Source organism: Rudanella lutea DSM 19387, from assembly GCF_000383955.1.
In the GTDB taxonomy this organism is placed as follows: domain Bacteria; phylum Bacteroidota; class Bacteroidia; order Cytophagales; family Spirosomataceae; genus Rudanella; species Rudanella lutea.
In genome coordinates this window covers 1,658,495-1,716,165 of record NZ_KB913013.1, presented here as the reverse complement: position 1 = coordinate 1,716,165, position 57,671 = coordinate 1,658,495, and the positions used below count along the sequence as shown (strand labels likewise).

General features: G+C 55.6%; 42 protein-coding genes (2 of these 42 running past the window's edge). 21 read left to right on the top strand and 21 right to left on the bottom strand.

Annotated elements, in window-relative coordinates; genetic code table 11:
* Both RUDLU_RS0107085 and RUDLU_RS0107080 read right to left on the bottom strand, forming a co-directional pair.
* Positions 1 to 1,567: the 5' portion of an ABC transporter permease gene (locus tag RUDLU_RS0107085; RefSeq protein WP_019987665.1), read on the bottom strand. 848 nt of this gene lie to the left of the window's left edge; the window shows 1,567 of its 2,415 coding nt (coding positions 1-1,567); its start codon is at positions 1,565 to 1,567; its stop codon lies off the left edge, out of view.
* Between the two features lie 26 nt (positions 1,568 to 1,593).
* Positions 1,594 to 3,957 (bottom strand): ABC transporter permease, encoded by a 2,364-nt coding sequence (locus RUDLU_RS0107080; protein WP_019987664.1) that lies wholly within the window; start codon positions 3,955 to 3,957, stop codon positions 1,594 to 1,596.
* A gap of 319 nt (positions 3,958 to 4,276) precedes the next feature.
* On the opposite strand from RUDLU_RS0107080, the gene RUDLU_RS0107075 reads away from it, so the two are divergent.
* Positions 4,277 to 5,872 (top strand): hypothetical protein, encoded by a 1,596-nt coding sequence (locus RUDLU_RS0107075; RefSeq protein WP_019987663.1) that lies wholly within the window; start codon positions 4,277 to 4,279, stop codon positions 5,870 to 5,872.
* A 78-nt stretch (positions 5,873 to 5,950) separates the two neighbouring features.
* On the opposite strand, the gene RUDLU_RS0107070 is transcribed toward RUDLU_RS0107075, so the two are convergent.
* Positions 5,951 to 6,415 carry a CHRD domain-containing protein gene (locus RUDLU_RS0107070; RefSeq protein WP_027302847.1) on the bottom strand — a complete coding sequence of 155 codons (465 nt, stop codon included), beginning with the start codon at positions 6,413 to 6,415 and terminating at the stop codon, positions 5,951 to 5,953.
* A gap of 238 nt (positions 6,416 to 6,653) precedes the next feature.
* On the opposite strand from RUDLU_RS0107070, the gene RUDLU_RS0107065 reads away from it, so the two are divergent.
* Entirely contained in the window at positions 6,654 to 7,877 is a 1,224-nt protein-coding gene (locus tag RUDLU_RS0107065) for an ABC transporter permease (protein WP_019987661.1), read from the top strand.
* A gap of 124 nt (positions 7,878 to 8,001) precedes the next feature.
* Here the strand turns inward: RUDLU_RS0107065 and RUDLU_RS0107060 are convergent, their stop codons facing one another.
* Together RUDLU_RS0107060 and RUDLU_RS0107055 are read right to left on the bottom strand one after the other, a co-directional pair.
* Positions 8,002 to 10,371: an ABC transporter permease gene (locus tag RUDLU_RS0107060; protein WP_083940529.1), complete on the bottom strand. Its 2,370-nt coding sequence runs from the start codon at positions 10,369 to 10,371 to the stop codon at positions 8,002 to 8,004.
* Between the two features lie 94 nt (positions 10,372 to 10,465).
* Positions 10,466 to 12,925: an ABC transporter permease gene (locus RUDLU_RS0107055; RefSeq protein ID WP_019987659.1), complete on the bottom strand. Its 2,460-nt coding sequence runs from the start codon at positions 12,923 to 12,925 to the stop codon at positions 10,466 to 10,468.
* A gap of 45 nt (positions 12,926 to 12,970) precedes the next feature.
* On the opposite strand from RUDLU_RS0107055, the gene RUDLU_RS0107050 reads away from it, so the two are divergent.
* Positions 12,971 to 13,450, top strand: coding sequence for a Uma2 family endonuclease (locus tag RUDLU_RS0107050; protein WP_019987658.1), 480 nt, complete (start codon positions 12,971 to 12,973; stop codon positions 13,448 to 13,450).
* A gap of 18 nt (positions 13,451 to 13,468) precedes the next feature.
* On the opposite strand, the gene RUDLU_RS0107045 is transcribed toward RUDLU_RS0107050, so the two are convergent.
* Together RUDLU_RS0107045 and RUDLU_RS0107040 are read right to left on the bottom strand one after the other, a co-directional pair.
* Positions 13,469 to 15,904, bottom strand: a complete 2,436-nt coding sequence (locus tag RUDLU_RS0107045; RefSeq protein WP_019987657.1) for an ABC transporter permease — start codon at positions 15,902 to 15,904, stop codon at positions 13,469 to 13,471.
* 94 nt (positions 15,905 to 15,998) lie between these two features.
* Positions 15,999 to 18,428, bottom strand: coding sequence for an ABC transporter permease (locus RUDLU_RS0107040; RefSeq protein WP_019987656.1), 2,430 nt, complete (start codon positions 18,426 to 18,428; stop codon positions 15,999 to 16,001).
* A gap of 36 nt (positions 18,429 to 18,464) precedes the next feature.
* Between RUDLU_RS0107040 and RUDLU_RS0107035 the strand changes: the two genes are divergently transcribed.
* Positions 18,465 to 18,908 carry a hypothetical protein gene (locus RUDLU_RS0107035; protein ID WP_019987655.1) on the top strand — a complete coding sequence of 148 codons (444 nt, stop codon included), beginning with the start codon at positions 18,465 to 18,467 and terminating at the stop codon, positions 18,906 to 18,908.
* Between the two features lie 2 nt (positions 18,909 to 18,910).
* Here RUDLU_RS0107035 and RUDLU_RS0107030 read toward each other — a convergent pair whose 3' ends face one another.
* The gene (locus RUDLU_RS0107030; RefSeq protein ID WP_019987654.1) at positions 18,911 to 19,588 is read right to left on the bottom strand and encodes an ABC transporter ATP-binding protein; all 678 of its coding nucleotides are present in this window, start codon (positions 19,586 to 19,588) and stop codon (positions 18,911 to 18,913) included.
* Between the two features lie 127 nt (positions 19,589 to 19,715).
* On the bottom strand, positions 19,716 to 20,978 hold the full coding sequence (locus tag RUDLU_RS0107025) for an efflux RND transporter periplasmic adaptor subunit (protein WP_027302846.1): 1,263 nt from the start codon (positions 20,976 to 20,978) through the stop codon (positions 19,716 to 19,718).
* Positions 20,979 to 21,238: 260 nt separating this feature from the next.
* Between RUDLU_RS0107025 and RUDLU_RS0107020 the strand changes: the two genes are divergently transcribed.
* Positions 21,239 to 22,624, top strand: coding sequence for a sigma-54-dependent transcriptional regulator (locus RUDLU_RS0107020; RefSeq protein WP_019987652.1), 1,386 nt, complete (start codon positions 21,239 to 21,241; stop codon positions 22,622 to 22,624).
* Between the two features lie 28 nt (positions 22,625 to 22,652).
* On the opposite strand, the gene RUDLU_RS0107015 is transcribed toward RUDLU_RS0107020, so the two are convergent.
* Positions 22,653 to 23,093 carry a cold-shock protein gene (locus RUDLU_RS0107015; protein ID WP_019987651.1) on the bottom strand — a complete coding sequence of 147 codons (441 nt, stop codon included), beginning with the start codon at positions 23,091 to 23,093 and terminating at the stop codon, positions 22,653 to 22,655.
* Between the two features lie 215 nt (positions 23,094 to 23,308).
* Entirely contained in the window at positions 23,309 to 24,046 is a 738-nt protein-coding gene (locus RUDLU_RS0107010; protein WP_019987650.1) for a lysophospholipid acyltransferase family protein, read from the bottom strand.
* A 306-nt stretch (positions 24,047 to 24,352) separates the two neighbouring features.
* Between RUDLU_RS0107010 and RUDLU_RS0107005 the strand changes: the two genes are divergently transcribed.
* The 3 genes from RUDLU_RS0107005 to RUDLU_RS0106995 all read left to right on the top strand — a co-directional run bounded on the left by RUDLU_RS0107005 (position 24,353) and on the right by RUDLU_RS0106995 (position 30,027).
* Positions 24,353 to 25,327: an acyl-ACP desaturase gene (locus RUDLU_RS0107005; protein WP_019987649.1), complete on the top strand. Its 975-nt coding sequence runs from the start codon at positions 24,353 to 24,355 to the stop codon at positions 25,325 to 25,327.
* A gap of 249 nt (positions 25,328 to 25,576) precedes the next feature.
* Entirely contained in the window at positions 25,577 to 26,935 is a 1,359-nt protein-coding gene (locus RUDLU_RS0107000) for a sensor histidine kinase (RefSeq protein WP_019987648.1), read from the top strand.
* Positions 26,936 to 27,150: 215 nt separating this feature from the next.
* Positions 27,151 to 30,027: a TonB-dependent receptor gene (locus RUDLU_RS0106995; protein ID WP_019987647.1), complete on the top strand. Its 2,877-nt coding sequence runs from the start codon at positions 27,151 to 27,153 to the stop codon at positions 30,025 to 30,027.
* A 116-nt stretch (positions 30,028 to 30,143) separates the two neighbouring features.
* Here RUDLU_RS0106995 and RUDLU_RS29635 read toward each other — a convergent pair whose 3' ends face one another.
* Positions 30,144 to 31,100, bottom strand: a complete 957-nt coding sequence (locus RUDLU_RS29635) for a hypothetical protein (protein WP_157580113.1) — start codon at positions 31,098 to 31,100, stop codon at positions 30,144 to 30,146.
* Between the two features lie 463 nt (positions 31,101 to 31,563).
* Complete coding sequence (locus RUDLU_RS0106985) at positions 31,564 to 32,886, bottom strand: Nramp family divalent metal transporter (RefSeq protein WP_019987645.1); 1,323 nt, start codon at positions 32,884 to 32,886, stop codon at positions 31,564 to 31,566.
* 217 nt (positions 32,887 to 33,103) lie between these two features.
* On the opposite strand from RUDLU_RS0106985, the gene RUDLU_RS0106980 reads away from it, so the two are divergent.
* The 7 genes from RUDLU_RS0106980 (at position 33,104) to RUDLU_RS0106950 (ending at position 41,193) form a co-directional block, all read left to right on the top strand.
* A complete protein-coding gene (locus RUDLU_RS0106980; protein WP_027302844.1) occupies positions 33,104 to 33,766 on the top strand; it encodes a metal-dependent transcriptional regulator in 663 nt (220 codons plus the stop codon).
* Between the two features lie 47 nt (positions 33,767 to 33,813).
* Entirely contained in the window at positions 33,814 to 34,890 is a 1,077-nt protein-coding gene (locus RUDLU_RS0106975) for an LptF/LptG family permease (RefSeq protein WP_019987643.1), read from the top strand.
* A 108-nt stretch (positions 34,891 to 34,998) separates the two neighbouring features.
* A complete protein-coding gene (locus RUDLU_RS0106970) occupies positions 34,999 to 35,898 on the top strand; it encodes a DMT family transporter (RefSeq protein ID WP_019987642.1) in 900 nt (299 codons plus the stop codon).
* Between the two features lie 107 nt (positions 35,899 to 36,005).
* Positions 36,006 to 37,430 carry a DUF6056 family protein gene (locus RUDLU_RS0106965; protein WP_019987641.1) on the top strand — a complete coding sequence of 475 codons (1,425 nt, stop codon included), beginning with the start codon at positions 36,006 to 36,008 and terminating at the stop codon, positions 37,428 to 37,430.
* 71 nt (positions 37,431 to 37,501) lie between these two features.
* Complete coding sequence (locus RUDLU_RS0106960) at positions 37,502 to 38,230, top strand: dolichyl-phosphate beta-glucosyltransferase (RefSeq protein WP_019987640.1); 729 nt, start codon at positions 37,502 to 37,504, stop codon at positions 38,228 to 38,230.
* A 248-nt stretch (positions 38,231 to 38,478) separates the two neighbouring features.
* Positions 38,479 to 40,176 carry a hypothetical protein gene (locus RUDLU_RS0106955; protein ID WP_019987639.1) on the top strand — a complete coding sequence of 566 codons (1,698 nt, stop codon included), beginning with the start codon at positions 38,479 to 38,481 and terminating at the stop codon, positions 40,174 to 40,176.
* Between the two features lie 378 nt (positions 40,177 to 40,554).
* Positions 40,555 to 41,193: a response regulator gene (locus RUDLU_RS0106950; RefSeq protein WP_019987638.1), complete on the top strand. Its 639-nt coding sequence runs from the start codon at positions 40,555 to 40,557 to the stop codon at positions 41,191 to 41,193.
* Here RUDLU_RS0106950 and RUDLU_RS0106945 read toward each other — a convergent pair.
* A complete protein-coding gene (locus RUDLU_RS0106945; protein ID WP_019987637.1) occupies positions 41,188 to 41,706 on the bottom strand; it encodes a MarR family winged helix-turn-helix transcriptional regulator in 519 nt (172 codons plus the stop codon). The two genes, RUDLU_RS0106950 and RUDLU_RS0106945, sit on opposite strands and share 6 nt — an antisense overlap.
* 162 nt (positions 41,707 to 41,868) lie before the next feature.
* Here RUDLU_RS0106945 and RUDLU_RS0106940 point away from each other — a divergent pair, with 162 nt between their 5' ends.
* The 4 genes from RUDLU_RS0106940 to acpP all read left to right on the top strand — a co-directional run bounded on the left by RUDLU_RS0106940 (position 41,869) and on the right by acpP (position 46,359).
* The gene (locus RUDLU_RS0106940; RefSeq protein ID WP_019987636.1) at positions 41,869 to 42,954 is read left to right on the top strand and encodes an HlyD family secretion protein; all 1,086 of its coding nucleotides are present in this window, start codon (positions 41,869 to 41,871) and stop codon (positions 42,952 to 42,954) included.
* Between the two features lie 74 nt (positions 42,955 to 43,028).
* Positions 43,029 to 44,609 (top strand): DHA2 family efflux MFS transporter permease subunit, encoded by a 1,581-nt coding sequence (locus RUDLU_RS0106935; RefSeq protein WP_019987635.1) that lies wholly within the window; start codon positions 43,029 to 43,031, stop codon positions 44,607 to 44,609.
* Positions 44,610 to 44,611: 2 nt separating this feature from the next.
* Entirely contained in the window at positions 44,612 to 45,925 is a 1,314-nt protein-coding gene (locus tag RUDLU_RS0106930; protein ID WP_019987634.1) for a TolC family protein, read from the top strand.
* Positions 45,926 to 46,119: 194 nt separating this feature from the next.
* Complete coding sequence (gene acpP, locus RUDLU_RS0106925) at positions 46,120 to 46,359, top strand: acyl carrier protein (RefSeq protein ID WP_019987633.1); 240 nt, start codon at positions 46,120 to 46,122, stop codon at positions 46,357 to 46,359.
* Positions 46,360 to 46,436: 77 nt separating this feature from the next.
* Here acpP and RUDLU_RS0106920 read toward each other — a convergent pair whose 3' ends face one another.
* The 5 genes from RUDLU_RS0106920 to RUDLU_RS0106900 all read right to left on the bottom strand — a co-directional run bounded on the left by RUDLU_RS0106920 (position 46,437) and on the right by RUDLU_RS0106900 (position 52,285).
* Positions 46,437 to 47,147: a 2-phosphosulfolactate phosphatase gene (locus RUDLU_RS0106920; RefSeq protein WP_019987632.1), complete on the bottom strand. Its 711-nt coding sequence runs from the start codon at positions 47,145 to 47,147 to the stop codon at positions 46,437 to 46,439.
* A gap of 81 nt (positions 47,148 to 47,228) precedes the next feature.
* Positions 47,229 to 48,320, bottom strand: a complete 1,092-nt coding sequence (gene gcvT / locus RUDLU_RS0106915; RefSeq protein ID WP_027302843.1) for a glycine cleavage system aminomethyltransferase GcvT — start codon at positions 48,318 to 48,320, stop codon at positions 47,229 to 47,231.
* A 158-nt stretch (positions 48,321 to 48,478) separates the two neighbouring features.
* Positions 48,479 to 49,942 (bottom strand): energy transducer TonB, encoded by a 1,464-nt coding sequence (locus RUDLU_RS0106910; RefSeq protein WP_019987630.1) that lies wholly within the window; start codon positions 49,940 to 49,942, stop codon positions 48,479 to 48,481.
* Positions 49,943 to 50,004: 62 nt separating this feature from the next.
* Complete coding sequence (locus RUDLU_RS0106905) at positions 50,005 to 51,504, bottom strand: energy transducer TonB (protein WP_019987629.1); 1,500 nt, start codon at positions 51,502 to 51,504, stop codon at positions 50,005 to 50,007.
* A gap of 136 nt (positions 51,505 to 51,640) precedes the next feature.
* Complete coding sequence (locus tag RUDLU_RS0106900; protein WP_019987628.1) at positions 51,641 to 52,285, bottom strand: hypothetical protein; 645 nt, start codon at positions 52,283 to 52,285, stop codon at positions 51,641 to 51,643.
* A gap of 63 nt (positions 52,286 to 52,348) precedes the next feature.
* Between RUDLU_RS0106900 and RUDLU_RS0106895 the strand changes: the two genes are divergently transcribed.
* Together RUDLU_RS0106895 and RUDLU_RS0106890 are read left to right on the top strand one after the other, a co-directional pair.
* The gene (locus tag RUDLU_RS0106895; protein WP_019987627.1) at positions 52,349 to 52,582 is read left to right on the top strand and encodes a CBU_0592 family membrane protein; all 234 of its coding nucleotides are present in this window, start codon (positions 52,349 to 52,351) and stop codon (positions 52,580 to 52,582) included.
* Positions 52,583 to 52,667: 85 nt separating this feature from the next.
* Positions 52,668 to 53,954 (top strand): AGE family epimerase/isomerase, encoded by a 1,287-nt coding sequence (locus RUDLU_RS0106890; RefSeq protein ID WP_019987626.1) that lies wholly within the window; start codon positions 52,668 to 52,670, stop codon positions 53,952 to 53,954.
* Between the two features lie 245 nt (positions 53,955 to 54,199).
* Here the strand turns inward: RUDLU_RS0106890 and RUDLU_RS0106885 are convergent, their stop codons facing one another.
* Both RUDLU_RS0106885 and RUDLU_RS28675 read right to left on the bottom strand, forming a co-directional pair.
* Positions 54,200 to 57,025, bottom strand: a complete 2,826-nt coding sequence (locus RUDLU_RS0106885) for a serine hydrolase domain-containing protein (protein ID WP_425414107.1) — start codon at positions 57,023 to 57,025, stop codon at positions 54,200 to 54,202.
* A 329-nt stretch (positions 57,026 to 57,354) separates the two neighbouring features.
* Positions 57,355 to 57,671, bottom strand: partial view of a sialate O-acetylesterase gene (locus RUDLU_RS28675; RefSeq protein WP_019987624.1) — the final stretch only. 2,980 nt of this gene lie beyond the right edge of the window; 317 of the gene's 3,297 nt are visible here — the last part of the coding sequence; its start codon lies beyond the right edge, outside the window; the stop codon is at positions 57,355 to 57,357.

Genomic DNA, 57,671 nt, shown 5'->3' with positions numbered 1-57,671 from the left:
AGCCGCTCATACTCCGCGACATGTTGCCGTCCATCCCTTCGCCAACGTTACTGGCTGTACCCGATATGCTCACCACGTCGGGATTGTTGCGGAGCCGGTCGCGCAGGAGCCGCACGGCCCGGTTTCCATCCAGATTGTCCTGATTGCGGAGGGGCAAACTAATCACCTGTTCTTCGTTGAAGCCGAGCGGCCGTTCGCGCAGGAACCGGAGCTGCTGCCCAATCAGGAGAGTGCAGGTGATGAGCAGGCTCGCCAGGGCAAACTGAGCCACAATCAGGACGCTGCGTAACCCGCCCGCTTTGGGTCCTTTGAGCTTGCCTTTGAGCACCGTAACGGCTTCGAAACGAGCCATCAGCCAGGCTGGGTAGCCACCCGTAAGCAGGCTGATCAGGCCAAAGCCCAACCCGATGGCTATGAGCGTACCGGGCTGAAACAGGAGGTCGGTACTGAGCCGGGTGCCAAACAACCGGTTGAACGATGGACGCAGCCAAAGTACCAATCCGAACCCGATACCCAGCGCCAGCACACACACCACCAACGACTCGGCCCAGAACTGCCCCAGCAGTTGCCCCGGTTGTGCGCCCAGTGATTTCCGAACGCCCACCTCCCGCGCCCGCGTTACCGACCGGGCCAGCGACAGATTTACGTAGTTGATGCCCGCAATCAGCAGAATAAACAATCCGATGAGCGCCAGCGCATACACGTACGTGCGGCTGATTCCCCCGCCCATCACGCCTTTGGTGTCGAAATGAATATCGGTGAGGGGTTGTAAACGCAGGCTGATGTACTCGCCCCGCTCGTCGGGTTTGTCGCCCCGGCGCTTGGCTTCGGCAATATCGGCCTGCCAGTATTTCTGGCTCAACGCACTCAGCCGCCGTTCGGCCGTTTGCGCGTCGATGCCGGGCTTGAGCTTGACAAAAATTTCGTGGTTTCGATTACCCCACTCGGCCTTGTTGGGTTGATAGTCGGCGCGTACCTCAGGCCGCACCAGCGCATCAAACTGAAACGAAGAGTTGGTACGCGGGTTGGCAATCACGCCCGTCACCACAAAATCGCGGCCCATGTTGAGGCCATCGGTACGGAGGGTTTTGCCCAGCGGGTTCTCGTTGCCGAAGAGGTCCTGCGCCATGTCTTCGGTTAGTACCATGCTGCTCAATTCGTTCAGGGCCGTGTTGGGATCGCCCTGAATGAACGGAAACGAAAAGGTCTTGAAAACGGCCGGATCCACAAACCGGATGTCTTTGGCTACCCGTTTCTCGCCCACAAATTCGGTTTGCGACCACATAAACCGCGTTACGGCCTCGGCGTCGTTTAGTTCGGTTTGGAGGGCAGGCGTGAGCGGGTAGGGCATAATGCTTGTCGACTCGCCCGACGACTCCTGAATGTAGAGCCGGTAAATCCGCTCGGAGTCGGCATGAAACCGGTCATAACTCCACTCAAACCACGCCGTCATAAAAAGCAGCGTAGCCGAGGCAAACGCTACCGACAGCCCAATCAGGTTGATGAGCGAATGGGTTTTGTGTTTGGTAAGCGTCCGGAAAGCGATTTTGAGATAGTTGCGGAACATGGTGATCGGAGAAAAAGAGAAGTCGGTTAGTCGGTTTGAATCGATTTGACGGGGTCGGCGAGGGCAGCCCGGTAGGTCTGGAAACTGATTGTGAGGCTACCCAGCAGTAGCAGCACTCCAAAGCAGGCTCCGAGCGTTTCGAGCCCAATAGAAACGTGGTACGCAAAATGAAACAGAATGGCGTGACCCGCCAGAAAACCGAGCGGCAGGGCAATAGCCGCAGCCAGCAGCAGCAGCCACACAAATCCCCGCGACAGGAGCCAGACAATTTGTCCCACCTCGGCGCCCATCACCTTTCGGATGCCTACTTCCTTCGTGCGGGTTTGGGTAGAGTACGTAACCATACCCAGCAGGCCCAGGCAGGCAATTGAAAAAGCCAGCCCCACCAGCAAACCCATAAAATCAGTATCGTCGGCATGGGTATGGCGTTCGCGCAGGTGATCGTCGTACCAGATTCCGGCAAATGGGTCGTAGGGTTTGAGGGCTTTCCAGATTTGAGCCACCTCCGCCCGGACGTTGTCGGTAGCCCCGTCGGCTACGGCTACGTTAAGGTACCGAAGCCCACCCGGTTGGTGGCGCAGTACGAGCGGCATAATGGCCCAGGCAAAACTCGTAAACCGAAAATCCTTCACGACCCCGGCCACCTGTAGCTCGGCCCCGTCGAACCAGAAGGTTTGCCCAACGGCCTCGGCGGGGCTCCCGAGCCGGAGTTTTCGCACGGCCTCTTCGTTGATCACCACTCGATGGCTACTCGTGTCGGCTACGGACGAGAACGGGTCGGTACCGGCTACCAGTTTGAGTTGGAGGGTTTGCAGAAACTGACGGCCTACGGCAAATGTAAAGGCGGGTGTTGAGTCGGGGGCGTTGCGTTGCCGACGGGCCATGCGCGTGTCGCCGTGAGCACCAAACAGGTCTGAGGTAACGCCTACGCTTTCTACGCCCGCCAACTGCTCAACTTTTTGGGCCAGCCGATCGGCGGGGAGGTCGGCGAGCGGAATGGTGAGTACGTTGGTCCGTCGGAAACCATAATCGGCCGTAGCCATGTAGTTCATTTGCCGCATGAGGGTCATGAGTGTAATCATGGCCACGAGCGAGATGGTAAACTGAGTTACAATCAGCGATTTGCGCAACGAGAGCCCCCGTAATACCCGGAGGCCGGTTTGGCTGCGTAGCACCTGCGCGGGCTCAAACCCCGACAGCACCCGGGCCGGTATCAGCCCGGCCAACAGGCCGGCCACGATGCTGAAGCCGAGGCACATGGCCCACAACGGAGCGTCCCAGGCCATACTGCCGAGCATCCATTGCTGCACAAAGGCCATGGGCCGGACCAGTTCGAGCATGCCCACTGCGAGCCCGAGAGCCAGCAGGGCCAGCACCACCGATTCGGCCATGAATTGCGCCTGCACCTGCCAGCGCAGAGCCCCGGCCACTTTCCGGATGCCTACCTCGCGGGCGCGGCCGAGCGAACGGGCCAGCGTCAGGTTGATGTAATTGAAACCGGCCATCAGCAGGGTAATCAGCCCAATGCCCAGCTCGGCCAGGAGCCCGCCAATTTGGGGTTCGTAGGTGGTAAACATCAGGTCTTGCCGCGAGGGCGACAGGCGGGTGAGCGCCTGTGTGCGGAAGCTGTAGCCTTTTTCGTGCGCAAACGCCAGCCCCTGCGTAACCCGCCGGGCGAGCGAAGGCAGCACGTTGTCGAGTTGTTCGGGGCGGGTGCCCGGTTTCAGCAGCACGTAAGTGTAGCCGTTGTGGTACTCGCGCCAGTCGTAAAAAACACCCGGTAGTTTGGTTTGGGCTGAGGGAGCGAGCGAAACCAGCATATCGAACCGGAGGTGCGACGGGGCCGGGTTCTCGGCCAGCACACCCGTAATCAGCATCGGGCCGGTATCGCCCTGTTGCAGGGTTTTGCCAATCGGATCGGCTGTTCCGAAAAATCGTTCGGCGGTTTGGCGGGTCACCACGGCGGTGCCGGGTTCGGTGGCCGGCCGACCCTGCGCGAGCGGGTAGCTAAAAAGCCTAAAAAAGCCGGGATCGACCGCGAAGGTAATCAGCGACAGTACCCGCCCATTGCCCGATACGTCGCCGTAGGTGCGTACTACCCGTGTGGCTGCTTCCACAAAGGGGTAGTCGCGCTTAAGCACCTCAGCCAGGGGCATGGGCGAGGTGGCGTAGGGATGCATGTCATTGGTTTGCGACACCACATCGGTCAGAATCCGGTACGTGCGGTCGCGGTTCGAATGAAAGGAGTCGTACGTAAACGCGCCCCGGATGTGGGCAATGGCCAGCAGGCAAACCGTCAGCCCCGAAGCCAGCCCAAACACATTGATGAGCGAAAACAGCTTGTGTTTCCACAGGTTCCGAACGGCAATCTTGAGGTAGTTTTTGAGCATGGTCGTGGCCAGAAATGGGTAGCGGCTATTCCTGCCCAATAAACGACCAAACGGTGTGCCGAAAAAAGTAAATTGCTGATTGTTAGTTTGTTATTTCTGGGCGGTTTGGCTATATGTCCGTTTGCGGACGTTGTACGTTCGGCCCCGGACACTGTTGGGATGGTACAGGAACTAACTCCCCGTTACGTGCGTCGGCTTTCGATTAGTTACCAAAATGTATGCTACAAACAGGGTGGTAACAAAAGAATAATATGTCATTTGCTGCATATTTAGGTAGAAAAGGCGATTTTAGATGCCGAAACCTCTCAAATCAACTTTTATGCAATTCGTTAACCTAAAGGCACGGGTGCTGGTCACAACTGTGCTGGGCGTTTTACTGGTGGGATGTCACTCATTCGATGGGCTTACGCCAACCCTTCAGCCCACACCGTCGGCGGGGTCAGCCAAGCTGCTGGCCGTATCGCTGACCGAGGGCTTTGAAGTTGGCACTACCAGCCCCAAAGGCTCGTACGACATTAGCCCCACCGGTTCGGCCAGTGGCGACAACGTAACCTTACCGTCGGGATCGTGGAATCTATACGACGCCCTGATCGGGAATCTGAGTGGCGACCGGCGGGCGGGTAGCTGGTCGGCCCGAATCCGAAATACGGGCAAGATCACGATGTTGTTCAACACAGCCTCGGGCATCAGCACCGTGACGGTCAAACACGCCACGTACGGCACCGATGCCGCCAGTCAGTGGGGACTTTGGTACTCAACCAATAGCGGCAGTACCTGGACCCAAACGGGATCGAACGTGACTACCACCACGACGCTGCAAACGCAGACATTTACGCTGAACGTGTCGGGTACGGTGCGGCTCGAAATCCGAAAACTGACGGGCGCAACCAACCGGATCAATATTGACGATATTGTTGTAAACGATTATGCGGGGGGCGGCACGCCCACACCAACGGGTAAAAAGTTTCTGTTTGACGCGAGTAAGTACGAAAATGCGGGCAATGCTGACTGGTTGATTGATGCCGACGGAACCGAAAGTGTACCGACATACACCGGCGGTACCACAGTCGAGAGCAAAGCGCAGCGGTACCCAACGCCCTCGTACACGGGCATTACGGCCAGCACCTCCGAAACGTATTGGAAAGGCGGTATTTCGGCCTGGGCCGTTGAGCTGGTGAAGCGCGGTAATCTGGTCGAAACGCTGCCCGCTGGTACGGCTATTACGTACGGAAACACCGCCAATGCGCAGGATTTGAGCAATTACGATGTGTACGTGGTGGTGGAGCCGAACCGGCTCTTCACGGCTTCGGAGAAAACGGCCATTATGAATTTTGTGGCCAATGGCGGTGGCCTCATGCTCATTGCGGATCATACGGCACCTTCGCTCACGGGTACCGACCCCAACGGGTACCTGCCCTCCGACCGCGATGGCGACGGGGCCGACTCGCCCCGGGTTCTGAATGATTTGATGACCAACAACGGCATTAACAACAATAATCCGTTTGGTTTCCGGGTCGATTACATCGACATTGACGAACAACCCACGACCAAAGTCTATACCGGTACAAATACCAATGCTCAGAAAGTGCTGAACGGCGTGGCCGGAACCGCTTCTAAACTGGCTTTTTACGCCGGTACGTCGGCTACATTATACCCAACCAACAACGCTACGGTGCAGGGGCTTTTCTGGCGCATGGGTAGTACGCTGAACGGCACCACGGGGGTGATGGCGTTGCTGTCAACCTACGGCAGTGGCCGGATCGTGTTTGTTGGCGACAGCTCACCGGCCGACGATGGCACGGGCGATACCAACGATACGCTGTTCAATGGCTGGTCGGGCGATGCCCCTTCTGGCTACACTTCGCACCCGGCTCTGCACATCAATGCTTCGCTGTGGCTGGCTAAGTTGCAGTAACAAAATCTAGCCTGCATTAAAACACAGCGGGGAGGCTCCAGATGGAACCTCCCCGCTGTTGTTCGTTTTGAGTCAGCCTTAGTTGGTCTTGCGAATATTTCCGCGAATTTCTCCTCCCGGAGCACGGGTTGTGTGCAGGTTGGCGTACGTCCGGTTGGCGTACATCTCATCCTGCTGCGTTTGCGTAAGAGTGGTTTGCCCGGTGATGGGTGATGTCAGAACGTTGCCGAACGGAATGCTAACAGGGCCGTTGTTGCCTTCGGCGGTTGCGGCCGTTACCGAGTGAATATGCCCCATGGTGGGTGTCAGCCCCTGGTAGGTGACGGTGTAGCTCAGAACCTTGGAGTTTTTGTCGAAGCGACCTGTGTAGTTACCTGTTGCCGTGGTGCTCACAGCCGGTACTTCCTGCGCCCCGTTGAGTGTGGCTCCGAAGGTGTCGATATTGTTGACGGGTGTGGCCGTATCATCATCGTCCTTACAGGAGAACCCCAAAACCGCCAGCCCCAGCAGGGAGCCAAACGCTAATGCTTGCATTGATTTCATGACGTACTGTTTAAAGATAAATGGCATTATGCAACGCCTGATATACAAACTGCTCAGGTTTGTATTTTGTTAATTGTCTTTTGTTGCTGTTTTAGTATACAATGTCGCTACAGCGTTAAAAACGGGCTGTTTGCCGATAGCCTGCCCGACTCATTGCCGTTTGTCAAATAGCGTTTGGAAAGGCCTATGGAGCGGGCTTACCTTGTCTGGCGCTCATCCCAAATGGGTAGCTTTCCCGATGAAAAAGATTCTCGTTTCGTTCGCTACGGCCCTGCAAAACATTCGTGGCCGGTTTTTTCACACGGTTCTGTCGATTCTGGGGATTGTGATCGGGGTGGCGGCTTTGGTGGCTATTCTGTCCTTAATCGATGGAATGGAGCAGTATGCCCGTGAGCAGATCACCAAAACGACCTCCATCAAAGCCATTGGGGTAAACCCGCGGCCGTTTAAGCAGGTCAACGGGGTGGAGGTACGTAAAACAGCGTTTGCCTACCTGCGTCCCGGTCGCTTCGATAGCCTGCGGGCGTCGCTGACCCGGCCGGCTACGGCGTACCTGATCTGGCGGCAAAGTCAGGAGTTACGCAGCCCGGCCGGAAACCGGCCCATAGGAGCTGTTGTGCTCGGAACAAGCCTGCCGTTGCACCCTGATATGCGCCTGCAACATGGCCGGGCGTTTAACCAGGCCGAACTGACCGCAGCCCAGCCGGTGGCTTTTATCAACCCGCACCTTGCCCGGCAGCTCGTGGGCAAACAGCCCGAGCAGTCGGCGGTGGGTAAGCAAGTGGTGTACGGTGGTAAGGTGCTCACCGTGCTGGGGGTTACGGCTGATAAAGACGCCAAAGCAGGGCAGTTGATGATACCGATTACCCTCTTGTCCGACAGCATTCTGAAGGCTTCCCCGCCCATGTGTGTCATCGAAGCTGACCGGGTCGAAGATGTACCCGCCCTGAAAACCGAGGTCGAAACGTGGCTCAAAACGAAGATGCCCAACGGTATCGACGACTTTTCGGTGGCCACCAATGAACAGCGGGTGGAACAGGCCGCCAGGGGGTTTCTGCTGTTCCGGCTCGTAATGGGGCTTATTGTGGGTATATCGGTGCTGGTGGGGGGTATTGGGGTGATGAACGTGCTGCTCATTTCGGTAACCGAGCGCACCGTTGAGATCGGGGTGCGCAAGGCGTTGGGGGCCAAAAAGCGCGACATTCTGTGGCAGTTTCTATCGGAATCTATCACCATCTCGACCCTGGGCAGCTTGCTTGGTCTGGCCCTGGGTATAGGCGCTACGCTCGCCTTTGTTCCGGTGATCAAGGCGTTTACCGAAGTGCCGTTCCAGGCGGCCTACACACCCACTACATTTCTGGTGATCCTGGTTGTAGCCATGTTTATCGGCATTGTGTTTGGTACGTACCCCGCTATGCGGGCCGCCCGTCTCGACCCGGTTGAGGCAATTCGGAGGGAGTGAAGGAAAAAGGGAGAAGGGAGAAGGGGATGGCCGCGCTTGCGTATCCTTTCTCCTTTTTCCCTTCCCACCTTAATACTCTGAAAGCCCCCAAACGGGTACGTTCATCCGAACGTGTGTTGCTGGGCTATTCCGGATTTTTCAATGACTCGGCCAATTTTACGTGGGCTATTTTCCAGCTCTGCACACTCACGGCTATGGCCGCTGTGAGTAACACCACCAGATTCGACACCGCGTAGGGTGATAAGCCCAACCGCAAACCACCCGTAAATTGCTGGGTTTGTGCTAACAGCAACTGGATTCCGCTAAAACACACGACGTTGGCCAGCACACCAGCCACCAGCAACAGCGTGATGAATTCCCGGTTTACCAGAAAAATGACCTGCGAGACCGTGGCCCCCAGCACTTTGCGGACGCTTACTTCCTTGATCCGACGCACAAAATGCTGTGTGGACAGCCCATACAACCCCATGCAGGCAATCAGCAACGCCAGTGCCGACAGCACCCCGAACCCCGCCGAGAGCCTGCCAGTCGTCGTGTTGAAGTGTTCGAAGACGTCTTTCTGATAAAACCAGGACGGGGTCATGGTTGGCACGTTTGCCTTCCAAATGCGCTCCACGGCTGCGGCCACCTGCGCCCCGCTACCCGATTCAAATTCGGCGATCAGGTACGTGAAACGGGGCTCGGGGGTGGTTCTGAATATAGCCGGGCGTTCTGAACCTGCGCCAAACCACTTGAAATTCTGTACCACGCCGGCCACGGTCACCAACTGACTGTCGAGCCGCAGGGTCTGACCCACAACGGGTTGTTTGAGGCCATGTCGATCCACAAACGTCTGATTCACCAGCACCGACTGCGCGTTTTCGGCCCGGCGTTGGGCATCGAAAAACCGGCCCTGCGCCAGCTTCAGACCGAGTGTTTGCGGGTAGTCGGGCCCAACATCGAACACCAGCGACCGCTTCTCCTCGCCACCAATCCAAACCGACTGAATGTTCATCGACTCGCCCACGTGGGTGCCCGCCCCCGACACAGCCTGCACGTTGGGTAGTTGGCCTAACTCGTTTTTCAGGATGGTGTACTGCGTGCTGTCGGTCAGGCGCAGCACCAGCGTGTTGTCGGGCGTGTAGCCCCAGCCCATGTTCTGCCACTGTTTGCCTGCGTGGGTGAAGGCTACGCCGATGATGACGGCAATGAACGCCAGCGCGAACTGCCCCACCAGCAACACTCGCGCCACAGTACGCCGGTCGCTGAACTTCAGCTTGCCGGCAAAGACCACCGTGGGCCGAAACGCCGACACATACAGGGCCGGATAGGCTCCCGAAACCACCGCCGTAAACACCAGCAAACCGGCCAGAAATCCCCAAAGCCCCATGTTTTGGCTAAATGTCAGCGAGATCGTCATGGTCATCAGGTCGTTGAACAGGGGAATCAGGAACAGTTCGGTGATCACCAGCCCGAACGCCAGCGCGAACGCACACAGCAGCAGGTTTTCGACCATGAACTGCCCAATCAGTTGCTGCCGGGTGCTGCCCAGCACCTTCCGCATCCCGATTTCTTTGAGCCGACGCGTAACGCCCCCCAGCGAAATGTTGACGTAGTTGACGCACGAAATGGCCATCATGACCAGCGCAATAGCTACAAATACCAACGAGATGAGCGGGTGGTTGGCTTCGGCGGGTCGGCGATACACGTCGTAGGCATCGGCGGGTGGGTGCCGGAGGTTGTCGAACACAAACGACTCGATGGGCTTGTCGGGGTTGCGGGCGTTGTAACGGGCCACATAGGGTTTCATCTGCCCGGCCAGCGTAGCGATGGTAGCCTGCGGATGCAACTCCACAAAAACTCCATTGATATGACTGCTCCAGTCCTGATTTTTCAGGGCGGCATGAACGGGGTGGTAACCTGTCAGCAGCGTGAATTTGAAACCGATATTATCCGGGAACTTCGCGGCTACTCCCCGCACCACAAACTGTTTCTGTTCACGGTTACCGGTTAGAACGGTGAACGGTTGCCCAATAGGATTCTGACCGGGAAAGTATTTCCGGGCCATGTCGTCACTCAGAATCAGGGCCGACGGATCGCGGAGGGCGGCCGGGCTGCCCTGTGCGAGCGGAAACGTAAAGACATCGAAGAAGGTAGTGTCGGTATAGGTAATCATCTCGCCAATGACGCTCTCGTTCCGATAGACCGTCACATTTTCGCGCTTGATCCGCACGGTTTGCTTCACCTGTGGGAAGTCTGTTTTGAGCGCGTCGGCCATGAGCGCGGGGGCATCGCCGAAGGTGCGGGTTTCGTCCTGATGTTTCTGTACATACTCGAGCATGTATATCCGGTCGCCATTGACATGGAAATCATCGAGTGTCCAGAAGTTTCTCAGCACCAGAAACACCGTGATGCTACACGCCACCGCAATAGACAGTCCCACCATGTTGATGGTGGAAGTCAGTTTGTTGGCGAGCAGGTTTCGCCACGCGAGCAAGAAGTAGGATTTTAACATAATAGGAGGAGAGGGAGGAGAGGGGGGAAGGTGAGTAAAGGGAGAAGGGGATGGCCGCGCCTGCGTTTCCTTTCTCCCTTTACTCCTTCCTCCTTTACTCCGTTTTTAGTGATTTCACCGGATTGACAAGTGCCGCTTTGATACTCTGGAAACTCACCGTCAAAAGCGCAATGCCTACCGCCAACACACCCGCCCCGGCAAATACCCACCACTCGATGTCGACTTTGTAGGCGAAATCCTGCAGCCAGCGGTCCATGACGTACCAGGCCACGGGCGAGGCCATAATAATGGCAATCAGCACCAGTTTGAGAAAGTCTTTCGACAGCAGCGCCACGATGCTGGTAACGCTGGCTCCGAGTACTTTTCGCACGCCGATTTCTTTGGTACGCTGCTCAGCGGTAAAGGTTGCCAGCCCGAACAGACCGAGGCAGGCGATGAAAATAGCCAGGCCCGCAAACGTCAGGGCGAGCGTGGCAACACGTTGCTCGGCGCGGTACGTCTGCTCGAAACTCGCGTTCATGAACTCGTAGTTGAACGGCATACCGGGGGTCATTTGCTTCCATTTGGCTTCAATCTGACTCACCAGCGTGGAGATATTCGCATCGTGCAGCCGGAACGTGGTGGCACCTGTGTTTCGGTCGAGGGAGAGCGATACGGCACCGATGGTGGAGCGGAGCGATTCGTAGTGGAAATTCTTCACAATGCCAATCACCGTGTACACCTTTTGGGTCCCCAGCGAAGCGTCGTTGAGCCGGACAATGCGTTTGCCCAGCACACTTGGCCCGCCAAAGAGTTTGGCGGCTGTTTCGTTCAAAATGATGCCCAGCGAGTCGGTGCCAAACGTTCGTGCAAAATCGCGCCCAGCCACCATCTGCATACCCAGCGTTTTGATGTAGTCGTGGTCTACACCCCAGTTTTGCATCGTCACCCCTTTGTTTTTATTTACCTCACCTTCCACGAAAAATATCGTGTTGGAGCGGTTAGAGGGTGTAGGCAGGTAGCCCGACACCGACCCGCTCACCACGCCCGGTAATTTCAGAACCTCCTGCCGAAAGGCTTCGGTCTGTCTATCCAGCGCGTAGGTATCGTTGATAATCAGGACCTGATCGCGTTGAAAGCCGAGGTTTTTGGTCTGTATGTAGGTGATTTGCCGGTACACGACAATAGTGCTTACCATGAGCGCCACCGACATCATGAACTGAAACACCACCAGACCACTCCGCAGACTCAATTTGCCCAGCTGAAACCCATCCTTCCCAATGGTGGGTATGCCGCCTTTGAGTACGCTGATGGGTCGGAAACCCGACAGGAAAAAAGCGGGGTAACTACCGGCCAGCAGGCCTACCACTATCGGGAACACCGTTAGCGCGAGTAGCCAGTGCGGGCTTAGCAACTGCCCCAAACCAATTTCTTTAGCGGCCAGCCTGTTGAACAGCGGCAACGCGAGGCTCACTAGCAGCAGGGCCAGTCCCATAGCCAGCACCGTGGTGAGTACCGACTCGGCCATGAACTGACTCACCAACTGCCCCCGCTCCGAACCCAGCACTTTTCTGACACCCACTTCGCGCGCGCGTTTGGCCGAGCGGGCCGTAGCCAGGTTCATGAAGTTGATGCAGGCGATGAGCAGGATAAACAGGGCTACGGCCGAGAAGATATAGATGTACTGAATGTCGCCACTGGGGAGTAGCTCATTTTGATGTTTGGAGCGCAGATGAATGTCGGTCATGGGCATCATGGTGTACCGAAGCTGGTTGCCACCCGCCCGGAGTTTCGCCAGCGACAGCCCCAGTACACTCTGCAGCTGAGGACCAACGTATTTCTTTGTGACGGCTTCGAGGTTTTTAACGAAGGTATCGGGGTTGGCCGGTTCGCCGGAGCGCCCTTCCTTCAACACAATGTAAGTGTAGTAGTTGTTGCCCAGCCACTCACCAACGGGTGATCCATCACTGAGCATGGTGACCAGAAAATCGGCTTTGAAATGGCTGTTTGAGGGCAGGTCGCGCATCACGCCCGTGATCGTAAACGTCAGTCGGTTGTCGAGGCTAAGCGTTTTGCCCACGGGGTCAGCATTGCCGAAGTGCCGCCGGGCTGCTGTCTCACTGATGACGATCGTATTGGCCTGACTCAGCGCCTTTTTGGGGTTGCCCGATAAGAGCGGCAGCGTAAAAACATCGAATACTGTGGAGTCGGCAAAGAGAACATTCTGCTCACGGATAGCTACTGCCGATTCGGGTCGTTTCACTTGCCACGTTCCCTGCGGATGCAGGCGCACAAACTGCTCAACCTGCGGGTAATCCTGTTTCAGCGTGGGGCCGAGCGGATCGGGAACGGTGGCCATCTGAGCATCAATCCCGTTGAATTTAACATCAATGCCCAACCGGTAGATGCGGTCGGCTTTGGCGTGAAACCGGTCGTAGCTCAGCTCGTCGGTCACATAGAGCATAATAAGCAGGCAACAGGCCAGTCCCAGAGCCAGCCCAAAGACGTTGATGAACGTTAAGCCGGGCTGTTTTCGCAGGTTGCGGAGGGCGATTTTGAGGTAATTCGTTAGCATTTGTTGACTGGTTTTTGGGTATCTTTGAAAAAATCTCGTTCGGTTATGGAAGCTAATTCGGTCGATACAATTGAGGAGTTCATTTCTGAAGACATTATGTCTGTAAATCACTCACGAACCATTCAGCGTATCAGCGTTCATTTTGAGCAGTATGACGAAGTGTACGATACCTTCCCCGAACTGGAACTGAAGCTGAATGGCAAACCCGTTAAGCCTGATGTGGCTGTGTTTCATAACCTACCCGAAGATTGGGACAGCGACATTATTTTTCTGACTGAGCCGCCTATCATTGCTGTGGAAGTTCTTTCACCCAAACAGGGGATGAAAGAGATAACTGATAAAATGAATACGATCTACTTCCCCTCGGGTGTACAGTCGGTTTGGATCGTGATGCCGTTAGTACAAACCATACTTATCCGTACTCCCGACGGAAAACAGCGGACATTTACCGAAGGAATTATTGAAGATCCTGTAACGCATATTCAAATTCCCTTCAAACAAATATTTCGGCATATTCGACGGTGAGGTGACTCTTCCCCCTTTTTACTCACTTCGCAAACTCTTCACCGGGTTTACTCGGGCAGCCCTGATGCTTTGGTAGCTGACGGTGAGCAGAGCGATGAGGATGGCCAGGCCGCCCGCCCCCACAAAGACCCCGATACTCATGTCGATTTTGTAGGCAAATCCCTGTAGCCAGTGCTGCATGGCCCACCAGGCCACCGGCGAAGCCAGCAGAATGGCGATGGCCACGAGCTTGAGAAAGTCGCGCGAGAGCAGGGCCACAATGCCGAGTACCGACGCTCCAAGCACCTTCCGCACACCGATTTCCTTCGTACGCTGCTCAGCGGTAAACATGGCCAGCCCAAACAGACCCAGACAGGCCACAAAAATGGTCAGCCCCGCAAACAGGCCCAGAATCTGACCGGTTTTTTGCTCGGCGCGGTAGGTGTTGTTATAGCTTTCGTTCAGAAAAGTGTACAGAAAGGGCGCTTCGGTGCCGTAGGCCGTCCACTGTTTTTGCAGACTGGCGAGCAGGGCGGTAACCTCCGGGGTTTTAACCTTGGCAATCACCGAGCCGCCATTGTGTCCGTAGAGCATCACTAAGGGCGAAATGGGCTCGTGTAGCGACCGGAAATGAAAATCGTTGACAATACCGATCACGTGGTACGTGGCTTTGCGGCCGTTGTGGTCGGTGCGCGAAAGCGTATGACCAAGCGCTGCGTCGCCCCAGCCCAGCACCCGGGCGGCCGTTTGGTTCAGAATAACGGCCGTTGAGTCGGTACCGAACGCCCGCGAAAAGTTGCGCCCCTGCCGAATCTGCATCCCCAATGTCGGGATGTACCGCTCATCGACCTCGTAGGCCAGCGTTTTGAACAGTTGCATGGGGCTGTTGTCGGGGTACACCGTGAAGTTGTTGGAGTTGGAAGGCCCCGCAGGTACATACCCCGATACGGTTGCGTTGGTCACGCGGGCATCGCGCAGAAGTGCCTGCCGAAACTGTTCTTCTTTGGCCCCCAGTCGCCACGTTTCGCGCATAACCAGCACCTGCTCTTTGTCGTAACCGAGCTTTTTGTGCTGGATAAACTGAAGTTGTTGGTACACCACCGTGGTGCACATGATGAGGCAGATAGAAACAAAAAACTGAAATACAACCAGCCCCCGGCGCAATCCGATGCTTTGGCTACCCCCCGCCAATTTGCCGGCTGACGAACCACCCTTCAGTACGTTGACCGGCCGAAATGCCGACAGAAAAAAGGCCGGATAGCTGCCCGCCAGCAAGCCCACCAGCAGCCCGAACACCAGCAGACCCGGCACCAGCCAGGGAACCGATTGAAACGAAAGCGTTAATGTTTTGCCCGAGAGGCTGTTGAAATAGGGCAGGGCCGCGTAGGCTAACACCAGCCCGAGCGATAGCGCCAGCAGCGTCAGCAGAATCGATTCGCACAAAAACTGGCCGACCAATTCCTGCTTCAGAGAGCCCATCACCTTGCGAATACCCACCTCCCGCGCTCGCTTCGACGACCCCGCTGTGCTCAGATTCATGAAGTTGATGCAGGCAATAAGCAGCATAAAGAGCGCAATAGCCCCGAACATGTACACATACCGGATATCGCTGCCCGGCTCAAGGTCAAACGGGATGTCGGACCGCAGGTGAATGTCGGTGAGGGGTTGCAGAAACAGCCCGACCTCATTGCCTTTTTGCCGGAACTGACTCAGGCTCATACCCATAGACTGTTTGAGTTGCGGGCCCATGTATTTTTCGATCACCTGCGGGAGTTTGGCTTCCAATTGGTGATGGTCGTACCCTTCAGGTAGTACGAGGTAGGTAAAGAAATTGCTGGCCATCCAGGTTGGCTCCCGGGCTTCGTCGAGGCCCGCCATGGAAGCGAGCATATCGAAATGAAAATGGGCGTTGGTTGGTATGGGTTCTATCACGCCCGTAACCCGAAAGGCACGGTTCCAGCCCTTAAACGTGAGCACCTTACCCATGGGGTTGGTGGTACCGAAGTATTTCTGCGCCAGGGTGGTCGTAATCACAGCCGTGTTGGGCGCGTTGAGGGCCGTTTGGGGGTTGCCCTGCCGGAAGGGCAGCGTAAACACCTCGAAAAAATTGGAATCCACATAGGCGATATTCTCCTCCCGAAACGCTTTGTCGGCATAGGCCACAACGGGCGTACCGGCATCCCGAATCCGGGTGGCTTCGAGCACCTCCGGGTATTCGGCTTTGAGGGTCTGGGCCACGGGGGGCATCACGGTGGCCTCCCGAATTTTCTCGTTGTTGATCGAGGCCCGGAAAATGACCCGCACAATCCGGTCCGCTTTGGTGTTGAACCGGTCGTAGCTCAGTTCATCGAATACAAACAGGCTGATGAGCAGGCAGGTAGCCAGGCCAAGAGCCAGCCCTACCAGGTTGATGGCCGAGATACCCTTGTGGCGCATCAGATTCCGCCAGGCGATTTTCAGATAGTTTGTTAACATGGGATGAAAGGGAGAAACGGAGGAAGGCAGAAGGGAGGAAGGCAGAAGGGTGGAAGGAATGGCCGCGCTTGCGTTTCCTCTCCTCCTTTCTCCTTTACTCCGTTTTTAGTGATTTGGCAGGGTTCATGAGGGCGGCCCGAATGCTTTGGTAGCTAACCGTGACAAGGGTAATCAATAAGGCACCCATGCCGACTGTCACGAAGAGCCACGGGCTGATTTCGATCCGGTACGCGTACTTGTCGAGCCACTGATGCATGCCAAACCACGCGATGGGAACGGCTAAACAAAGGCCCATGAGCGCCAGCCGGATGAAATGCCGCGAGAGCAACAGAACAATACCGGGAACGGTAGCTCCCATCACCTTGCGAATGCCTATTTCCTTGGTTCGCTGCTCAACCGTCAGCAACGCAATGGCAAACAAACCGATGCACGACAAGACCACGGCAATCCCCGACGCCAGACTCAGAACCTGCGAAAAAACGGTCTCGTTCTGGTACCAGGCGTCTACGTTCTCGTCCAGAAAGGAGCCCATAAACGGCGACTGCGGGGCTACCGTCGCCCAGGTTGCCTTTAGCTTGTCCATCGCGACCGGTAGGTGTTGGGGCAACACCCGAACAAAAATATAATGCAGTGGCTGGCTGTTGGACAGATAGAGTGTGATAGGGCGCGTTTCGTCGGCTACTGAGTACAGCTGAAAGTCGGGCACCACGCCGATAATCTGCGCTTTGTTGCCGGTGGTGTCGGCATCGTCGCCGAGTAGCATTCCCACCGGATTGGGCTTGCCCAGCAACCGGGCCATGCTCTCGGTAATGACTACCCGGTTGGCAGAGTCGGTGGCAAAGGTCCGGCTAAAATCGCGGCCGGCCGTGGGTTTGATGCGTAAGGTCTGGAGGTAGTCGTAATCGACAAACAGTACATCCGAGACAATATCTTTGCCGTTGCTGGTAAACCCAAACGTAGTCCGCGAGGTGACCCGGTCTTTACCTTTGCCCAAATTTACGCTCGCTCCTGTCAGCGACAGAATTGTGGGGTCGTGGGCCAGTACCTGACGTAGCCGCCCGAGCACCTGCCGCCCGTCGACCTGTGTTCCTACCGGGATGCTGATAACCTGCTCTTTGTCGAAACCAAGCGGCATTTGACGCAGAAAATCGACCTGTTCAAAGGCAATCAGGGTACAACAGGTGAGCAGGCATGAGAGCGTAAACTGAGTGATGAGCAGGGCGTTGCGCAGGCGGCTTGGTCGGCCGGTTGCGAGGTTGCCTTTAAGTACCTGAACGGTTTGGAGCCGGGTCATTTGCCAGGCTGGGTAGCCGCCCGCCATGAGCGTTACGAGCAGAAAAAGGGCCAGAATCAGGCCAATAAAACCAGGCTGGTAGGCCTGAGCAAGCGTTAGGTGCGCCCCAAATGTGGCATTGAATGTTGGCAGGAGTATGACGGCGAGCGTCAGACCAGCTACGAAACCGAGCCCGCACAACAACGCCGATTCGCCCCACAACTGCGCAAATAAGCTCCGAGAAGGCGCACCGAGCGATTTCCGAACGCCCACCTCTCGCGCCCGCGTCACTGAGCGGGCAATGCTCAGGTTGATGAAGTTGATGCAGGCAATAAGCAGGATAAAAAACGCCAGCCCCAGCAACACGTAAACAATGGCGATAGGCGTGCCTTTGCCGTCGTTGATTTCGCGGTTGAAGTGCACATCGCGGAGTGGTTGCAGCCGAATCGCCAGCTTATCGCCCCGGTCATCGGGTTGGGCCTTTTTCTGAATCAGGTCGTCGAGTCGGGTGGTAAAATACTTCAGCGAGAACGGTTTCAGCCGGGCCTCAAAGCTGGCCTTGTCGACATGAGCCGGTAGCTTCACGAAAACCATTGGTCCGCCGTCGTTCCAGTTGTTCAGGCGGGCCGCGTAATTGGGCGAGCGCTCAATCCGAACCAGGGCGTCGTACTGAATGGTTGAGTTGGTGGGGGCATCGGCCAAAACGCCCGTTACCGTAAAGTCGGTTAGTTGGCCATCCTGTCCAAGGCGCAGGCGCTTCCCAATCGGGTTGGCCGTTCCGAACACATCCTGCGCCATGTTTTCGCTGATGACCACACTGCCGGGGTCGCGCAGGGCCGAGGCCCGGTGACCCGCCCGCAGCGGGAACGAAAACACGTTTAGAAAGTCGGCGTCGGTATAATTGATAAGCTTTTCGTAATACGTACCCTCCGACTCGACCAGGCTCTTGCGGCCGGTCATCACGCGGGTAACGGCCTCTGCCTCCGGAAAATCAGCCTTGAGGGCCGGTACAACGGGCATGGGCATGGCTCCGGTTCTGAGCGGCTTTTCGGGGTCGTTGGCAAACAGGTAGGTCTGATAAATCCGGTCACTGTCGGCGTGAAACGAATCGAAAGTAAGTTGCTGATAGGCAATCAGGGTCAGGAACAGGCTGATGCAAAACGCCACGGCTAACCCCAGCATGTGAATAGCGGCATACCCCCGGCTACGCCACAGAGTGCGGCAGGCGATTTTGAGGAAGTTGTGGAACATACTGGAGTTAGTTAAGTTTGTAAAAAGCGATGTCTTATGTATTTCCCATCTACAACGCAACCGACGTTTGCTCACGAAGACCTTGGCGTTTGGGCGCCCATTGAGCATCAGCGTGTAATTGCCAGGCTGACGGTTGGTTTGGGGGTCTTGTATTATCGGGAGCAATGCATTCGGTTGGAGCCACTACCTGAAACGATGCTCGATCAGGGTAAAGCCAGCCAGGTCCCAGACCTTCTACTCCGCGATAATGAAGCCGCACAGACACCCGTTATCATCGAAGTTTGTCACACTGACGGACTAAAAGGGGATTTACGAAAAATCATACAACTCATTGATGATGAACTGTATGGTATTCGGGAGGGATTCCTGTATGACTATCGAACCGGTCGATGGCTCCGTTACCGGCTGGGCGATGGCGGCCTCACCACCGAAACCGCCTTCTCCGAAGTCCTGAATCTGGATCTGAACGGGTTTTTGTAGTCCTACACGTGGAAATTTTCGGTCACCACCCGGCCGTCGAACAGGTTCACAATCCGGTGGGCAAACCCTGCGTCGTAGGGGGAGTGGGTTACCATGATAATCGTGGTGCCTTCGTCGTTCAATTCGCTCAGTAGCTTCATCACTTCTTCGCCGTTGGTCGAGTCGAGGTTACCGGTAGGTTCGTCGGCCAGAATCAGTTTGGGGCGGGCCACCACGGCGCGGGCAATGGCCGTGCGTTGCTGTTGCCCGCCCGAAAGTTGCTGCGGAAAGTGATTGCGCCGGTGCATGATGTTCATGCGGGTGAGGGCTTCTTCTACCCGGACTTTACGCTCGTCGGCGGGGGTTTTGAGGTAGAGCAGTGGTAGCTCCACGTTCTCGTACACGGTCAGCTCGTCGATCAGGTTAAAGCTCTGAAATACAAACCCGATAGAGCCCTTGCGGAGCTGGGCCCGCTGCCGCTCGGTCATGCGGGCTACGGGGGTTCCGTAGAAATTGTACTCCCCATCGGTGGGGTTGTCGAGCAGGCCCAGAATGTTGAGCAGGGTCGACTTGCCGCAACCCGACGGCCCCATAATGGCGACGAACTCCCCGTCGCGCACATCCATCGTAATCCCGTTGAGGGCCGTGGTTTCTACCTCTTCCGTCGCGAAGAGTTTTTGTAGGTTGATGGTTTGGATCATGATTTTTTGGTTGATTCACTGGTTTATTACACAGAGATTCGCAGAGAATAAAGGAGATTCACAGAGAGGTTTTAGTGGTTCTCTGCGTATCTCTTTTCCCTCAGTGCATCTCTGCGTACCAATTTTCCTAAAACTCCAACACCTCGTTATCGCCGAAGTTCTCGTAGCTGCTTGTAATCACCTGCTCGCCGGGTTGGAGACCTTCCAGTACTTCATAGTACTCAGGATTCTTGCGGCCGAGGGTGATGGTGCGCTTGCTCGCCCGCTTACCCGTATTATCGAGCACATAGACCCAGTTGCCGCCCGTGTCGGAGAAAAAGCCCCCCACCGGCAATAAGGTCGCTTTGGCAGCTTTGCCCAGCTCCAGCCGGATCGGCGACGATTGCCCCCGCTTGATGCCCTGCGGCAACCCGCCTTTGTTGGCCTCTTTCACAAACGTCATGTCAATTTCGAACCGACCGTTGCGCACCTCCGGGTACACCCGGCTGATGGTGAGCGGGTATGTTTGGCCGTTGAACTCAAATGAGCCGTTCAGGCCGGCGTACACCCGGCTGATGTAGTGCTCATCGACCCCGACGCGCATCTTGAACCCGTTCAGGTCGTCGATCTGACCGATGTTCTGCCCCCGGTTGATGTTGCTACCCACCTCCACGTCGATACTCGACAATTGGCCCGATACGGGCGCCTTCACCACCAGGTTATCGAGCGTTTGTTGCCAGAGGGTCACGTTGCGTTGTGTCCGGTTGAGGGTACCTTCCAGTTGCTGAATCTGGAGTTTGGCGTTTTCTTCCTGATACCGCTGCGACTCGGCCTCAATTTCCCGCTGTTTCAGCAGCCGCTCGTAAGCACGCTTGGCTTTCAGGAAATCCTCTTCCGATACTACCTTGTCTTTGATTAACTTAGTCTGCCGGTCGTAGGTGTCTTTGGCCTGCTCAATCTGAGCGTCGAGGTCGGCCAGGGTTTTGCGGAGGGCAAACCGCTCTACACGCAGCCGTTGCCGGGTGTTTTGCAGTTCGTTGACCAGTCGGTTCGCTTCCGTTTCGGATTGCAGAAAACTCAGTTTAAGGTTCTGATTTTCCAATTTGAGCAGTACCTGCCCCTTGCTTACCTGCACCCCGCCCTCAACCAGCTTCTCGGTCACGTAGCCGCCTTCGATGGCGTCGAGCCGGATGGTTTTAAGCGGTTGTACAACGCCCGTTACGACAATAAACTCTTCAAACGAACCCGTCGAAACAGCGGAGACGGTCAGTTTTTGCCGGTCGACGTTCAGCCGGGAGCGGTGATCGGCAAAGAGTAGAGTGTAGGCGAGTAGTCCGAGCAACAACGTACCCCCCGCGGCCATTGCCAGGCGCTGTTGGGTCCAGAAACGTTTAGGTAAGGCGCGATCCATAATAGCAAACGAATGAAACTGCGAACGAGGTTTTCGTCCGGTGTCTTATTCATTTCAAGTGTCGTGCCAAGTTGGGTAAGTTATTAATTGTCAGGGATATAGTGGTGGTGTGGGCTGTGTTTTACGTCCGGCCACGGACAAGCTTTCGTCCGAAAGCGGACAGCCTTGACAACCGGTGTATATTGCAGCTGTAAACAACAACTGACAACGCGTATTTGCCGATAGCCTCAGCGATGGTCATTACGCATTACACATTAGTTATGGCCCGTATCCTGATTATCGACGACGACCCTGATGTACTCATGGCTGCCAAGCTGCTGCTCAAACGGCATTTCGGCCATGTCGACATTGAGAAAAATCCCGAACGGATCCCGTTTTTGGTTACCAACGGCCGTTACGATGCTATTCTGCTCGATATGAATTTTCAGCGCGACCTGAGTAGCGGTCGCGAAGGTTTTTTCTGGCTCGACCGAATCCTCGACATCGACCCCTCGGCTTCGGTGGTGCTGATTACGGCCTACGGCGACGTTGAAATGGCCGTGCGAGCCATGAAAGTAGGCGCCAAAGACTTTGTACTAAAACCCTGGCAGAACGATAAACTGCTGGCTACGCTCCGGGGAAATTTAGGCGGGAAAGACGATGCCGAAAAAGAGGAACGGAGTAACTCGGCAAGCCGGGGTGGCCGGTCAAAAACAGCCGCTTCTGGCACTGCTTCCTCGTTTATTGCCCAAAGCCCGGCTATGCGGCAGGTGCTCGACACGGTGAGCCGTGTGGCCAATACTGACGCCAACGTGCTCATTCTGGGCGAAAACGGCACGGGTAAAGACCTTATTGCCCGTATGATTCACGAACAGTCAGGCCGGAAAACAGGACCGTTCGTTTCAGTTGATGTGGGGGCGCTGAGTGAGTCTCTGTTTGAGAGTGAGCTGTTTGGCTACGTGAAGGGGGCCTTTACCGATGCCCGCGACGACCGCAGCGGCCGTTTTGAAGAAGCGCAGGGTGGTACTATTTTTCTGGACGAAGTGGGGAATATCACGCTGCCCCAACAGGCTCGCTTGCTCACGGTACTGCAACAGCGGCAGGTGACCCGACTGGGTAGCAACAAACCCCGGCCCATCGACGTCCGGCTTATTTGCGCCACCAACGCCAACCTGGCCGAACGCATCGCCAACCGCGAGTTTCGGCAGGATTTGCTGTACCGGATTAATACCATTGAGGTGCATCTGCCGCCCCTCCGCGACCGCCCCGACGATATTGTGCCGCTGGCTGAGCATTTTCTGAATATCTACCGCAAGCAGTACGGGCGGACCGTTACGGGCCTGAGTCCAGCTTTGGTGCGGCATCTGAAACAACACCGGTGGCCGGGCAACGTGCGCGAGTTGCAGCATGCTGTAGAGCGGGCTGTAATTCTGGCGGGCGAGTCGGTGCTGGAGCCGGGCGACTTTTTCGGTGGGTTGGGTGGGTCTACGTCGTGTATGGTTTCGCCCGTCAGTGCCGCAACCGAATCCATGCAGCTCGACGACATGGAACGGCGCATGATTCAGCAGGCTATGCAGAAATACGGCGGGAACATTACCGATGTAGCCCGTGAACTGGGCCTGTCAAGACAGGCCCTGTACCGGCGGCTTGAAAAATACGGAATGTAAAGAGGGGGGTGGGTAACCCCGGAGTCGACTACAGCTTTTCGACGTTCACCGCGTTGAGCCCTTTGGGGGTCATGGTGGTCATGAAGCTTACTTTGTCGTTTTCATTGAGTGGACCGGCCAACGCGTTGATGTGCACAAAAATGCTCTCCTGCGTTTGTTTGTCGCGAATGAAGCCGTAACCTTTCGATGCGTTAAAGAACGTCACTACGCCCTGACGGGTGGTCGGTTGGGCATCGGCCTCGGTTTGCTTGGGTACACCAATCTGAATATCAGCTTCGTTGATTTGCCGCTTCTTGGTAGGATCGGGTGGGGTAGAGGTGATGTTGCCGTTTTCGTCAACATACGCCATCATCTGGTCCAGAGACTGGCCTTTCTGCGCGTTGGCTTTCCGGTTTTCTCTCTTTTCCTGCTTGTCTTTTTGCCGTTTCTGGCGTTGTTTTTCTTTTTCCTTTTTGCTGAAGGTTTCCATGATAACTGTTTTTTCTCGCGGGTGGATCATGGATGCGTACAGCATGATTTTGGTTCGAGAGTGATACCCCTTTACGGCTAAAACGACCGGATAGTTACGGAGAATATACCGGTCCTTTAGATAAAGAACCGTATCTAACTAAAATAAGTTGAGGGTAGACCAAATTAGTTTTTGACGGTCTTTTTTTGCTCCCTGAATGTCTCAAAATGGCTTTGTTAAGACACGCCCAGCCGCTCCCTGATGGCGTCTTCGGCCAGTTTAACGACCGCTTCGGCGGGTTGCCCGGCGGGGTCGATGGGCGCCAGAACCGTCCACGACATCGGTGTAAACGAACGCAGTGGGAAGACACCCTTCGGGTTGAACCACCCCGTATGCTCAATCACAATCGGCACTACCAGCGCCTTGGGGGCTTTTTTGAGGAGCACCCCTACACCGGCAGTAGCGAATGGTTTAAGTTTGCCCGACGCCGACCGGGTGCCTTCCGGAAAAATCACTGCCGACTCGTTACGGTCGCTAATCTGTTTCCCCAGCCGGGCAATCTCGACAACGGCCTGTTTGGGGTTGCTGCGGTCAATGAGGGCGGCTCCGCTTTTACGGAGATTGTACGAAATGGCCGGGGTGCCGTGGGCCAGCTCGATTTTAGAGACAAACGTGGGGGTGTGGGCCCGCAGAAACCAGATGATGGGCGAGATGTCGAACATGCTCTGATGGTTGGCCACGAAAATAAGCGGCCGGTCGGTGGGGAGGGGGGCCTCCTGCCGAAACCGGATGGTGCTCCCCGTGAGGTACCAGCCGTAGGCAATGCCCGCATTCATCCAGTCGACTACCCGTTTGTGAGCCGGTCGGCCCAATAGGCGAAATGAGAGCACTTGCAGGACATGGAAGACCAGCAGCAGCAAAAAGAAATAAAGCAGGTACACACCGCTTAGTACGTAATCGAGCAGTCGTTTCATTGGGGTGCAAAATTAACGTCCTTCCCATTTGTTCGGCAGAAAAAGCCCGGAATGTGTGGTAAGCCCCCTAAAATCTTCGTTCTTTTGTATTTATTTGAAAACATGCTTTGTCTGTCTGAACACTCAATAGGGTAGTTGCACTCAGTACTAGACATTAGATGTTGGACATTAGACGTTAGACTTCTCTACAGAATGGTAGTAAGTCTAATGTCTGGTATCTGAAGTCTGAATGTCCATTACTGAAGTAGTTGCACACGTTCACCTGGTTTTGGTTCAAACAATAAGGTCTTTATCTGTAGGTTGATTATGACACTTTCTGGTTCACGTTTGGATGTGATGCGCTTCGTCGGCGAAAAAATGGACTCATTTCTTGAAGAATATCTGAAGCCCATTGATACAAACTGGCAACCCGCCGACCTGCTGCCTGATGCTACGCGCGAGACGTTTTTCGATGAGGTGAAGCAGTTGCAGGAAAGCACCCGCGAACTCTCGTACGACTACATGGCCGTGCTCGTTGGCGATACCATTACCGAAGAAGCCCTGCCAACGTATGAATCGTGGCTGGTGGATATGATTGGGGTGGAACAGGAAAAAGCCGACGGCTGGATGCGCTGGATTCGGGCCTGGACCGCCGAAGAAAACCGCCATGGCGACCTGCTGAACAAGTTTCTGTACCTCTCGGGCCGTGTTAACATGCGCGCCATGGAAGTTTCGACTCAGTACCTGATTGCCGACGGGTTTGACATTGGTACAGGCAAAGATCCTTACCGTAACTTTATCTATACTTCGTTTCAGGAGTTGGCCACCAACCTCTCGCACCGCCGGACGGCCACCCTCGCTAAGCAGGCAGGTTGTACGCAGCTGTCGAAAATCTGCGGGGTTATTGCGGCCGATGAAATGCGTCATGCCAAAGCCTACAAAGCGTTTGTGAGCCATATCATGGCCGTCGATCCGTCGGAGATGATGCTTGCCTTTGAGGACATGATGAAGAAGAAGATCGTAATGCCGGCCCACTTCCTGCGCGAAACCGGCGTGAAAATCGGGCAAACGTTCAGTCATTTCTCCGACGCGGCTCAGCGACTCGGCGTGTACACCACTCAGGACTATATTACCTTGCTCGATTCGCTCCTCGAAGATTGGAATATTGGGGCTGTTACCGACCTCAACGATGCCGGTCAGCGCGCCCGCGATTACCTCATGGCCTTGCCCAACCGCTTACGTCGGGTAGCCGAACGGACCAAGGTGCCCAACCTGGCCTACGAGTTCAGCTGGATTGCTTAAGAAAGGTTTATGGCGGCCGGCGTTCCGGTGCTGGGTTTATCGTTTTTGGTTTATCGTTTTTGGTTTGGGTTTTGCGGTTTGTGTTCCGGTTCCTGGCCTTTGAAAGGGAATGGTTTTGATGGTGAGTGGTGTATACTTATTTCCGCTCAAGTCCGAAGCCGGGTCGCCAACTGCCCCTCCAAAAACCCAAAACCATAAACCAAAAACAACAAACCAAGACGTCGGCCGTAACTCCTAAACCCTTACCGCATGAACCGTTTTGTGATGGGTATTGGCTGGCGGGTGGTGGTGCTCTTAGGGGTAGCCATGGCCACTGGGTACGCCGTTTGGGGGCCATACCCGCGGCTGTTGCCCGTACTTGGCGGGGTGGTAGGGCTTCTGCTGGCTGCCAATCTCTACCTGTACTGTACCAATACCAACCGGAAACTGATCCGGTTTCTGGAGTCGGTACAATATTCCGATTTCGCTATTTCGTTTCGGTCCGACAACACCCTGGGCCCAACGTTCCGCGACCTCAACGGGCAGTTCAACACCGTGCTGGAGGCTTTTCGGCAGGCACGGGCCGAAAAAGAAGCCAATCTGCACTATCTCAACACACTGGTTCAGCACGTGAATGTGGGGCTGCTTTCGTTTGAAAGTAGCGGCCGGGTCGAGTTGGTCAACCAAACGGCCCTGCGGCTGTTGGGGGTGTACCGGCTCCGTACCCTTGCCGATTTGCAGGCTACTCAGCCCGATTTACACAGTTGGCTTCTGGCCAATGCCGGGGCGGCCGTAGCTACCTATCAGGGTGGGCCGCAGGGCGAACTGACCGTGCGCTGCACGAGTGTGCGCCTGCGGGGGCGGTTGGTATCGGTAATATCGTTGCAAAACATCCGAAGCGAACTACAGCAGAAAGAGCTTGAGTCGTGGCAGAACCTGACCAAGGTGCTTCGGCACGAAATCATGAACTCCATTACGCCGATTGTGTCGCTCACGGGCACCATGCGCGATATTATCGAGGTTGATCTGCTGGGAAAGGACGACGCCCCGGCCGAAGACCTGTCGCCCACAGCGTTGGGCGCACTCAACGACCTGCGCGATGCCCTCAGTACGATCGAAAACCGGGGGCAGAGCATCATGCGGTTTGTGGATGCCTACCGGAGTTTTACGTCTATTCCACAGCCAAAGCTGACGGAAGTGTCGGCGCGGGAGTTGCTGATGGGGGTAGCCAACCTGGCCCAGCCCGATCTGAACCGGGAGGGGGTCAAACTGACGGTGGTAGTGCCCTCGCCCGTACCCATGTTGCTGGCCGACGCCGGGCAGGTTGAGATGATTCTGCTCAACCTGCTGCGTAACGCACTCGAATCCTTTGCCAAACCTACGCCCGGTGCGGCCATCCGGCTCGAAGCCTCAGTGGTAGATACCCACACGATTCTCGCCGTGATCGACAATGGGCCCGGTATCGAGCCCGAGGCTATCGAACAGATTTTTATTCCGTTTTACACCACCAAGAAAACCGGCTCGGGCATTGGGCTCAGTTTGTCGCGTCAGATCATGCAGCAGCATGGTGGCTCGCTCACGGTAGCCTCCGAACCGGGCAAAGGCAGTACGTTTCGGCTGGTGTTTTAGGAAGAGTCGGGTAAGAATAGTTGAGCATGAGGGGCTTTTTGTAAGTAGCTGAAATCTACGCTTGTTCCTCGCCAGCACCTCATCCACAAAAGACCTCAAAAGAGGATCGGGACAAATCCGTTGGGTATAAATAAACCTTCGGAATGATTATTAGTCCATACACAAACACCACCAATCCGTTGGGTTGTTGTTCACCGCCTTCTCGATCCTGATCTATGCACGCCTTCCTCATTCAAACCCGTTGCCAACTGGGTTACGCCTTCCTGTTTCTGCTACTGACCACGCACCTAAGCTTGGCCCAGCAAATCGGATCGGTACGTGGCACCGTCACCGATCCCAAGGGGGAAGCCCTCATTGGCGTGACCGTTCGGCTGGTGGCCCAAACCGACAGTAGCCTGCAACGCGGAGCCGTGACCGACGTGAGTGGTCAGTTTCTGGTCGAAAATGTGCCGACGGGGGCCTATCGGCTACTGGCTACGTTTATCGGATTCACCCCCGTTTCACAAACGGTTCAGGTTGATTCGGGACGGGTACAACTACCGACTATTCAGTTGAGCGAAACGGCCCGTGAGCTGAACGAAGTGGTGGTGAAGGGAAAAACCCTTACAGCTGAGCAGAAAGGGGATACGCTTCAATTCAATGCGAATGCATTTAAGGTAAACCGCGATGCGCAGGCCGAAGACCTTGTGCGCAAACTACCAGGTATTGATATGAGCGGTGGGCAGTTGAAAGTACAGGGCGAAAACGTGCGGGAGGTGCTGGTAGATGGCAAACCGTTTTTTGGTGACGACCCGACCGTAGCCCTTCGGAATCTGCCGGCCGAGGTAATCGACAAAATTGAAGTGTTCGACCGGCTGAGCGATCAGTCGCAGTTTACGGGCGTCAACGATGGCAACACGCTAAAAACCATCAATATCGTTACCCGCCCCGACCGCCGGAACGGTCAATTTGGTAAGGTGTACGCCGGAGCAGGTACCAACGAGACCTACGCGGCTGGGGGGAGTGTGAACCTGTTCAACGGCGACCGACGTATCTCGATTATCGGGCAAAGCAACAACATCAACCAGCAAAACTTCTCCAATCAGGATCTGCTCGGAGTGCTGGGTGGGGGCGGTGGTGGTGGCAATGCCCGGCGGGGTGGCCGTGGCAATGGTGGAGGCCGGGGTGGCCGTGGCAACGGTGGTGGCGGTGGCAGTAACGGGGGCGGCAGCACCGATAATTTTCTGGTGGGGCAACAAAGTGGTATCAACACCACTAACGCTTTTGGTATCAACTACACCGATACATGGGGGACGAAGCTGGCCATTCGCGGGAGTTATTTTCTGAATCAGAGCCGCAACCGAAATGAGCAGTCGCAACTGCGGGAGTATTACCAGAACATCGGCGACTCGACGCAGCGGTACCGTGAACAATCGGGCGATAATGGCTCCAACCTGAATCACCGGCTCAACGCCCGGCTCGAATATACCATCGACAAAAAGAATTCGCTGATTCTGACGCCCCGGCTGAGCTTTCAGACCAACACGGCTAACTCGCTCACCAACAGCGAAACCCGGCTTGGTAGTAGCTTGCTCAATAGGTCGGATAATACCTTTTCGGCCCGCAACAATGGGTATTCGTTTAACAACGGGCTCCTGTTTCGGCACCGGTTCGACAAACGCGGCCGGACGTTTTCCATCAACCTCAATACGGCGCTCAACGACCGCGACGGGCTGAGTATGCTGGCATCACGCAACGAGTTTTTCGAGATCGATACAACCGTGCGGCAGCTTCAGAACCAGCAAACTACCAACCGCTCAAACAGTTATCAGGTGTCGGCCAATGCGACCTATACTGAGCCCATTGGCAAAGGAATCCTGCAGGTTTCGTACAATGCGGGTATCAACCGGAGTAACGCTGATCGATATACGTACCGGCTCAATCCAGCCTCTGACCGCTACGACCGGCTCGACTCCCTGCTGAGCAACCGATTCGACAACGATTACCTTACGCAGCGGGCTGGCCTTGGCTACAATCTGGCGAACAAAACGGTGCGGATTTCGGTCGGGCTCGACCTGCAACGGGCCGATCTGCTCAGCCAGCAGTTGTTTCCGCGCGTGGGCGAAGTGCGCCGGGTGTTTACCAACGTGCTGCCTTCACTGACGGCCGATTACCGATTTACCGACGACCTGCGTCTGCGCCTGACCTACCGCACCGGTACGCAGGCACCGGGTATCAACCAGTTGCAAAATGTACTCGACAACACGAATCCCCTGCAACAATCTATCGGGAATCCCGGTCTGAAACAGAGCTATACCCATACACTTACCACCCGCCTGACCCATACCTCGGTCGAAAAAGCGAATAATCTGGTGGCGCTGCTCAATTTTGGCTACCTCAACGACCCCATCGGCTCGTCGCTGTTCATTGCCGACAGTGCCCAGTTTGTACCGGGCGTGGTCGCGTCGACGGGGCAGGGCGTGTTTCTGCAAAAAGGCACCCGACTCACGCGGCCCATCAACACCGAGGATGCCGTGAATGGGCGGGCGTTTGTTTCGTTCGGTACACCGGTGTCGTTTATCAAAAGCAACCTGAATCTGAATACCTCGCTCACGTACAACCGCACGCCGAGCCTGATCAACAACGCCGTAAACCGCGCCCATGCCTACGGGCTGAGTCAGGGTGTGGTGCTGAGTAGCAACATCAGCGAAAAAATCGACTTTGCCCTTTCGTACACCTTCGGCTACAACCGGGTCACCAATACGCTACGCCCGCAGCTCGACAACGATTACAGCACGCAATCGGCGGGGGCCAACCTGACCTGGAACCCCTGGAAAGGGCTGGTCATTCGCTCTGACCTCAACTACCAGCAGTACGCGGGCTTGTCGGGTGGGTTCAACCAGCAGTTTGCGCTCTGGAACGCGAGTATTGCCCAGCGGTTGTTCAAAAACCAGAATGGCGAGATCCGGCTGTCGGTTTTCGATTTGCTGAACCAGAACAACAGCATCAGCCGGACGTTTTCGGAAACCTACCTCGAAGATACCCGCTCGCTGGTGCTCAACCGCTATTTTATGCTGACCTTCACCTACAACCTGCGGCAGTTTAAGTCGTAGGAGAGGGCGTACGTAGCACCCAAATGAGAAGGGGTCAATGTCACGAGATAAGCTCTGACATTGACCCCTTCGGTATTCTGTACTAAATCAGGCCCGTTCAGTAAACGGATATTTGATTAGTTGCAACCGCCACTGATGATTACGGTTTTCGTTACCGATACATCTGTTGAGGCTACACCGCTGTTGCCTTTTACCGTAGCGGTCAGGGTAATCGTGTGGGTACCTACGCCCAAAGTAGGTTTGATTTCGTCAACTTTAGCGCAGATCGCATTGCTGATTGCATCGTTACCAGTGAAAGAGTCATTCAGCAATATTGATGAAGCGTACTGACCGTCTGTGCCGCTTAACAATGACGCGGTACCGAACGTACCTGCATTGCTATTGTATTTGAAGTCTGTGCCACTGATTACGGTATGACCCAAAGGGTACTCAGTTCCATCTACCGTGATCTTCACATTTTCGATGCGGCTGGTTATACCATCATCTGCAAGCAGGCTAAACGAGAACTTCAGTGGGTGTTGCTTTGAAGACATAGCCGACAAACCAGCCAATGTGGCGTTGATGGGTACTTCAGGGTCTACGCCCGGTACCGTCACCTGATAATTCCAGGCTGTTTTAGGCGCTACAACTGCCCCGGTAACATTGTATTTCCATGTCCATTTCCATCCCCGTGTGCCATTTACTGTTTTCGTGTATGTAAAGTTAGGCAGATCACCTCCGTTAAAGAATACACACTTGTCCTGGTTGACAGTGTTGTTCCCAATAGGGTCAGCAGCAGGGGCGGAAGGCGTAGCCTGAGTGGCACCACTTCCAGTTGTAATTACTAAGCCATATGGTGCTGATGTGGTATAAGCAGCTTTGGCGGCATTTTGATCAAAGCTGTAAGTAGCCTCTTCAGTAATCACAACATCAGTTACGTTAAGGTCAGCCATGATACCCTGACCTGTGGATGTAGATGATGCTTCTTTGGCACCTGCTGGACTCATTGACTCGCTGATGGCGGGATCTTTACAAGCTGAGAGGGCAGCTGCGAGGCTTGCCGCAACGCAAACTGATAAGATAGACTTTTTCATTGGTGTTTTTTATTAAGTGTTTTGGACTCCGTTTGTAAGAGTGATACGAAAGTAAGTAGAAGTGCTTAAGAGAAAAGCCAAGTTTATTAAACGGTATTTTAATGCCGTTTTTTTAATCTTACAGAATCAGTAGTAAATATTTTAGTGACTTTTATAAATAAATATATAATTCAATTGATAAATAATATATGAAAATTGATGCCGTTTGTGGACAGACGATGCTGTTCTGATTACATGACGTACTGATTCTAACTAATTAAAATAACTTATATTTGATCATATATACTTAGTATATGTTATATAGTTTTTCTGTAGAAATAAAGGTGAAATGCTGAAGTAATTTTAATAGAATGGGTATAGTGATTAAAATTGGAGACCTTATCAGGCCAGTAGTAAAAAGGCCTGGCCATACATAAGCCAGGCCCCTGAGTAGCACGGAAAAGAGCAATCACACATAATTACGCTACCCCAGCCAGTTAAGCGTATTCCAGAGTAGGTACGCATTGAGGGCGATGATGATAACCGCTACGGCCCATGCCGTGATGGTCACCCAGCGGGGGTTAACAAACCGGCCCATCTTGAGCCGATTACTGGTGAACCGCACCAGTGGCACCACCGCAAAGCTTAGTTGCAGGGACAAAATCACCTGACTCAGCACCAGCAGCTCGGCCGTGCCGCGCTCACCGTACAAAATGGCTACAATCATAGCCGGCACCACTGCCAGCAGCCGGGTTACCAGCCGCCGAACCCAGGGCTTTAGTTTCAGGTTCAGAAAACCCTCCATCACAATCTGGCCGGCAATAGTGCCCGTAAGGGTTGAGTTTTGGCCAGATGCCAGCAGGGCCACGCCAAATACAATACTGGCAACGGTGGAGCCGAGCAGGGGAGTCAACAGTTTGTAGGCATCATTAATATCGGCGACCTGCTGGTTGCCCGAGTAGTGAAACGTAGCGGCCGCCAAAATCAGAATAGCCGCGTTGATGAAAAAAGCCAGAAAAAGCGAGGCCGTCGAGTCGATCGTGGCAAACCGGATGGCCTGCGCGCGTCCTTCGTCGTTGCGGGCGTAATTGCGGGTCTGTACAATGCTGGAGTGCAGGTACAGGTTATGCGGCATCACAGTAGCGCCCAGAATCCCGATGGCTACGTACAGCATCCCCGGTGTGGTGACCACCTGGGCGCGGGGCACCAACCCACCGAGCAGGGCCGATACCTCGGGTTGTGCCAGCAGCAACTCGTAGGCGAAGCACAACACGATGATCAGAATCAGGCTACCCACTATACTTTCGATCAGTCGGAAGCCCCGCTGTTGCAGGTACAGGAGCACAAACACATCGAGCACCGTGAGGGCCACGCCAACGGGCAGGGGCAGACCAAACAGCAGATTGAGCGCAATAGCCGACCCAATCACTTCGGCCAGGTCGGTGGCGGCAATGGCAATTTCGGCCAGGGCCCACAACACGAGCGAAACCGGGCGCGAGTAACTGTCGCGGCAGGCCTGGGCCAGGTCGCGGCCGGTAGCAATACCCAGCTTGAGCGACAGATGCTGCAAGAGCATGGCAAACAGGTTCGAAATGAGGATGACCGACAGGAGCTTGTACCCAAACTGCGAGCCTCCGGCAATGTCGGTAGCCCAGTTGCCGGGATCCATATACCCCACGGCTACCAGCAGACCCGGCCCCGCATACGCAGCCAGCGTGCGCCAAAACCCCTTGTTGAGCGGCACATGAATACTACTGTGAACTTCGGGCAGTGAGTTCGTTGCGTTGGGCTGTCGCCAGGGTTTCATGCTACGTATTCGGTAAAAGATAAAGCGTCCATTGAGTACAGATAAGCTGAATTTGAGTTTTTGTTCGCCAAATCTAGATTTACGGCAAGTATACATCTAAAATTTAGACTTGCCTAAATTTTTTGTTCGTCATGATTAAAAACTATTTTTACGGAAGAAATGTTCGGGCTCAACCACCGAAATGTTCGGGGGGGAGAGGGGCATTCCGGTTTCGCTTATGCATTCGTTCACCGAAGAAAATTATCTCAAGACCATCTATTACCTCGCCACCCGGCAACAGGGCGAGGTGACGACCAACGCCTTAGCCGAAATGACGGCCACCAAGGCGGCTTCGGTAACGGACATGCTGCGTAAGCTGGCCGACAAACAGTTGATTCATTATCGCAAGTATCAGGGCGTGCGGCTCACGAGCGAAGGCGAGCGGCTGGCCCTGAAAATTATCCGGCGGCACCGGCTCTGGGAGGTTTTTCTGGTCGATAAACTCGGCTTCGGCTGGGACGAAGTGCACGACATGGCCGAGGAGCTGGAACATATCCGGTCCGACGAGCTGGTGGAGCGGCTCGACAAGTTTCTGGAGCATCCGCAGTTTGACCCCCACGGTGATCCCATTCCGACTACGGCCGGGGCTATGCCGCAGACCGGCTATCGCAAGCTCTCGGAGGTGGCGGCTGGTGAGTCGGTTTGTGTGATGGGTGTGCTCGAACACTCGCCCGAATTTCTACAACACCTGAACCGGACGGGGCTCACGCTCGGTTGTTCTATTACGTTAAGAGAAATTAACGCGTTTGATAAGTCGCTGCTGGTGCAGATTCAATCCGAAAGCACGTTGTTTGTAAGCCACGACGTGGCCCGCAACCTGCTCGTAGAGGGAGAACAATAAGAAATTAAACGCTGTATCCCCCGGCTTGTAGGTCTTTCGCCTATTCTATGAAACTTTTAGACTGGTATATTCTCAAGCGATTTCTGCAAACCTACGTCTTTGTGGTGGCCGTGATCGTGCTGGTGGTCGTGATGATCGACTACACCGAAAAAATCGAAGATTTCAGAAAACACAACGCGCCTACCAACGCGGTTCTGTTCGATTACTACCTCAATTTTATTCCGTATTGGGCCAACTACATCAGTCCGCTGATGGTATTTATTGCCACGGTGTTTCTGACATCGCGGCTGGCGGCCCGTACCGAGATTATCGCTATTCTGAGCAGCGGGGTCAGTTTTATGCGGCTTCTGTTGCCCTATGCCGTTGGGGCGGGTATTCTGGCCGTGTTCACGTATTTCATGGTGAATTACATCATTCCACGGGCCAACAAAACCCGCATTGCTTTTGAGCTGAAATACACCAAAGACGCCTACACGTTCAACGGGCGTAACGTACACCTCAAAATTGCGCCCGATGTGTACGCTTACCTCGAAAGCTATAACAACACGACCCGTACCGGCTATAAGTTTACCCTGGAGCGTATGCAGGGCAATCAGTTGCAGCAGAAACTCTCGGCTGACCGGATTGAGTGGGACAGCACCCGCCGTAAATGGGCTATTGTTGACTATAAAATTCGGACGATTAACGGACAGAATGAGACGTTGCAGCCCGGCACCCGGATCGATACGACGCTCAACATGAAGCCCTCCGATTTTGAGAGTGATTTCAATCTGTTTGAAACCTTTACCCTCCCCGAGCTGAACAATTACATCGACCTGCTCCGTAGCCGGGGAGCCGATGGCATAGAGGTGTACCTGCTTGAGAAATATTCACGCGATACCCGCCCGTTTGCCATTATCATTCTGACGGTCATCGGGGTGATTGTATCGGCCCGCAAGAGTCGGCGCGGGGTGGGGTGGCAGGTAGCGCTGGGTTTCTTTCTGGCGTTTACGTACCTCTTGTTTTTCATGCTCGGCAAAGGCATTGCCGAATCGGGCAACCTGAACCCCCTGCTGGCGGTCTGGATGCCCAACATCCTCTTTGCCGGCATTGGCGTGATTTTGTACCATACAATTCCGAGGTAAGTGTGTTTTTAAGGAGTGAGGAGATAGGAGTGAGGAGTGCGAAAAGCGCCCCAGCGGTAGTTGATTCTCCTTTCTTCCCTCCTCCCTTTCCTCCCTTCTCCCCAAACCATGCAAACCCGTACTGCCGATTATCTACATCTCCATTTTATTGTACTGATCTGGGGCTTTACGGCTATTTTGGGGAAGCTGCTGGATCCACTGTCGCCCCTGGCGGTGGTGCTGTATCGGACCTTGCTGGCCGTGATCGGCATGGGCGCGGTGCTGTGGTACGGACACCGGAACGGGAACCCGGTGGCGCCCGTGTCGAGCCGCGACCGCTGGCGTTTGCTGGGTGTGGGGGCTATTATTGCCGTGCATTGGATGGCGTTTTTTGCGGCCGCCCGGCTGGCCAATGTGTCGGTATGTCTGGCGGGCATGGCTACGAGTTCGCTCTGGGCGAGCGTGCTGGAGCCGTTGCTGTTGCGCCGACGGGTGCGACCGGTTGAGGTGCTGCTGGGGGCTGTGGTGATGGGTGGTCTGTACCTGATTTTTCGGTTTGAGTTCGATAAGGTGGGCGGGTTGCTGGCCGCCATACTGTCGGCTATGCTGGGCGCCCTGTTTACGATCATCAACAGTCAGTTTACGCACCGGTACGAGGCTCTGGTTATTTCGACGCACGAGATGGCCGGGGCTTTTCTAACATCGGTGCCGCTGGTGGGGCTGTACAGCCTTATTTGGGGCCAACCGACCGATGTGTTCTTGCCGCAATCGGGGGCGCAGTGGGGGTGGCTTTTACTGCTTGCCTGGGTGTGTACCGTATATGCCTACACGGCGGGTGTACGACTGTTGCGTAAGTTTTCGGCGTATCTGGCCATATTAACTGTAAATTTGGAGCCAGTTTATGGAATCTTGCTTGCCGTACTCATTTTCGGGGATACCGAGCGCATGACCACTGGGTTTTACCTGGGTACACTGGTTATTCTGGTTGCGGTGATCGGGTTTCCGTTTCTGGCAAACAAAGAAAAATAAGTGGTTTTTAGTTTATAGCGGCCGACGATTCGGTTTCTTGCCGACCGGATAGGCGAGAGTAGCTTGTTCAGTACGAGTGAGTTGCCTCGTTTCGGTCTATTCTCTGTATGAAGTCACCCATCATTCCAATCGCCACCAAACTGGCCGGATTCGGTTTCTTTTTGGCGGTGTTCGTGCCCCTGTTCATTCTGTCGTTTTTTAACCATCCCTCGGCTGCCGACGACTACTGTTTTGCCGATACCGCCGTACGTGAAGGGTTCTGGCAGGCACAGGTCTACTACTACGACTGGTGGACGGGCCGGTACTTTTCTAACTTTCTGGTACACGGCAACCCGCTGGTATGGGGCTGGTACGATGGCTTTCGGCTCATTCCGGCCCTGTCGATACTGGGCTTGCTGGGGTCGGTATTCAGTCTGATGAGCGAGCTCTTGCGCGGGCAGCGAATCACGACGATTCTGCTCACAACGGCCCTGCTGTTTTTCTCGATGATGGTGGCCCAACAAAGCACCGTCGAAGCGTTTTTCTGGACAGCGGCCGTGGCCTCGTACACCGTTCCGACAGCCCTGACGTTTTACCTGCTGGCTGTGATGATCCGCTGGTACCGGCTACCGGCTGCCGGTCTCATTCGGCCGCTGACGGTTGTCTGGGCGTCGTTTCTGGTGTTTGCTATCGTCGGCTCGGGCGAAACCAACCTTATTTTACTCGTTTTATTACTGCTGGCTATTGCGGGGTATCGATTGCTGTTTCAGCGCACGTTTGATCCGTTTCTGGCGGGGCTGGTGCTGGCTGCCCTGATATCGAGCTGGCTCCTGTTCCGGGCACCGGGCAATGCCGTCCGGATGGGCGGCAATCCGCACAGTGGCGATTTTGTGGCTTCGTTTCTGGGTTCGTTTGGCTGGCTGGCCCAGTCGGTCGGAACGTTGCTGCTCAAGTCGCCCCTGATTCCGTTGTCACTGTTGTTTGTGCCCGTGGCCTTGCGGCTCACCCGGTCGGGGAGCCCTGTGCGGCATCTGTTTCAGTTACCGGCCTGGCTGGTGTCGATAGCGTATGTGGGTCTGCTGGCTGCCATGATTTTTCCGTCGTACTACGGCATCGGACTGCCCCCGGCTTTCCGAACCATGAATGTGTTTTACGACATGGCCCTGGTGGGGTGGTTGTTCACCCTCACCGTTTGGGTGAATACGTTGGCACGGCAGGGGGTGATTCATTCCGAGCGGTTGCAGGTACCCATGTGGGCACCCGCGCTGGCGGGTGTCTGGATGCTGACGAGCCTGTACTTTAGCCGACCTATTCGGCTGGTGTACAACGATCTGCTGCGAGGCCACGCGGCTACCTATAACCGCGAAATGAACGCCCGGCGCGAGCAGTTGCTGGCTTCGGGTGAGTCGCTGCGTATTCGGCCAATCAGCGTGTACCCGCCGAGTCTGTTTGTCGAAGACATCAACCCCAATCCACAGCACCTCTGGAATAAGTGTCAGGCGGGGTATTACAAGCACAAAACCATTTTGCTAATGATGAATGATAAACGATGATTGATGAGCTTGCTAACGCGTAAGCCACGTTCATCACTCATCACTTATCGTTCATCACTCAATTCATAATCATGACCGCCATCATTATCCCCTGTTACAACGAAGCCACACGGTTGCCGGTTGCCGATTTTGAAGCGTATTGGCAGCAGTACCCCGAGGTGCGCTTTTGCTTTGTCGACGATGGCAGCACCGACCAAACCCGCGCCCTGCTCGAACGGCTACAAGCCGAGCATCCGGCGCAGGTTGAGGCCCTGATTTTACCGCAAAATCGGGGTAAAGCCGGGGCGGTGCGGGCGGGTATGCTGCACGTAGCGGAACAGGGCCAAGCCGATTTTGTGGGATTTCTGGATGCCGATCTGGCTACGCCCCTGGCGGCTATTCAGGATCTGGAAGCCCGGATGAGTCCACAGCCGGAACTGGATCTGGTGATGGGGTCGCGAATCAAGTTTTTGGGTACCGACATCCGCCGGAACCCCTTTCGGCACTACGCCGGCCGGGTGGTGGCCACGTTTATCAGTAATATTCTGAAACTGGGCGTGTACGACACCCAGTGCGGGGCCAAGCTCTTTCGGCGCGAAACAATTGCGGGTCTTTTTGGTGAGCCTTTTCTGAGCCCGTGGCTGTTCGACGTCGAGATTCTGGCCCGGCTGATCCGGCAGTACGGCCGCGATGGTATCCGGGCGCGGGTGGTTGAGATGCCCCTGCGGCAGTGGATCGAAAAAGATGAGTCGCGGATCAAAATGTCGTATTACCTCAAGCTCTGGTTCGAGTTGTACCGAATCGGGCAGGCATATAAGTGAGAAGCTGTTTGAGTTAATCCCTTTGGCCCGTAAGGGCAGCTTTTGGTCGCTGTCTGCGCCACTTTTTTGGGTCGTAGCAACCGCTACGACCGGCAAAAACTGGCTTGTCAGCAACCAAAATTCGCTCCCTACGGTCTCAAATCGCTAACTCAAACAGCTTCTAAAGGGCGGTAAAGGCTCGTGGCCACATCTTCCCTGATTAGCCGCGAACGAATCCGTCCCATGTATCGAACAAAAAACTTTCCGATTTGAAACTATTCACAAACCGATACGTCCAGACGGCCTTACTGCTTCTTCCCATTGCCGTTTTCTTCGTGTATTTCTTTGCGCTTCGGTACAACATACCGTGGTTCGATGAGTACGAAAACATCCCGTATTTTCTCCAGCGTTTTGTGGATGCCCGTTCGGTTTCTGAGGGCCTCGACGCCCTGCTGAAGCCCAATAACGAGCACCGGGTTCTGTACGCCCGGCTGGTGGTATATGGTCAGTATCTGCTCACGGGTGGGCTTTCGTTTTCGGGTCTTATGCTGTGGGGTAATCTGGGTCTGGTACTCATTTTCGGGCTTCTTTACCGCAGTACGAGTTCGCTGGAGGGGGCGAATCCGCGATTCTGGCTGCTTCCGGTGCCGCTCATGCTCTTTATGGCGCAGAACTACCTGCTCACCTTCACGGCCATTTACACCCTGCAATATTTAGCCATTATTGTGCTGGTGCTGCTCACCTTTTTCGTGCTGGCCTACAACCGGCCCGGTTCGTTTGTGGGGGCACTGGGGCTGGGCGCGCTGGCTACGTTTAGTATGGGTAACGGCATTTTGCTCTGGCCTGCTGGGGCCGCTATGCTCCTGATTCGTCGGCGGTGGTTGTGGCTGGGTGTCTGGCTGGTATTTGGGGCTGTGTGTATCTGGCTGTATTTCCTTAATTACCCCGTGCAACAGGGTAATGCCGAGGGCTTTGCGTACGTGCTGGCTCACCCGATTCAGACCCTGGCGGGTTTCTTCATTTTTGCGGGTAGTCTGTTTGATTTTTTCCCGGCCTGGACCATCGAACGACGGTCGGCCCTTCCATTACTGGCCGGTCTGGCGGTGGTGGGCGTGCTGGCCTGGTGGCTGGTTCGGGTGGTGTTTCGGAAAGAAGCAAACCGCTCGCATTTTGAGACGTTTTTGACCGGGGTTGCCCTGTTTTTGCTGGCCAATATGGCCCTGATTGCGTTTTTCCGGATACGGTTTTACTTCGGTATGGTACTGCACAGCTCGTACCGGACCTACTCCATGGTGCTCTGGGCGGTGGGGTATCTGGCGTTGCTTAGCCTGCTGAAACCCCAAACCCGGCAGCGGCTGGTGCCGGTTCTGTGGGGGCTTTTCCTGTTTGTCAACGTGCTGACCTACGTGACTTACGTGCCCGAGGCCGTGGTGCGTCGGAAACATATGCAGGGGCTCACGTTCAATCAGCAACACAATCAGATTGGCCTGGGCGGTACACATAACTCGCCCTTGGCCCGCTGGATTATTGAACTCGACAGCACCATGCGGGTGCGGCAATGGCACACCCTGCCCAATCCGGCCATCACGCCCGACGAAACCCGTTTACTGCTCGATTCGGCCGGGCGGGCGCAGCTTGGCCCCCGGATTGCCGCGCCGTTCCGTTTGCTCGATCAGCCGGGCTATTTCAACCTCGAAAGCGATGTGCCCGGTTACCGGGTTGGTATGAATAAGGGCACCTACGTGGTGTTCTGGCCATCGGGTGGGCGTAAGTCGGCCTACGTGATGTTTGCCGAGCCCCGCAAGCCAACCGGCAAGAACCCGTTGGCACGGCCCAATGGCTGGCTCACGTCGATGCCCAAAGATCTGCTACCTCCCGGCCGGTATGAGATCGGCCTGTTCGAAACGACACCCGCTGGCTCGCGTCTGGTGCTCACGGATCAGACGGCCACGGTATTGGCAAAGTAGGGGGGGACCACCCCCTAACCCCCTCCTGAAAAACAGGAGGGGGAACAAAAACGTCTATCCTGATAAATAGCAGAAGGCTTTTAAAGACAGTTGTTGTGCTGGTAAGTCTCTTCCATGGCATCTCTTTTAAATACCCTATTAAGTTTCAATACCCTATTAAGCTGGTTATCCAGAGGTTAGTTATTGGTCTGGTAAGATACCCCCTCCTGTTTTTCAGGAGGGGGGGCAGGGGGTGGTAAACCAACCCCCAAAACCGGGAGACACACACGGCTCCCGGTTTTTTTACGACCAGTTACATAAAAATCGTGGGCTGGAACCGCTAAAGATTTGAGATGATTTTCACTTCGGCTTATCTTTCCCAGTAAAGTAACTCTTTCCATGACTACGACTATTGCCATCGCCGATGATCATCAGTTATTAGCGCAAGCTCTGGCCGAACTTATTCACAAATTTGAGGGCTATCAGGTGCTGTACACGGTGGGCAATGGACGTGAGCTAATCGAGCGGCTGGAGCAACAGAATATCCCCGATATTTTGTTGCTCGATGTGAATATGCCCGAGATGGATGGGTTCGAAACGGCGGCCTACCTGCAGCAGCACTACGCCGACCTGAAAATTCTGACCCTCTCCATGATGGATCGGGAAGACCATATCGCGCAGATGGTACGCTACGGCGTGCGGGGTTATTTGCTCAAAGGCTGCCGCCCGTCGGAGCTGCGAAACGCCCTCGACGAGGTACGTACCAAAGGCTTCTACTACTCCGAATACCTCACCCGATACCTGTTGCAATCGCTGCGGAAGCCAGCCACACCGCCCGCCGTTCAGCTGAATGCCCGCGAACAGGAATTTCTCAAACTGGCTTGCAGCGACCTGACCTACGCCGAAATTGCCGACCGTATGTGTGTCAGTACCCGTACCGTAGATGGCTACCGTGAATCGCTTTTTCAGAAGCTCAACGTCAAAAGCCGGACCGGTATGGTGCTCGAAGCCCTGCGGCTTGGTTTGGTGCAGCTATGACCCTTCTGTACCGGGGCAGCCGGGGAAGGCGGTGGGTAGCTTGTCGAGTTCATCGACCAGAAATTTCATCGTGTCGATTAGCTCTTCCAGCCGGTCGGTGCCCAGAATTTGCCGGAAGTGTTCGTTCATTTCGGTGACGCACTCGTGCAGGTTCAAAAACAGCTCCTTGCCGCGTTTGTTGAGGTAGATGACATTGGACCGTGAGTCGCTGGCGTTTTTTTCCAGATAGATATATCCTTCTTTTTCTAGCAGACTGACCGTTTTGCTCATCATCTGCTTGGTAACGCACGCCCGCTTGGCCAATTCGTTGTTGGTGGTGCCGGCCTCTTCAATATTGGCCAGTACGCCCAGATAGCTCAGCTTAAAATCGGCAAATCCCCGGGCCTGAATACGCGGTTCCAAAAAGCCGTCAATAAATCGTTTCAGACGCCACGAAATCCGGCCTAATGACCGCATCCGAATCGTATGGAAGCGGTTAAAATCAAAAGTTACGTTGTCTGATTGGGTGACCATGTCCTAAAAATAGCCGTTTCGGAGGGCATTCAAAAATATTTCCCGAAAGATAGTCAACTTGCTTGACTTTAATAGTCAACCGGGTTTACATTTGCCATCTATAGTCAAACGAGTTGACTATAAGCTTTGTTGTAGGAAACTTTAGAACGGTTACGAAGAGGGATGGCAACGGATTCATCAAATTGGGGCAAGCGGTTGGTAGCGCCCCTGCTGGGGGTGGTGGTAGTGGCTACCGGTGGTTTTTACGGGTTCAATGCGTATCGGCACAACCAGCAGTATGAAACAACCGACAATGCGCAGATCGAAACAAGCTCGGCACCGGTATTGGCGCGGGTGGCCGGGTACGTGCAGGCCGTGAATGTGAGCGACTACGCGAGTGTACAAAAAGGGGTGCCGTTGCTGACCATCGACCCGCAGGAATACCAGTTGGCGTTGCAACAGGCCGAAGCCGATTATCTGCAAACCGAAGCCGACCTGCAAACCGCCCGGGCTGATCTGCAAACCGCACAAGCCAACGCCCGCAACGTAGCGCAGAATCTGAACGTAGCACAGGCATCAGCCGGGGTACAGGCCCTCCGGCGCGACAAAGCCCGGCAGGATTTGCAGCGCGACCAGAATCTGTTCAACGATCAGTCGCTGACCCGGCGGCAGCTCGACGATTCGCGCAATAATGCCGACGTGCAGGAGCGGCAGCTCCAGACCAGTCAGGAGCAGGTAGCCCTTGCCCGTACGGGGCAGGGTGTGGCTGGGGCGGCTATTGCCCGCGCGCAGGCGACGATAAAGAAAATGGAGGCCGTGCTAAAGGTAAAGCAAACGGCTATCGATAACGCCCGGCTGCGGTTGAGCTACGCGCAGGTGTCGGCCCCGATTGCGGGCAAAATTGGCCGGAAGAGTGTGGTGGTGGGGCAATACGTGCAACCCGGTCAGAACCTGATGACCGTCATTGCCGACTCTACGTTTTGGGTAGTCGCCAATTTCAAAGAGACCCAGCTCGAACACATGCGGGTAGGGCAGGAGGTCGACATCAAGATCGACGCGTACCCGAACCTGACCGTAAAAGGCCGTGTGGCCTCGTTGTCGGAAGCTACCGGAGCCCGGTTTGCCCTGCTGCCGCCCGACAATGCATCGGGCAACTTTGTGAAGATCACCCAGCGGGTGCCCGTGAAAATTGAAATCCTGAATCCCGAAACATACCGCGAGCAACTCCGGGCCGGCCTGAGCACCGACGTGGCCGTTAAAGTGCAGTGAATAATGAACAGCTAACAGTTAGCGGTAGGCAGTTAACTGTTCGTTGTTCGCTGCTCATTGTTCACTGAAAAATTATGGAACAAAAAACGGGATTTCGCCGGTGGGTGGTGGTCATTACGGCCATTACGGCAGCCATTATTGAACTGATCGATACCTCGATTGTAAACGTGGGCCTGACTGATATTGCGGGCAATCTCGGCGTTACCATCGAAGATGTGTCGTGGGTGGTAACGGCCTATGCCGTTGCCAACGTGATCGTGATTCCGATGACGAGTTTTTTGCAGCGGTATTTTGGCCGCAAGAACTACTACATCGGCTCCATCATTCTGTTTACCGTTGCGTCGTGGGGGTGCGGTTTTGCCGATAACCTTTGGGTGCTGGTAGCCTTTCGGTTCTTGCAGGGCATTGGGGGCGGGGCCCTGCTATCGACCTCGCAGGGGCTTATGTACGACTCGTTTCCGCCTTCGCAACGCGCAACGGCTTCGGCCTTGTTTGGTATGGGCATTGTGCTTGGCCCTACGCTCGGCCCCACGCTGGGTGGCTACATTATCGACAATTACCATTGGAGCTGGATGTTCTACATCAACGTACCGATTGGTATTGTGGCGGTGCTGATGAGCGTACTCTTCATCGACAAAAAAGCCGACGAGCTGAACATCGACCGCCGGGCTATTCAAATCGATACGGTGGGGATTCTGTTGCTGGCCGTGGGCGTGGGCGCGTTGCAGTACGTACTGGAGCGGGGCGAAGCCGATGACTGGTTTGACAGCCGGGTGATTCTGTACCTGACCGGATTGGCCGTGGTTGCCATACCGCTTTTTATCTGGTGGGAGCTACGCGGCACCCCCGAACCGGTCGTGGACCTGCGGGCGCTCAAAAACCGAAACCTCGCCATCGGGTCTATTCTGGTGGTGGTGGTAGGCTATGGTCTGTTTACCTCGGTGCTACTGTTTCCGTTGTTTGCGCAGCGTATTGTGGGCCTCACAGCTACCCAAACGGGTGTTTTGCTTATTCCGGGGGGACTGGCTACCCTTCCCATGTTTATCCTGACCGGGCGGCTGCTGGCCAAAGGGGTTTCGCCCCGAACGGTGGCTATTGTCGGATACGTGGCCTTTGCCTCATTTTGCTTTATCATGTCGACCTACAATGCCGACACCTCGAACGGCGACTTTGTGTTTGCGCTCGTGATTCGGGGTATTGGGCTGGCATTTGTCAACGTACCCCTCATCAACCAATCGGTATCGGGGCTTGAGCCGCGTCAGATGCCCACCGGCATCGCCATTGTCAACATGATGCGGCAGTTGGGCGGGGCGTTTGGCATTGCCGTTACGAACACCTACGTCACCCAGCGGTCGGCGGTGCACCGGGGCGATCTGATTACCCATATCTCGCCCGATAATCCCCTCTGGACCGAGCGTTTCAACGCCATGACCCAGGGTCTGGTGGCCCGGGGCATGAACGCCGTAGATGCCGGTACGGCCGCTCTACGCAACATGGACCTGATTATTCAGAAACAGGCCCTGATGATTTCGTATCTCGACACGTTCCGGCTGGCCGGGTTGTTTTTCGCCTTGTCGTTTCCGCTTTTGTTTTTGCTCAAAAAGAAAAAAATGGACCCGGTAGCCGCCAAAGCAGCCGCCGATGCCGCCCATTGATCATGAAATACACCTCACTCATCTGTTTTCTATTTCTGACCGCGCCAGTTTGGGCGCAGCCCGCCCTACCCGACGAATTGCGGGTGCTGATTGGGCAGGCCAATACCCATTTTCCCCGGCTCAAAGAGCAGCAGGCCCTGGTTCAGGCTGGTGAGCTGCGCACCGATATTGCCCGTACGGCCCTACAGCCGGTCGTTTCGGCCAACGCGTCGTACCAGTACATTAACCCGGTGCCCAAGGCGAACCTCCCCGTGAACGGCCGCGATGTATCGGTGCAGTTTCAGCCCAATCATAACGGCAATGCGTCGCTCAACGTGGCTGTACCGATCTATGACTGGGGGCGCACCCGTGCCAACGTGGCCCGCGCGCAGGACGATGTGCAACTGGCCAAAGACAACCTCGAACTTACCCGCTTCAATCTGGCGTATCAGGTGGCCGGGGCTTACTACGGTATCGGGTTTCTGCAACGTAGCCTGGCCGTGCAGGACTCAGTCATCAAAACGGCAACGGGCAATATTCAGGTGATTGCAAACCGGCTCCGCAACGGGGATGCGCTCCAGTTCGACGTGCTCACCCAGCAGGTACGGCTCGAAACGGCTAAAAACCGCAAAATCGACATACAGAACCAGCTCGACCGGCAACGCGCCCTGCTTACTTACCTGACCGGTGTGCCCACGGCGGCCCAGACAATTGGCGAAGCCGCCCGCCGTTTCGACGGGTTTGGGGCACTGCCCGCAACCGACCAGACCGATGCTCTCGCGCAAACCGCGCAGGGAGCCAACCGGGAACTGGTGCTGGTGCAGGATCGGGTACGGCAGGCCGAGGCCGACATTCGGTCGACACAGTTGGCTGCCCGACCCAGCCTTTCGTTTTCGGGGGCTGCGGGCTACCGCAATGGGTATTTGCCTGAGATCAACCGGCTACGGTTCAACGAGGTGGCCGGGGTAAATCTGTCGGTGCCGCTCTACGCGGGCAAGCGGTACAAACTACAGGAGCAGGCTGCGCAGGTGAACCTGACAGCCAGCCGGTATGCCGTTGAAACGGCCAACGCCCAACTGCGGCAGAATATTGAGCAAACTCTGGCCGATATGCGGGCCAACGCGGCTCGTTTGCAGAACCTGAGCACCGCCGTCGCCCAGGCCGACAAGGCCCTCGCGCTGGCTCAGACCCGCCTGCGTAATGGGGTGATTACGCCGGTTGAGTTGCAGGCCGCCGAAACGGGCGTTGAAGAGGCTCGCCTGGCCCAATTGTCGTTTCAGTATCAATTATTGCTGAATCAGTTAGAATTAAAACGACTGTTGGGCGAGAATTTATAAGCTTTGTGCGAAGCAAGTGGGTGACTGAATGGCCCAAAAAACCGTTGCCGGAGGCTTCTGAACCACTCATCCCTGCCTGGCAACCGGTGGTCATTCGTTTCATAAAAATTCCTAATTCAAAACAACAAATGAGCTTGTCTGGCAGTTACTTAACCAGATAACACCACGACAAATTACAAACCCCGACAACAGGTATGAAAGAGAAGATTATCGATATATTAAACGGTTTCGGGGTGGAGCGAACAGCCATCACGGACGACGTTCACTTCACGCGTGACCTCGGACTCGACAGTCTCGACACGGTTGATCTGATCATGCAACTCGAACAAGAGTTTGGCATCCGAATTCCCGACGAAGATTATTCGAAACTCACCACCCTGAGTGGGGTTATCAACTACCTCGAAGCCGAACAACAGGTCGAACAGCCCGTTTAAATCCGGTCTTGAGACTATACGACAACGGCCCGGTTCCTGCACAGGAACCGGGCCGTTGTTTATAAGTAGCTTACCCCTTACCGTCCCATATTGACCAGGGCATTGCCGCGCAGTACGGGTACTACGTCGTACAGGTCGTGTTGCAGGCAGTAGGCAATGTCTTTCTGAATACCCAGACGTTGCAGCCGCCGGATGTGCGACGAGTTGGCGAGGTACTGAATGAGGTTATCCTGCCCCTGACAGTACAGCCGCCAGGCCATAATGGTGCTGTCTTCGGCCATCATGTACGTGTCTTTGAGCCGCTCCACCAAAGCCCCGGCAAAGAGGGTGTCTTCCAGATTGAACCGGCCTTTCCAGCCCGCGCAAAGCACCAGTACGTCGTACGGTTGCGATTTGAGGTAGCGCACAATGGCATCCAGATTCAGAAACGACCCCACCAGTACTTTCACCGCCGACCGCGACTTGGTGATGGCCAGCGTGCCGTTGGTGGTGGTCATGGCTACCTGCGCCCCCCGAATGTGGTCGTCCATGTAGCTAAACGGCGAGTTGTCGAGGTCGAAGCCTTCTACTTTCTGGGCGTTGCGCTCGGCTGCGGCCAGAAACCCCCGGCTTTGCAGGTCGCGGCACTCATCCACCGTTGCTACGGGGATAATACTCTCAACACCGTACGCAAAGGCCGTAACCATGCACGAAGTGGCCCGGAACACATCGGCTACCACCACAATCGTGTTGTCGATCTTGTGCAGGTGGAGTAGTTCGGGGGTAATACAAACGTCAATGTTTTTCATAGGGGAGAAGGAAAACCGGAGAAGGGAAAAAGGTGTGAAGAGTACATAACCCTTCTCCTTGTTCCCTTCTTCCCATTCCCTTTATTTCTTGATAAATGGCAGTTTAACAACCTGAGCTTTCAGCAGGCGGTCGCGTACCTGCACAAAGAGTTCGGTGCCGGGTTTGGCTAGTTCGGCGGGTACGTAGCCCATACCGATCCCCTTGCCGAGCGTGGGCGACTGTGTGCCCGACGTTACCTCACCCACCACCGTGCCGTCGGCCGTGCAGAGGGGGTAGTGCGCCCGCGGAATGCCCCGGTCGAGCAGCTCGAATCCCACCAGTTTGCGGGTTACGCCCTGCTCTTTCTGGGCTTTGAGCACGTCGGCGTCGATAAAATCATGCGAGAATTTAGTGACCCAGCCGAGGCCCGCTTCGATAGGCGAGGTCTCGTCGCTGATGTCGTTGCCGTACAGGCAGTAACCCATTTCGAGCCGCAGGGTGTCGCGGGCTCCCAGCCCGATGGGCTTGATACCGTGGGGGGCACCGGCTTCCATAATGGCATTCCAGACGGCCTCAGCCTGATGGTTGGAGACATAAATCTCGAAGCCACCCGCGCCCGTGTAGCCCGTAGCCGACACAATCACGTTGGCCTGACCGGCAAAGTCGGTTTTCTCAAACGTGTAGTACGACATGGCGTCGAGCCTGGCATTGGTGAGCGGCTGTAGCGCCTGAGCCGCCAACGGGCCCTGCACCGCAAACAGACACATACCATCTGAAACATTCACCAGCTCCACGTTCAGGTCGCCCACGTGGCTGTTGATCCAGGCCCAGTCTTTGTCGATGTTGGAGGCATTGACCACAAGCATAAACTCAACCGGGCTAATTTGGTACACGAGCAGGTCATCGACAATGCCGCCTTTGCCGTTGGGCAGGTAGCTGTACTGCACTTTTCCGTCGAAGAGCAGGGTGGGGTCATTGGCCGATACGCGGCTGATGAGCGCGCAGGCATCGTCGCCTTTGACAATAAACTCGCCCATGTGCGAGACATCGAAGATACCAACGCCGTTGCGAACGGTGTGGTGTTCGTCGAGGTCAGACGTGTAACGAACGGGCATATCGAAGCCCGCGAACGGGATTATCTTGGCTCCAAGCTGTTGATGAAGGGAGTGGAGCGGTATCTGTTTGACGGTCATAGTGCCGCAAAAGTACGGAAATTAGGGGTTTGATCGCACGATTGAACAGGAACGCGGATGACACAGATCAGGCAGATGGACGGAGATTAGTCTTTTAGCTATTAATCCGCGAAAATCTGTTCAATCTGCGTCATCCGCGTGCCAATCCCCACTATGTATTACCGCAATGCAAAGTTGATCGGCAGTTTGTACTTCACCCGTACCGGTCGCCCCCGCTGAATACCCGGTTTCCAGTTACCATTCATCGCTTTTACCACCCGCATGGCTTCGGCGTCGACAGCCGGGTGAACGCCCTTAACCACTTCAAAATCGCAAAGTGTGCCATCCGTGCAGACCACGAAGCTCACAAATACCTGGCCCTCGACCCCGGCCCGTTGGGCAGAGGCAGGGTAACGGAGCGTAGAGGCTAAAAACTGCGAGAGCCCCTGCATACCCCCCTTAAACTCGGGTTGCTGTTGGGGTATTGTGTACCGCACCGTATCGGGTTGGTTAGCAAAGGTAGCCTTGCCGAGCGTAAGCTTGCCTTTGTCGTAGTCTTCCACGTAGCTAAACGAGCCATCGGCAAATTGACCTGTCCAACGGCCAACTTTCATACCCTTTTCAAAGGTGCCGCGCTCGGTAAACAGCGTTCTTCGGCTGGTATCGGCATAGGAAGCGGCCGATTCGGAGATGGCCACGGTGCCGCTGCCTTCGCTAACCAGTTGAGTGCCGGTGCTGTCCCAGTAAGCGAGCATCTGCTCCGATTCAGGGGCGATGTTCACCATAACTTGTTCGCGGGGACGCGTCCGGATCTGCTTCAACTGCCCATCGGGATACCAGGTCTTCTGGACAATACGAGCCCCGTCGAAGGCGTCCTGCCGGAGTACGGCCCCGTTGGGCATCCGGTCGGTTTGGCGCACAAGATTCCGATCCAGATCGTACACGTACGTTTCAAACGCCTGCCCATCGTTGGTGATCTCGTACTGATACCCAAACGGGCGCTCGTTCACGTCGCGGTGACCCACCCGAAACGCCAGATTGGAGGACGGGGCGTTTTTGACGGGTTCGCGGTAATACGTCATTTCGGCTTCTTTTTTCCATTTACTGCCCGAACGCACGTAAAACACGAGGTTGCCCGTAGGCAGCCCTGTCGTGTCGGTCGGAACTTCCGACCGGACAGCGGCTGTATCCGACGGCGCTATGGAGCGAAACCGTTTATCGTAATACTGAATGGCAACGCCGTTTTCGTACTGCAACGGGGTCGTTGCCCGGAAGAAGACGGGTTGGGTGATAATCTGCCGCACGGGCTTACCGTCTTTCAGGGCAGGTTGCCAGGCGTTGAAAAGCCGAAATGCCCGTACGGCTTCGCGGTCGCAGTCGGGGCGCAGGGGTTTAATTACCGTGACTTCGGCAATGCGCCCGTCGGGTTCTACGATGCCCTGCACCACTACCATGCCTTTAACGTTGGCTATCTGGGCCATAAACGGCTTGCGCACATTGGCCGTCAAAAACTCGTTGAGAATGGAGGCCCCGCCTTTGGGTACGGCCGGGCGTTCGACTTCAAAATCACGGTAGGCCGTTTGTTGGGCTTGCGCGGTGAGGCCCGCCAGCAGACAGAGACAAAACAGCAGGGTGCGGTTCATAACAGGGTATTGGTTTGGATACTTTAGGGGACAAATAAATCAAAAAAAATAGTTGAAACAGCCTAATCGGTAACAAAGTGAATCGGGAGTGTAGAAGCGGCTTTGACTGGCAGGCCGTTCTGATAAGCCGTTAGCCAGAACGGCACCCGCTGCCGGTTCATGAGCCTGACCACCCGCAGGGCTTCGCGGTCGGCGGCCGGGTGGAGGCTTTTCGTTACCCGAATATTAGTGGCCCGGCCGTAGGTGTTTACCTCAAAGCTGACCAGCACATGCCCCTGTACACCTCCCATTTGGTCGCGGGTTGGGGGCCGAAGCTCGTGCGCCAGAAATCCGTTCAGCCGGCCGAAGCCCCCCATGAGCATGGGGGGATGGTCGGTTGGGCGGAACGTGAGGGTATCGGGTTGCCCGGCAGCCCAGAGAAGTTCGTGCTGAAGCAACCCCTTGTCGTAGTACTGCCTGTAGAAGCAGGAACTATCGGTATAGGACATTTGCCAATAGCCCTGCATACGGCCGTTTTCGTACTCACCCTCTTCAACAAGCTCAACCAGTTGCCGGTACCGTACCCCCGAATTTACGTTTACTCGCCGACTGAATTTACCCCGGCCTTCTGTAACTTGTTGATGGCCGGTGCTGTCCCACAGAGCCAGCAGCTGCGATGGTAGCTGCGCTTGTGAAGGCAGGATAGGCGACTTTGGGGCATAAACGATCTGTACATGGCCGACGAGCCCCGTGTGCGACCAAATCTGCTTGATTTGCCCACTCGGATACCATTCCGTGATGATGTAATACCCGCTCAGTTGCTCGGTACTTTTGACCACCATCCCGCGGTCGTCGCGGTCGAGCCGCAGGCCTATCGTTCCGTCGGGACCCTGTACATACTCGGCCAGGATGCCTCCGGTTTTGCTCAACTGATACACCGGCCCAAACCCCGATTGGTTAGGCATCCGATGAATGAGCAGTGTACCACCCCGAAACGGCTCTATCGATAAGGCAATGGTGGTCTCTTTTTTCCATTGACCCTCCTTTCGTTTGAAAAGCTGAAGGTCGCCGGTAGGCAGGCCCAACGTGTCGGTGGGGATTTCGGAGCGGTAGAGGGCCTCCGTGTCGGTGGGAGCCACCCGATTCAGGTTGGCGTCGAAATGCCAGGTAGCCAGACCGTTTTGGTAATCAACGGGTTCGTTTGGGTGGAAATACACGGGGCCCGTGACGCGTTGCCGCACGGGTTGGCCGTTTTTAAGGGCGGGTTTCCAGGCGTTGAAGAGCGAAAAAGCCCGCACGGCCTCGCGGTCACAGTCGGGCCGCAGTGATTTAAGCACCGTGACTTCGGTGATGCGCCCGTCGGGCTCGACAATACCCTGTACCACTACCAGGCCTTTGACATTGGCCACCTGCGCCATAAACGGCTTACGCACGTTGATGCTCATAAACTTATCGAGCCAGATTTGCCCCCCACGCGGCTCGGTGGGCTGGTCGACTTCATAGTCCGGGTAAATAGTCGACTGGGCAAACGTTGCCCCTTGAATCAGGCAAAAGCAAAGAGAAAGAATAAGTCGGTAAGGCACGGATAGTGAATTATCGTTTCTTTAAAAGTAAACAATTTCTCGTTTCTCCGTAGATCATATGCATACTTTTTAGGGAAATAAACAGGCAGTACAAACCGGCTCGCTACCGGTCGGCCCTGCTGTCGAAGCTGTACACTTACAGCGGGGTGGTGTTATGCAACGTAATCCGGTCGACCCGTGCGTCGATGAGCCGTTCCAGTTCGTCGGGGCTTGCGCCATCGGCTACGATCTTAACTCCCAGCGTACTAGACGCCTGCTGCCGAAACGCCAGCGCTTGCTCCACCGAAAAAGAGGTGGGTAGGATACCCGTGGCATTTTTGACAAAATCGGCCCCGGCATCGGCGGCTGTCTTTAGCATTCGGCCCAGTTCCTCGTCGGTCAGCAGGCCCGACTCCAGAATCACCGTGAGGGGTTTTTCGGCGGCATGGGCTACGGCCACCAGTTTTACCAGCTCAATTTTGAGCCATACCGACGTGGGCGAAAACAGGGCCGAGGTGTTCAGCACGACCTCCACCTCCGACGCGCCGTCGCGGAGGGCCAGTTCCAGTTCGAGCTGTTTGGCCTCGGTGCGGGCGTATCCGTAGGGGTAGCCAATCACGGCCGAAAGGCTCGCCGGGTGGTAATCACCCATTTCCCGACGCCATTTTTTTACCCAGAACGGAGCCACCGTCAGGCCCGCCAGGCCCAGTTGGGTAACCTCGTCGAGAGCTTCGTACTGTTCGTTGATGCGGATGTCGGGCCGGAGCAGGGTCCGTTCGATATAGGGGAACAGGTGATTCAAGGCGGATCGGGGGTAGGTGATCGAAGACGCAATTTTACAACCGGGATGCTCTACTTTTGTTGCATGAATCTGTTAATTGAAACGTTAGGGTGGATTGCCTCCGTCCTGATTGTGGGCTCGTACGCCCTGAACCTACGGGGTACCCTGGCCGCCAGCGACCCGCGCTATATCTGGAGCAACATTGTCGGCGGGCTGTTTTTTGTAGTCAACACGGTACATCACGGGGCTTACCCATCGGCGCTGGTCAACGTCGTTTGGGTGATCATTGCGTTTGCTGCCCTGATCCGGAAAAAGTAAAAATACCGACCGTTCGGGCGCTGGTACACCAAGATTTAGGCCGATTCTGGCTTTTGCCTGCTGAAAGCCCTTATCGCCCAACGCCATGACCCCTCCCGACCTGCGCCTTTGGCAGCACGAACTTGAGCAGGAGCTCAAAGCCATTCTGTCGTACTGGCAACGGTACGCGCCCGATCCCGTCAACGGCGGTTTTTACGGGGCCGTAGGCTACGACAATCAGCCCCGGCCCAAGGCCGAGAAGGGCGTGGTGCTTAATAGCCGGATTCTCTGGACGTTTTCGGCAGCGGCCCGGCATACGGGGCACGACGAGCACTATTTGCCCACGGCCAAACGGGCCTTCGACTACCTGAACACGTACTTCCGCGATCGGCAGTATGGGGGTGTGTACTGGATGCTCGACGCGAAAGGTCAGGTTGGTCCCAACCCCGGCACCGACGATAGCAAGCAGCTCTATGGGCAGGCTTTTGCGGTGTACGGCCTGAGCGAATACTACCGCGTTACCAAACACGAGCCCGCTTTGGCGTTTGCTCAGGAGGTGTACCGCGCCATGGTCAAACATGCGTTTGATACGGACCCGGCGCGCAAAGGCGGTTATTTCGAGGGGTTTGCCCGCGACTGGGGTCCAGCCCGGCAGTACGCCATTTCGCGCAAAGACAACGGCGAGTCGAAGACCATGAATACGCATCTGCATATTCTGGAGGCTTACGTGAGCTTGCTGCGCGTGTGGCCCGATGCGGGCCTGAAAACGCAGGTTCGGGGGCTGCTGAACAATTTTCTGGGGCAGATTATTAATCCGCGCACGCACCGGATGATTCTGTTTCAGGGCGACAACTGGGAAATCCGCCGACCGGGCATCAGCTACGGGCACGACATTGAAGCGTCGTGGCTTCTGCTCGAAGCGGCCGAGGTGCTGCACGAGGCTGAATTGCTGTCACGAGTGCGCCGTGAATCGGTCCTGATGGCGCGGGCCGCCTTGTCGGGCGTTGACCCCGATGGCGGCATGAATTACGAGTACGAAGGCCCCGACGAAGATAAACCCACGCAGAGTCATCAGCCGGGCGCGGCCGGGCAACCGCACGCGGCTCACTGGAACCGTGAACGCTCGTGGTGGGTGATGGCCGAAGCTATGGTCGGGTTTATGAATGCCTACCAGTTAACCAAAGACCCTCTTTTTCTGGAACAATCGGCCGCGAGCTGGACCTACACGAAGAAGCACCTGCTTGATCTCAAAAATGGTGAGTGGTTTATGGGCGTCGATCCGGCAGGACAGGTACGGGGCGACACTAAAATCAGCCCCTGGAAGTGCCCCTACCACAACGGCCGTGCGTGTATTGAGATGAGCGAGCGCATCGGCAAACTGATTGATAAATAGCCGAAAAGCCCGTATCCGTTTTGTATAGTTGAAAAACAGGACTGACTCAACACGACTATGGCGATTATATTGACTACTGACCGCACGTTCAATATCGGGGCCTACTTTACGAAGAAAGGCATCAAGGTTGAATAAAGCAGACAGGCCCGGCGGAGATTTCGCCGGGCCTGTCTGCTTAGTGAATAGTATAAAATGTGTAATGTGCTAACTGATAAACAGCATACAAACTAACCGTCCGTCTAGCCTTAGATACCGCGCTTCATGGCTTTGTACAGGGCCTCCATCACGTTGGTGCGGATATTCATCGAACTGATCTTATTGTTTTCCCGCGTTGGGTACACCCGGTTCGACAGGAACACGTAGCTCAGGTTATACGCCGGATCGACCCACGTAAAGGTACCCGTGAAACCCGAATGGCCAAAGCTCGACGCACTGGCCGAACGGGGCGCATTGGCGTTGTATTTGTACGCTGGTTTCTCAAAGCCGAGCCCCCGCCGATTGCCCAATTCCGGGAATTGGTAGCGGGTAAACTCCGTCAGTACGGCCGGGCTCAGGTATTGGCGACCACCGTATGAGCCCCGTTGCCGGTACATCTCCATCAACTTCATGAGGTCGTTGGCTGATCCAAACAGGCCCGCGTGGCCCGACAGCCCATCAAGCATGGCGGCTCCTTCGTCGTGTACCCGTCCCCAAATGAGTGTCTTACGGAACAGCGAGTCGTATTCTGTTGGCACAATGCGGTTGAGCGGATACGACAGCCGGGGTCGGTAGGTGAGCGTCGTGGCACCGAGGGGCCGGTAAAACGTCTTCTTCAGGAATTCTTCAAAGTCCTCGCCCGTTAGTCGCTTCACGATCTGCGGGTAGAGGTAAAACGAAAGGTCGCTGTACACATATTCCGATTCGCCGGCCGCTTTCTTCTCATTCAGCGGAGAGTCTTTGATCTCCTCAAAAATCCGGTCGGGGTATCTGCGGTGCAGAAACAGGCTGTCTGTTACTTCAATCGGGTACCGGCGCGAACGGGTGGTACTAAACGTTTTCGGCTTGAAAGAACCGTCTTCGTTTTTGGTTTCGCGCCAGAACGGAATCCAGGCCCGTAGGCGCGCCTGATGCGTCAGTACATCGCGCCAAACCAAATTCGCCTTGTTCGACCGCTTGTAATCCGGCAGGTACGCGCTCATGGTCGCATCCACATCGAACAGGCCGAGGTCTACGAGCCGCATGAGGGCGGGCGTCGAGGTACTGATTTTGGTCACCGAAGCCATGTCGTACAAGTCATCGAGCCGAACGGGGCGGGGTGTTACGGCCACAGCCGGTTGGCCCAAAGGTTCGGAGAAAACCGTTTGCCCGTACGCTTTACGGAATATCACTTTGCCATCTTTTGCCATCTGTACCACGCAACCGGGATACGCCTTGGCCTGCAAACCGGCGTTCACCACCGAATCGACCTGCTGGGTCAGGTAAGCCGACGAAATACCGACTTCTTCAGGAATGGTGTACTTCAACCGGCCGAGGCTGAACGTAGTGATACCGGCCCCCAATTTGTACTGGCTGTTGACCGTTACGGGCAGTCGCCCCGAAGCCCCAATGGCCCCAAAAATCAGCTGGGCCGAGAGTTCTTCGGTCAGGGGAGTAAGCTGGTAAGGCATTACCAACGCCCGCGCCCGGTCAATACCGGGTAGCTTGTCGATGGCGTAGGCATTGCCAAAAACGGTAATCACGGCCTTATTCGTAGCGGCCAGTTGCTGTACGAGAGCGGCTGTTTTGGCCTGCATACCGTATCGCGCGCCCGGCCGGATGTTGCTCAGGTGTACATCTACCAGCAGGAGGTTGTAGTTGGCAAGCTGCGCCTGAATCCGGGCGAGCGTGCTGTCGGCCATGGCCGATGTCAGGTTGAAATGGTCGACCTGGGTATAGTTGCCCGCCATTTGCTGGAAAGCCGTGGGGGTGGGAGCTTCGAGCGCAACGGTCGCAATACGCAGCGAGTCGAGGTTGCGGAGAGGGAGCAGGTTTTCGTCGTTTTTGAGCACCGTCAGCGATGCTTCGATCAGTTTGCGGTTGATCAGCTCCGACTGAGGCTGGTTGAGGTCGGCCACCAGATTGTCGAGCACTGTGGGCTTATAAGCATCCAGACCCACCCACGCTTTAGCCAGAAGCACCTTCATGCAGCGGGCATTGATGCTGGCCTGCGTAATACGCCCTTCTGCAATAGCCTGCTTGATTTCGGCAATGGCGCGGGGGACATCTTCGGTAAATTCGAGTACATCCATGCCGGCCTCTACGGCCATCCGGTCCGAAACGCCCGCCGGATAAAACTTGGTCAGGCCTTTCATGTTCATGGCGTCGGAGAACGTCAGCCCCTGAAAACCCAGCTCATCACGCAGGAGGTTGGTCAGGATTTTGGGCGAAAGGGTAGCCGGGAAGTTCCGGGCCGAGTCGAGGGCCGGAATGCTCAGGTGAGACACCATCACGCCAGCCGCTCCGGCATTGATTAACTGCCGAAATGGGTATAGTTCCAGACTATCCAGTTGCGCCCGCGACTTGGCAATCACGGGGAGGTCGTAGTGAGAGTCGACACCCGTATCGCCGTGGCCGGGGAAGTGTTTGATGCTGGTCATCAGGCGGTTGTCCTGCATGCCGCGCATATACGCCAGCCCTTTGCGTGTCACGGCGTATTTGTCTTCACCGAAGGCCCGGAAGTTAATAACCGGGTTGTTCGGGTTGTTGTTGACGTCGACAACGGGGGCGAAGTTGACATGGATACCCAGCCGTTTGCACTGCCGGGCCATGTCGGCGCCCATCTGGTAAATCAGGTCATCTTGCCCGGCCATGCCACCGAGGGTCATCTGGTACGGAAACCGCACGGTGCTGTCGAGCCGCATACCCAGGCCCCACTCGCCGTCGATAGCAATGAGCAACGGCACTGCCGACAGAGCCTGCAACCGGTTGACGAGCTTGGCGTGTCGGACGGGGCCACCCTGAAACATCACAACTCCGCCGAGACGGTGCACCCGAACGAGGTTGGAGAGCGAGTCTTCGTACGCCTGATTACGGTTGGAGTATCCGGCCACCATAATGAGCTGGGCAATGCGCTCATCGGGCGTAAGCATGTTAAACACCGAGTCGGCCCATTGCTTGGCGCGGGGCGTCGGAACCAGGAAAGAGGGTGGAGGGGCCGGGGTCTGGGCCCAGCTGGAAACCGAAAGAAAAACTAAAGACAGAGCGAGAACCGCCCGCCGAACCGTTGCGAAGGCAGATGGAAGTACCATAGATACGCAAAAGTACGGAAAAAGGGCAATAAGGAGGAAAGAGAAAAAGGTGATAGAAAGGGAAAAGGGAGGAAGGAAAACCGCAAGCAGTCTTCCTTCCTCCCTTCTCTTTTCCTCCTTTTTTCCTTCTCCTTTTATCGTTTTATCACCTTCAACGCCTGAACTGGCTGGTTACCGTCGAGAACGCGCAGAATGTACAGGCCTGCCGGGAGGTTACCCAGCGACACCCGGAGTTTGCCCGGTTGCGCCTGTTGAACCGGTACGTCGGTGCTGATGCCTGCCAGTGAAGTAAGTTGCGTACGTACGTTGGTCAGGGGCAGACTTGCCGGATAGGCAACCGTCACCTCGGCTTCGGCCGGGTTGGGATAGGCCTGCCAGATAATCTCCTCGGCCGAGGGGTTGGCTGCCACGCGAGCACTTGGGGCTGTTGGAATGCTGAAGATACCGTTTT

Excerpts from the sequence above, each read along its gene's own strand:
- RUDLU_RS0107080 (WP_019987664.1), bottom strand. The coding sequence starts at position 3,957 with ATGCTCAAAAACTACCTCAAGATTGCCGTTCGGAACCTGTGGAAACAC.
- RUDLU_RS0107075 (WP_019987663.1), top strand. The coding sequence starts at position 4,277 with ATGCAATTCGTTAACCTAAAGGCACGGGTGCTGGTCACAACTGTGCTG.
- RUDLU_RS0107070 (WP_027302847.1), bottom strand. The coding sequence starts at position 6,415 with ATGAAATCAATGCAAGCATTAGCGTTTGGCTCCCTGCTGGGGCTGGCG.
- RUDLU_RS0107065 (WP_019987661.1), top strand. The coding sequence starts at position 6,654 with ATGAAAAAGATTCTCGTTTCGTTCGCTACGGCCCTGCAAAACATTCGT.
- RUDLU_RS0107060 (WP_083940529.1), bottom strand. The coding sequence starts at position 10,371 with ATGTTAAAATCCTACTTCTTGCTCGCGTGGCGAAACCTGCTCGCCAAC.
- RUDLU_RS0107055 (WP_019987659.1), bottom strand. The coding sequence starts at position 12,925 with ATGCTAACGAATTACCTCAAAATCGCCCTCCGCAACCTGCGAAAACAG.
- RUDLU_RS0107050 (WP_019987658.1), top strand. The coding sequence starts at position 12,971 with ATGGAAGCTAATTCGGTCGATACAATTGAGGAGTTCATTTCTGAAGAC.
- RUDLU_RS0107045 (WP_019987657.1), bottom strand. The coding sequence starts at position 15,904 with ATGTTAACAAACTATCTGAAAATCGCCTGGCGGAATCTGATGCGCCAC.
- RUDLU_RS0107040 (WP_019987656.1), bottom strand. The coding sequence starts at position 18,428 with ATGTTCCACAACTTCCTCAAAATCGCCTGCCGCACTCTGTGGCGTAGC.
- RUDLU_RS0107035 (WP_019987655.1), top strand. The coding sequence starts at position 18,465 with ATGTATTTCCCATCTACAACGCAACCGACGTTTGCTCACGAAGACCTT.
- RUDLU_RS0107030 (WP_019987654.1), bottom strand. The coding sequence starts at position 19,588 with ATGATCCAAACCATCAACCTACAAAAACTCTTCGCGACGGAAGAGGTA.
- RUDLU_RS0107025 (WP_027302846.1), bottom strand. The coding sequence starts at position 20,978 with ATGGATCGCGCCTTACCTAAACGTTTCTGGACCCAACAGCGCCTGGCA.
- RUDLU_RS0107020 (WP_019987652.1), top strand. The coding sequence starts at position 21,239 with ATGGCCCGTATCCTGATTATCGACGACGACCCTGATGTACTCATGGCT.
- RUDLU_RS0107015 (WP_019987651.1), bottom strand. The coding sequence starts at position 23,093 with ATGGAAACCTTCAGCAAAAAGGAAAAAGAAAAACAACGCCAGAAACGG.
- RUDLU_RS0107010 (WP_019987650.1), bottom strand. The coding sequence starts at position 24,046 with ATGAAACGACTGCTCGATTACGTACTAAGCGGTGTGTACCTGCTTTAT.
- RUDLU_RS0107005 (WP_019987649.1), top strand. The coding sequence starts at position 24,353 with ATGACACTTTCTGGTTCACGTTTGGATGTGATGCGCTTCGTCGGCGAA.
- RUDLU_RS0107000 (WP_019987648.1), top strand. The coding sequence starts at position 25,577 with ATGAACCGTTTTGTGATGGGTATTGGCTGGCGGGTGGTGGTGCTCTTA.
- RUDLU_RS0106995 (WP_019987647.1), top strand. The coding sequence starts at position 27,151 with ATGCACGCCTTCCTCATTCAAACCCGTTGCCAACTGGGTTACGCCTTC.
- RUDLU_RS29635 (WP_157580113.1), bottom strand. The coding sequence starts at position 31,100 with ATGAAAAAGTCTATCTTATCAGTTTGCGTTGCGGCAAGCCTCGCAGCT.
- RUDLU_RS0106985 (WP_019987645.1), bottom strand. The coding sequence starts at position 32,886 with ATGAAACCCTGGCGACAGCCCAACGCAACGAACTCACTGCCCGAAGTT.
- RUDLU_RS0106980 (WP_027302844.1), top strand. The coding sequence starts at position 33,104 with ATGCATTCGTTCACCGAAGAAAATTATCTCAAGACCATCTATTACCTC.
- RUDLU_RS0106975 (WP_019987643.1), top strand. The coding sequence starts at position 33,814 with ATGAAACTTTTAGACTGGTATATTCTCAAGCGATTTCTGCAAACCTAC.
- RUDLU_RS0106970 (WP_019987642.1), top strand. The coding sequence starts at position 34,999 with ATGCAAACCCGTACTGCCGATTATCTACATCTCCATTTTATTGTACTG.
- RUDLU_RS0106965 (WP_019987641.1), top strand. The coding sequence starts at position 36,006 with ATGAAGTCACCCATCATTCCAATCGCCACCAAACTGGCCGGATTCGGT.
- RUDLU_RS0106960 (WP_019987640.1), top strand. The coding sequence starts at position 37,502 with ATGACCGCCATCATTATCCCCTGTTACAACGAAGCCACACGGTTGCCG.
- RUDLU_RS0106950 (WP_019987638.1), top strand. The coding sequence starts at position 40,555 with ATGACTACGACTATTGCCATCGCCGATGATCATCAGTTATTAGCGCAA.
- RUDLU_RS0106945 (WP_019987637.1), bottom strand. The coding sequence starts at position 41,706 with ATGGTCACCCAATCAGACAACGTAACTTTTGATTTTAACCGCTTCCAT.
- RUDLU_RS0106940 (WP_019987636.1), top strand. The coding sequence starts at position 41,869 with ATGGCAACGGATTCATCAAATTGGGGCAAGCGGTTGGTAGCGCCCCTG.
- RUDLU_RS0106935 (WP_019987635.1), top strand. The coding sequence starts at position 43,029 with ATGGAACAAAAAACGGGATTTCGCCGGTGGGTGGTGGTCATTACGGCC.
- RUDLU_RS0106930 (WP_019987634.1), top strand. The coding sequence starts at position 44,612 with ATGAAATACACCTCACTCATCTGTTTTCTATTTCTGACCGCGCCAGTT.
- acpP (WP_019987633.1), top strand. The coding sequence starts at position 46,120 with ATGAAAGAGAAGATTATCGATATATTAAACGGTTTCGGGGTGGAGCGA.
- RUDLU_RS0106920 (WP_019987632.1), bottom strand. The coding sequence starts at position 47,147 with ATGAAAAACATTGACGTTTGTATTACCCCCGAACTACTCCACCTGCAC.
- gcvT (WP_027302843.1), bottom strand. The coding sequence starts at position 48,320 with ATGACCGTCAAACAGATACCGCTCCACTCCCTTCATCAACAGCTTGGA.
- RUDLU_RS0106910 (WP_019987630.1), bottom strand. The coding sequence starts at position 49,942 with ATGAACCGCACCCTGCTGTTTTGTCTCTGTCTGCTGGCGGGCCTCACC.
- RUDLU_RS0106895 (WP_019987627.1), top strand. The coding sequence starts at position 52,349 with ATGAATCTGTTAATTGAAACGTTAGGGTGGATTGCCTCCGTCCTGATT.
- RUDLU_RS0106890 (WP_019987626.1), top strand. The coding sequence starts at position 52,668 with ATGACCCCTCCCGACCTGCGCCTTTGGCAGCACGAACTTGAGCAGGAG.
- RUDLU_RS0106885 (WP_425414107.1), bottom strand. The coding sequence starts at position 57,025 with ATGGTGGCCGGATACTCCAACCGTAATCAGGCGTACGAAGACTCGCTC.